Genomic DNA, 56,662 nt, shown 5'->3' with positions numbered 1-56,662 from the left:
CGACCGCGCTGGTCGATACCGGGGTTTTCCAGCAGCAGCTCACAGGAACTGGCCAGGACCATCAACGGGGTGCGCAACTCGTGGCTGACGTCACTGGTGAACAGGCGCTCCCGGGTCAATGCCTGGCGCAGGCGGCCGAGGGTGGCGTCGAAGGCCACGGCCAGCTCGCCCACTTCATCGGCGGCATAGTCCGGTGCCAGCGGTGGCGCCAGACCCAGCAACTGGTCGCGGTGGCGCACCTGGCGGGCCAGCCGCACAACAGGCGCCATCACTTTGCGCGCCAGTATCCAGCCGAGGAATACCGCCAACGCCAGACTCAGGACGAAGCCCACCAGCACCACGGCGAACAACACCCGTTCACGTTCTTCGAAATCGCTCTGGTCCTGCAGCAGCACATAACGCCGGCCATCGACGACTTCGACCATCGCGTGGTACGACAGCTGTTCCCGGAACACTTCGTGGAAGCCCGGGTCGAGATGGCGCAAATCCTTGGGCAACTCGAAATCACCCGGCCCGCCGCTGAAATAGAACAGCTGGTCCGGCTCGGGGCGATGGCTCCAGTCAGACACACTGTCCATCAACAGCAGGCGTTGCAAATCACCGCCGAGACCTGCCGAAATCAGTTTTTCTTCCACCAGGTGCACGGTCGCGACAATGCCCATGGCGAAAGCTCCGGCGACCAGGGCGCTCATCAGCGCAAAGGCGATGATGATCCGTTGAGCAAGGCTCTGTTTAAACTCCATCACGCCCCTCGGCCAAGCGATAACCCACACCGTGCACGGTTTGCAGCAAAGGCTTGGCGAACGGTTTGTCGATCACCTGACGCAATTGGTGGACGTGACTGCGCAGGCTGTCGCTGTCCGGACAGTCATCGCCCCACAAGGCCTCTTCGAGAATTTCCCGACGCAGGACATGCGGGCTTTTCTGCATCAGCACGGCCAGCAACTTCAGGCCTACCGGGTTGAGTTTCAGCAGGCGCCCTTCGCGGGTGACTTCCAGGGTATCGAGGTCGTAGCTCAGATCACCGACCTGCAAGGTACGACGGCCGCCGCCCTGTGCCCGACGCATCACGGCTTCGATCCGCGCGGCCAGTTCAGACAGGGCAAAGGGTTTGATCAGGTAATCGTCGGCGCCGGACTTGAAGCCTTGCAGGCGGTCGTCCAGTTGATCGCGGGCAGTGAGCATGATCACCGGCGTGTCGCGACGGGCATCTTCGCGCAAGCGTTTGCACAGGGTATAGCCGTCGATACCCGGCAACATGATGTCGAGCACGATCAAATCGTAGTGCTCGGTGGCCGCCAGGTGCAGGCCTGACAAACCGTCCTGCGCGCAATCCACGGTGTAGCCCTTGAGCCCCAGGTAATCGGCCAGATTGGCCAGGATATCGCGGTTGTCTTCAACCAACAGAATGCGCATGGGCACCTCCTCCGTACACAGTAACGGCCGTCTTGGCCCGCGCAGCTTAAGGCCTGGCGTGGCTCAGGGCTAGGGCTGTGTGCAGTTGAAAACCCTGCCAACAAACCTGTTGAGTCCTTAACGACTTTTTCACTATCGATTCACGCAGAGGCGACACAACCGGGCTCACACTCCGCGCGGCTGCGCTTTCAAGAACATTTAACCGACCAAGGAATTGCCATGGTTTCGACCCTTGCCCGCCCCGCCTCTCGCCCGCTCAATTTCTGGGTGTGCCTGGGTGTTCCCACCGCTGCCGCGATCATTCTGCTGCTGCTCGAACTGACGTCCCTGGACATGGACCTGGCCACGCTGTTCTATGATCCCGCGGCCGGAGACTTCATCGGGCGCCACAGTTACTTCCTCGAAAACATCCTGCATGACCGCGCCAAGCAAGTGGTCATCGCCTTTTCGGTGTTCGCGATCATCGGTTTCATCGGTGCCTTTTTCATCGACAGGCTCAAACCGTTCAAACGGGAACTGGGCTGTCTGGTGCTGTCCCTGGGGCTGGCGACATCCTTTGTCACACCGGTCAAAGCGGTGACGGCGGTTCAATGCCCGTGGAGTCTGGAGCAATTCGGCGGCCACGAGACCTATAGCGAACTGCTCAGCCCGCGCCCACCCACCGACAAACCAGGTCGTTGCTGGCCCGGCGGACATGCCGCGACCGGGTTCACGTTGTTTGCATTGTTCTTTGTGCTGCGGGATCGGTATCCGCGTCTGGCACGTAAAGCCTTTATCTTTGCCTTTGCGCTGGGCACGGTGTTTTCCGTGAGCCGGATGATGCAGGGCGCGCATTTTTTCTCGCACAACGTGTGGACGGCGATTTTCTGCTGGCTGATTTGTCTGGGGTCGTATTACTACATCCTGTATCGACCGGTTCCCGAGGCTGAGCGGGTTACCAAGTCACAAGCGGTTAGCGTTTGATCTGACGTCATCGCGGGCAAGCCCGCTCCCACAGGGGTGATGCGGTCCTGTGGGAGCGTGGCTTGCCCGCGATGGCCGCGACTCGGTCTTCGGACGGACCCACATCAAAGGCAATAAAAAACCCCGCCTGCTTTCGCAGGCGGGGTTTTTTCGTACGGGGTAAGGCTGGCTTACATCATGCCGCCCATGCCGCCCATACCGCCCATGTCTGGCATACCGCCGCCAGCTGGTGCGTCTTCCTTGATCTCGGCGATCATGGCTTCGGTGGTGATCATCAGGCTGGCAATCGACGAAGCCGCTTGCAGAGCCGAACGAGTCACTTTGGCCGGGTCCAGGATACCCATTTCGATCATGTCGCCGTATTCGCCGGTGGCAGCGTTGTAACCGTAGTTACCCGAACCCTGCTTGACCTTGTCGACAACTACGCTTGGCTCGTCGCCGGAGTTGGCAACGATCTGACGCAGTGGCGCTTCAACAGCGCGACGCAGCAACTGGATGCCAACGTTCTGGTCATCGTTGTCGCCTTTCAGCTCGGAGATTGCCTGCAGAGCGCGAACCAGTGCCACGCCGCCGCCAGGTACCACGCCTTCTTCAACGGCTGCACGGGTAGCGTGCAGGGCGTCTTCAACGCGGGCTTTCTTCTCTTTCATTTCAACTTCGGAACCAGCGCCAACCTTGATCACTGCAACGCCGCCGGACAGCTTGGCCAGACGCTCTTGCAGTTTTTCACGGTCGTAGTCGGACGAAGTGTCGGCCACTTGCTGACGGATCTGCAGAACGCGAGCCTGGATGTCAGCCTCAACGCCGGCACCGTCGATCACGGTGGTGTTTTCTTTGGACAGGATCACGCGCTTGGCATTACCCAGGTGTTCCAGGGTAGTGCTTTCCAGGCTCAGACCGATCTCTTCGGAGATAACGGTACCGCCAGTCAGAACAGCGATGTCCTGCAGCATGGCCTTGCGACGGTCGCCGAAGCCTGGAGCCTTGACGGCTGCGACTTTGACGATGCCACGCATGTTGTTCACAACCAGAGTCGCCAAGGCTTCGCCTTCAACGTCTTCGGCCACGATCAGCAGTGGACGGCCGGCTTTGGCAACGGCTTCCAGTACTGGCAGCATTTCGCGGATGTTCGAGATCTTTTTGTCGACCAGCAGGATCAGCGGACCGTCCAGCTCGGCAGTCATGGTCTCTGGCTTGTTGACGAAGTACGGGGACAGGTAGCCACGGTCGAACTGCATGCCTTCAACAACCGACAGTTCGTTTTCCAGGCCCGAGCCTTCTTCAACGGTGATCACGCCTTCTTTACCGACTTTTTCCATGGCTTCGGCAATGATGTCACCGATGGAGTTGTCGGAGTTGGCCGAGATGGTGCCGACCTGAGCGATGGCCTTGGTGTCAGCGCAAGGCTTGGACAGGGCTTTGAGCTCTTTGACGATCGCGATGGTCGCTTTGTCGATACCGCGCTTGAGGTCCATCGGGTTCATGCCGGCAGCGACGGCTTTCAGGCCTTCGTTGACGATCGACTGAGCCAGAACGGTAGCGGTGGTGGTGCCGTCGCCTGCGTCATCGTTGGCACGGGAGGCAACGTCTTTGACCAGCTGCGCGCCCATGTTTTCGAAACGGTCTTTCAGTTCGATTTCTTTGGCGACGGACACGCCGTCCTTGGTGATGGTCGGAGCGCCGAAGCTCTTCTCGATGATCACGTTACGGCCTTTAGGGCCCAGGGTCGCTTTTACCGCGTCAGCCAGGACGTTGACACCGGCGAGCATTTTCTTGCGGGCGGAATCGCCGAATTTAACTTCTTTAGCAGCCATGATCGATATTCCTTAAATACTTTGTAGTAACGGGAAAATGAGCGGGGAATCAGCCTTCGACAACAGCGAGGATTTCGCTCTCGCCGATGACCAGCAGGTCTTCGCCGTCAACTTTCACAGTGTTGCTGCCGGAGTAAGGGCCGAACACAACCTTGTCACCCACTTTCACGGACAGCGCACGCACTTCACCGTTGTCCAGAACTTTGCCTGGGCCTACAGCGAGGACTTCGCCCTGGTTTGGCTTTTCAGCAGCCGAACCTGGCAGGACGATACCGCCAGCGGTTTTCTTTTCTTCTTCGCTGCGACGGACGACGACGCGGTCATGCAGAGGACGAAGCTTCATTGTCGATCTCTCCTAATTGTGGTTTTCATCGGCCGGTGTATTCCCGGCGGGTTTAACAAATCCGGCGGTGCCGGGTGCGGTTCGTCAAGCGAACCGCGGAAGTCTGTCTGGCGTGATCGCCAGAAACCTTGCGGTGACCGTTACATAAGGGCGCATAAGCTTATTACAAGGGCGCGGATCGAAATTTTTTACATCCATGCCCCAAAACGAACACGGCCCCCGAAGGTGCCGTGCAGGTGAAACGGTTTACTTGGAATCGCGGTGTTCGAACTCGCCTTCGATCACGTTCGGCTCACGGCCCAACGGCTGCTGTGGAGCAGGGCCGCCCCGTGGCTGCAGATCATCGGCGAACGCACGCTGACGGATCGCCGCCTCTTCGGCGCGCTGGCGCATTTTATTGGCCAGCAACCGGCGAGAGATCGGCAGCAACATGATCAGGCCCAGCACGTCGGTGACGAAGCCCGGCAGGATCAACAGACCACCGGCCAGTGCCAGCATCAGGCCTTCGAGCATGGTCTGGGCCGGCAATTCGCCGCGGTTCAGGCTTTCACGCGCACGCAGCGCGGTTGCCAGGCCGGCGATACGCAGCACGAACACGCCGAGCATCGAGCCGAGAATGACCAGCAGCAGGGCCGGGAAAAACCCGATCGCCCCGCTCACCTTGACGAATACGAACAGCTCCAACACCGGAAACAGTACAAAGAGCAATAAAAAAGGGCGCATCAAATGGTTCCTCAACGCAAGAATGCCTTGCCAGTGTTCCCTAGATGACGTCGCCATTGCGTGAATTCAAGCGCCGGCCACTTCATTTTTCGGCCAATGCTCGGCGTGAGCCAGGAAAACCAAGGCTTCCCGCACTTGTGTCGGCGTATTACATGGCGCTTGAAACGGTAGCCAGTAGAGTCCCTGACCGATGCGCAGGTGCATGCCTTCCATATCGATCCCGGCCAATTGCGCCGGCTCGGTTTTCGGCAGGCCGGCGAGGTCGACATAGTGGGCGATGGCTTTGGCGTGATCGGCATTCATGTGCTCGATCATGCTCACTTCCGCCTTGCCTGCGAAAGGATTGGCCAGAGTCAGTTGATCGACCCAGTGAATCGCACCGAAACCGCCGATGTAGCGGTGACGCACGGGGTTGAGCACCCAGAAATCGAAATCGTGGGCCTTGTGGTAGCTCTGCGAATCCGGGAAATAGCGGTAGTAACGCTCGGCCGCCGCTTCTATGGCGGCCTCGTCCTCGAGCTTTTCCGCTTCGGCGAGGTAGGTCAGGCGACCGACGGCTTGTACATCTTCGGCCTCACGCTCGCCCACGAACAAGGAGCATTTCGGGTCTTTTTGCAGGTTATGCGTGTGCTGGGCGATGCGGCTGATCAGGATCAGCGGCCTCCCCTGCCCGTCCAGGCAGTACGGAACCACCGAGCCAAACGGGAAGCCGGGCATCGCCTTGGAGTGCGTCGAGAGCACCCCACGGTATTCCTTGAGAAGCAATTCTCGGGCATTCTTGGCCGCTTCAACGCTCAATTTATGACTCCTTATATAGAATCCGTCGAAAAAACGGACAGGCGACTGGTGAAAGTTACAGTCCGCCATCGGGGCAGTTCTCATGTGCACGTGCGGTGCAGATCGAGAGGCTCTCTTGCAGGAAGACCACTCCAACCTGTTACCGGGGCATGCGAATGCAACTCACTGACAAAGTAATCATTATCACTGGCGGTTGCCAGGGTTTAGGCCGTTCCATGGCCGAGTATTTCGCTGGCAAAGGCGCGAAGCTTGCGCTGGTCGACCTGAACCAGGAAAAACTCGACGACGCCGTTGCCGCATGCAAAGCCAAGGGTGTCGAGGCCCGCGCCTACCTGTGCAACGTCGCCAATGAAGAGCAAGTAACGCACATGGTTGCCCAGGTGGCCGAGGATTTCGGTGCGATTCATGGCCTGATCAACAACGCCGGGATCCTGCGCGACGGCTTGCTGCTCAAGGTCAAGGACGGCGAGATGACCAAGATGAGTCTGGCTCAATGGCAGGCGGTGATCGATGTCAACCTGACCGGCGTGTTCCTGTGCACCCGTGAAGTCGCGGCAAAAATGGTCGAGCTGAACAACAGCGGCGCGATCATCAATATCTCGTCGATCTCCCGTGCCGGCAACGTCGGTCAGACCAACTACTCAGCCGCCAAGGCTGGTGTCGCGGCGGCGACCGTGACCTGGGCGAAGGAACTGGCGCGCTACGGTATTCGTGTGGCGGGTATTGCGCCGGGCTTTATCGAAACCGAGATGACGCTGGGCATGAAGCCTGAAGCGCTGGAGAAGATGACGTCCGGGATTCCGCTCAAGCGTATGGGCAAGCCGGAAGAAATCGCTCATTCGGCGGCGTACATTTTCGAGAACGACTACTACACCGGTCGGATTCTGGAAATGGATGGCGGGTTGCGGATCTAACCAACACCGAAAAACCAATGTGGGAGCGGGCTTGCTCGCGATAACGGTAGATCAGTCAAATTATCTGTTGAATGACACACCGCTATCGCGAGCAAGCCCGCTCCCACAGTTGATTGTGTTTCGGCTTATTAATCGTCGCTGATGGTGATGTTCGGCATCGCCGGGGTCGCCGCTTCCTGCAACACAATCCGCGCGCCGACATGGCGGGCGAGTTCCTGGTAGACCAGCGCAATCGGGCTGTCCGGCTCGGCGATCACCGTTGGCTTGCCGCCGTCGGCCTGTTCGCGAATGGCCATTGCCAACGGCAACGAAGCCAGCAGTTCCACGCCATATTGGTTGGCCAGCTTCACACCACCGCCCTCACCGAACAGATGCTCGGCATGCCCGCAGTTCGAGCAGATGTGCACGGCCATGTTTTCCACCACGCCCAGTACCGGGATGTTGACCTTGCGGAACATCTCCACGCCTTTGCGTGCGTCCAGCAACGCCAGGTCTTGCGGGGTGGTGACAATGACCGCGCCGGCCACCGGGACTTTCTGCGCCAGGGTCAATTGGATGTCACCGGTGCCTGGCGGCATGTCGATGACCAGGTAATCCAGATCGCCCCAGGCCGTTTGTGTCACCAGTTGCAACAGCGCGCCGGAAACCATCGGCCCACGCCAGACCATCGGCGTGTTGTCGTCGGTCAGGAACGCCATCGACATCACTTCAACGCCATGGGACTCGATCGGCACGAACCACTTCTGATCCTTGACCTTTGGTCGGGTGCCTTCGGGAATGCCGAACATGATGCCCTGGCTCGGACCGTAGATGTCCGCGTCGAGGATCCCGACCTTGGCGCCTTCGCGGGCCAGGGCCAACGCGAGGTTGGCGGCGGTGGTGGATTTGCCCACGCCGCCCTTGCCGGACGCCACGGCAACAACATTCTTGACGTTGGCCAGCCCCGGAATCTGCGCCTGCGCCTTGTGCGCGGCGATCACAGTGGTGATATCAACGCGAGCGCTGGTGACGCCGTCGAGACCTTCGATGGCCATTTGCAGCATCTGCGCCCAGCCACTTTTGAACAGCCCGGCGGCGTAGCCCAACTCCAGCTGGACGCTGACGCGATCACCCTGGATGTCGACGTTGCGCACGCACCCGGCGCTGACCGGGTCCTGGTTCAAGTAAGGGTCGGTGTATTGGCGAAGGACGGCTTCCACCGCTGCGCGATTGACGGCGCTCATGGGCAACTCCGATAGCAAGACTGGAAAATCAGGCGGGTATCGTACCTGTTCTGATCGTTTGGCGGGATGTCCCTAAAAGATCGCAGCCTTCGGCAGCTCCTACACGGATTGCGCCGAACGCGCAGGAGCTGCCGAAGGCTGCGATCTTTTGGCGGCCCCACCCATTCGATCATCGGAGGAAACAACCTCACGGGGTGAAAAATATGCGCCAGCGCTTTATAGTGGCCGACCTCCGTTTCATCAAGTAGCCGAGCCCCATGTCCGAGCCACGCAAGATCCTCGTCACCAGCGCCCTGCCCTATGCCAATGGTTCGATCCACCTCGGCCATATGCTGGAATACATCCAGACCGATATGTGGGTGCGCTTCCAGAAGCACCGCGGCAACCAATGCATTTATGTCTGCGCCGACGACGCCCACGGTTCGGCCATCATGCTGCGCGCGGAAAAGGAAGGCATCACCCCGGAACAACTGATCGCCAACGTCCAGGCTGAACACAGCGCCGACTTTGCCGAGTTCCTGGTGGACTTCGACAACTTCCACTCCACTCACGCCGAAGAAAACCGTGAGCTGTCGAGCCAGATCTACCTGAAGCTGCGCGACGCCGGGCACATCGCCACGCGTTCGATCACGCAATACTTCGACCCGGAAAAGAAAATGTTCCTGGCCGACCGCTTCATCAAGGGCACCTGCCCGAAATGCGGCACTGAAGACCAGTACGGCGACAACTGCGAAAAATGCGGTGCGACCTACGCGCCGACCGACCTGAAGGATCCGAAGTCGGCAATCTCTGGCGCCACGCCGGTGCTCAAGGATTCCCAGCACTTCTTCTTCAAGCTGCCGGACTTCCAGGAAATGCTGCAAACCTGGACCCGCAGCGGCACCCTGCAAGACGCCGTCGCCAACAAGATCGCCGAATGGCTGGATGCCGGCCTGCAACAGTGGGACATCTCCCGCGATGCGCCGTACTTCGGTTTCGAAATTCCTGGCGAGCCAGGCAAATACTTCTACGTCTGGCTGGACGCGCCGATCGGCTACATGGCCAGCTTCAAGAACCTGTGCAACCGTACGCCGGAGCTGGATTTCGATGCGTTCTGGGGCAAGGACTCCACGGCCGAGCTGTATCACTTCATCGGCAAGGACATCGTCAACTTCCACGCCCTGTTCTGGCCAGCGATGCTCGAAGGCGCCGGTTTCCGTAAGCCGACCGGCATCAACGTGCACGGTTACCTGACCGTCAACGGTCAGAAAATGTCCAAGTCCCGTGGCACCTTCATCAAGGCCCGGACCTACCTGGATCACCTGTCGCCGGAATACCTGCGTTATTACTACGCGGCCAAGCTGGGCCGTGGCGTCGATGACCTCGACCTGAACCTCGAAGACTTCGTACAGAAGGTCAACTCCGACCTGGTCGGCAAAGTCGTCAACATCGCCAGCCGCTGCGCCGGTTTCATCCACAAGGGCAACGCCGGCGTGCTGGTGGCGGGTAACGCCGCACCGGAACTGACCGAAGCCTTCCTCGCCGCAGCGCCAAGCATTGCCGAAGCCTACGAGGCTCGCGACTTTGCCCGTGCCATGCGCGAGATCATGGGCCTGGCCGACCGCGCCAACGCCTGGATCGCCGACAAGGCACCCTGGTCGCTGAACAAACAGGAAGGCAAGCACGACGAAGTCCAGGCCATCTGCGCCTTGGGCATCAACCTGTTCCGCCAACTGGTGATCTTCCTCAAACCGGTACTGCCACTGCTGGCCGCCGATGCCGAGGCATTCCTGAACGTCGCGCCGCTGACCTGGAACGACCACGCGACCTTGCTCAGCAACCATCAGCTGAACGAGTTCAAACCGTTGATGACCCGCATCGACCCGGTGAAAGTGCAAGCCATGACCGATGCTTCGAAAGAAGACCTGACCGCCAGCCAGACCGACACCGGCGAAGCGGCACCTGCCGGCAACGGTGAACTGGCCAAGGATCCGCTGTCGCCGGAGATCGAGTTCGATACCTTTGCCGCGGTCGACCTGCGCGTCGCCCTGATCCTCAAGGCCGAAGCCGTCGAGGGTGCCGACAAGCTGCTGCGCCTGACCCTGGACATCGGCGACGAGCAACGCAACGTACTCTCCGGAATCAAGAGTGCCTACCCGGACCCGGCCAAGCTCGAAGGTCGCCTGACCATGATGATTGCCAACCTCAAGCCCCGAAAAATGAAATTCGGGATCTCCGAAGGCATGGTGATGGCGGCCGGCCCTGGCGGTGAAGAAATCTACCTGCTGAGCCCCGACAGTGGCGCCAAGCCAGGTCAGCGCATCAAGTAAGGCTCTGCGGTAAACCGATCCCACAGTCGTGCCTGGCGCGACTGTGGGATTTTCATGTCTGGCCCACCCTCCGTCCTTGCCGGATAATGCCTAAGCTTTTTAGACCGCTCCGTTAAAAAGCCCCGTTCTTGCCGGCACGATCATGACCGAAATTGTTCTTACGCTTATCAGCACTGCCCTGATCAACAACCTCGTGTTGCACTGGCCGCTGGGCGTCGATCCGCTGCTGGGCAACGAGCACCGGCAAGTCCACGCGCTGGGCCTGGCGACGGCCTGCTTGATGTTGATCGTCGGCATAGTGGGCTACTCGACTTACCGTTGGTTGCTGGTTCCGCTGGAGCTGACACCGCTGCGCCTTTTCGTGTTCCTGCCATTAAGCGTTCTGCTGATTGGCCCGCTGCTGAAAGTGCTTTCCCGGTTACTTCCAAAACTTGCGTTCGATGGTCTCTGGCCCCTGCTGCTGGGCAATGCTGGCGTACTCGGGCTGACGCTGCTCAACGCTCAGGACGACAAAGGCTTCTTCCATGCCATGGCCCTGAGCCTGGGTGCCGGCCTGGGTTTCTGGCTGGTACTGAGCCTGTTCAGCGACTTGCGCCAACGCACAATCGAAAATGATATCCCCCTGCCCTTTCGCGGCCTGCCGATCGACCTGATCGGCGCCGGTTTGATCGCAGTGGCTTTTCTCGGATTCAGTGGACTGATCAAAACATGAGTCTGATTCAACGCATCGACGCCCTCTTGCCGCAGACCCAATGCGGCAAGTGTGGCCACCCCGGGTGCAAGCCGTACGCCGAGGGCATTGCCAGTGGCGAGCCAATCAACAAATGCCCGCCAGGGGGCCGCGAAACCATCTCGGCACTGGCCGAATTGCTGAAAGTGCCGGTGCTGGAGCTGGACGTCAGTCGCGGTTCGGCCCCGGCGCAAATCGCCTACATCCGCGAGGCCGAGTGCATTGGCTGCACCAAATGCATTCAGGCCTGTCCGGTAGATGCGATCGTCGGCGCGGCGAAACTGATGCACACGGTGATCATCGACGAATGCACCGGTTGCGACCTCTGCGTGGCGCCTTGTCCGGTGGATTGCATCGAAATGCGGCCATTGCCGCTGGCTACGGTGTTACCGATTGTCGGTGGCCTGGCGTTCAGTCTTGAAGAGCAACAGGCGCGCACCGCCAAACGCAATCACGCACGGCACCGTTTTGAACAGCGCAATGCGCGTTTGCACCGAGAAGAAGAACAGAAACTCGCCGAGCGTCAGGCCCGGGCAAATCGCGCCGCGCAACACACAGAAGTGACAACGCTCGACCCGGTTCAGGCCGCGCTGGAAAGGGTCCGAGCGCAGAAAGCGGCGAACGCCGATGCTGCGTTGAAAAAAGCCAAGATCGATCTGGCAATGAGCCGCGCGCAACTGAACAAATCGCTCAAGGCGTTCGGCCATCCGCCGACCTTCGAACAGCAATCGCAATTGATTGTTCTGCAACAGCAGTTCGAAGCATCCGAACAAGCCCTGGCGCAGTTGGAAAGCAGCGCACCGCCCGCCGCTGCGCCCAGTGCGCCAGTAAAGGACGCCGAGCTGAAACGGGCGAAAATCCAGCTGGCCATGCGCCGCGCCGAACTCAAGAAAGCTCAAACCAGTGAAGCGCCGGCCGAGCAGATCGAAGCCTTGGAACGCGCACTCAGCGAGGCCGAAAAAAACCTCCACACCGCCGAGGCTTCGAGCGAACAACCTTTACCTGACCTTGCGCGTGTTGAAAAACGTCCCATCGACAACCAGCTTCGCCAACTGAAAACCGAACTGGCCTACGCTCGCGCCGACGTCAGCAAACTCGAACGACGCACCGACACACCCGCCGAGCTGATGAACAAGGCGCGCGCCCGTCTCCAGGAAGCCGAGCGTCAGGTGGATGCCTATGTCGCCCCTTGAATCGGTCGACGAGCGCCTGCAGCAGGCCATGAAGCTGGTGTTGCTGGCCACCGTACCGGGCATGCTGGTGTTGTTCTGGTTGTACGGCTGGGGGGTATTGATCAACCTGATGCTGGCCGGTGTGACCGCGCTGGCCGTTGAAGCGGCGGTATTGCAGCTGCGCAAGCGGGAGCTCAAACCCACCTTGAGCGACGGCAGCGCGCTGGTCAGTGCAACGTTGCTGGCGCTGGCCTTGCCACCGTATTGCCCGTGGTGGCTGACGGTCTGTGCCGCGACGTTCGCGCTGTTCGGTAAACAGCTGTATGGCGGCGTCGGGAAAAATCCGTTCAACCCGGCGATGCTCGGTTTTGCCCTGGTGCTGGTGACGTTTCCCCAGCAGATGACCCATTGGCCGTCGTCCCACGGCATGGACCTGCTCGGTGGTGTGCAACACGTGTTCGGTTTCAGCCTCAGCCTCAGCCAGACGCCGGATGCCTGGGTCCAGGCCACGGCGCTGGACAGCCTGCGAATCAACAAAAGCCTGACCATGGACGAACTCTTCGCTGGCAATCCGGCCTTCGGCCACTTCGGTGCGCGTGGCGTGGAATGGGTCAACCTGGCCTTTTTGGCGGGGGGCGTGTTTCTGCTGCAACAGCGGGTATTCAGCTGGCATGCGCCGGTCGGCATGCTTGCCAGCCTGTTGGTCATCAGCCTGCTGTGCTGGAACGGTTCGGGGTCCGATTCCCATGGCTCGCCACTGTTCCATCTGCTCACCGGCGCGAGCATGCTGGGCGCATTCTTTATCGTCACGGAACCGGTGTCTGGCGCCAAGAGCCCAAGCGGGCGACTGTTGTTCGGCGCAGGCGTGGGACTGCTGACTTACCTGATTCGTACCTGGGGCGGTTATCCGGACGGCGTGGCGTTTGCGGTCCTGCTGATGAACCTCTGCGTGCCGACGCTGGACCGGTTTGTCGCCTCGAGGCAGGAGCGAACCGCGCCATGAGCCGAGCGTCGAGCGTGGTGATTGTGGTCCTGCTGGCAGGCCTGGGAATTGGCGCAACTTACCTTGTGCAGCAAAGCAGCGCGCCACGCATTGCGTCCGAACAGCGCCTGCTCGACAGCCGTAATCTGCTGGACTTGCTGCCCGCTGACAGCTACGACAATCAACCGTTGGAACAACCGTTGCGCCTCGACGATGCCGTGTTGACCAACAGCACATTGCAAAGCGCTTACCTGGCGACCAAGGCTGGCCAACCCAGCGTGGTTTTGTTGCGCAGCCAGGTATTGGGTTATGCCGGCAGTATCGACGTGTTGATCGCCATCGGTGCAAACGGCACGTTGGTGGGGGTCAAAACCCTCAGGCAATCCGAGACACCGGGGCTGGGCGCACGAATCGCCGACTGGCCGAATGCCTGGCTCAACGCTTTTGCCGGCAAGTCCCGAAGCGAACCGGCCGACAATGGCTGGGCGTTGAAAAAGGATCAGGGCCAGTTCGATCAGATCGCAGGGGCGACCATCACTTCCAGAGCCGTGATCAACGCCATCCACGACGCCTTGCGCTACTTCGATGAACATCGGCAACAGTTGGTCGGGAACAGTCCCCATGAATAAGTCATCGACGCTGCAGAACTCGCTGATGCTTGCACCGCTGATCGGCGCCACCGACTCGTGGATGACCGCGCTTGGCCTGTGGTTGATGTTCATTGTGGTGATCAGTGCCTACGGCGTCGGTATGACGACCCTGCGACCACGCCTTGTCCCGTCTGCCCGACTGTTTGCCGGCATTCTGCTGGCCGCCACGCTGACCAGTTGCGCGGAAATCGCTGCACAACTCTGGTCACTCAAATGGCATCAGCAGGTGGGAATCTATGCCGGACTCATCGCCTTGCAATGTGTCGTTCTTGACCACACGGGCTTCTTCCAGAGCGCATTGCGTGACCGTCTTCGCCTGTGTGGCCTGTTCGGCGCGCTGATGGTGGGCTTGGGCCTGCTGCGCGAACTCATCGGCAATGGAGGCCTGCACCTGGCCACCCTGGTCCCCGGTGGATTCATCCTGCTGGGGCTTTTGATCGCCGCCTGGCAGGCCTGGTCCCGCCCGAATCCCTCACACTGACCGCTTTCGAGGAAACGCACAGCCCATGAATGCCGCAAAACGTCTGGAAATTTTCCGCAGGCTGCATGAAGACAACCCGGAACCGAAGACCGAACTGGCCTACTCCTCGCCCTTCGAATTGCTGATCTCCGTGATTCTCTCAGCGCAATCGACCGATGTCGGCGTTAACAAGGCCACCGCGAAACTCTACCCGGTGGCCAATACACCGCAGGCGATTTATGCGCTGGGCGTCGAAGGATTGTCGGAGTACATCAAGACCATCGGCCTGTTCAACAGCAAGGCAAAAAACGTGATCGAGACGTGTCGCTTGCTGATGGAACGCCATGGAGGCGAAGTACCGCAGACCCGCGAGGAGCTGGAAGCGTTACCCGGCGTTGGCCGCAAAACCGCCAACGTGGTGCTTAACACCGCCTTTCGCCAACTGACCATGGCCGTGGACACCCACATTTTCCGGGTCAGTAACCGTACCGGCATTGCGCCGGGTAAAAACGTGGTGGAGGTCGAGAAAAAACTGATGAAGTTTGTGCCCAAGGAATATCTGCTCGATTCCCATCACTGGCTGATTCTTCACGGACGTTATGTCTGCCTGGCCCGCAAGCCCCGTTGTGGCAGTTGCCGGATCGAAGACCTGTGCGAATACAAGCACAAGACTTCGGACGATTGAGGCGCTATTAGGTTTTTTGATTTATCGATTGAAAAAATCTTTTTTACCCGCGCAGAGATTGTCGCTATAAGGAGCGCCAAAGGCAGTCTTAGCCTGGAGTTAACCTTATGAGCACTGGCAAAGAGCAATTGGACGTAGAAGAGGACTTCACACCCGTTGAGGCCGATGACGCGGAACCGGTGGTTGAAGTGGCAAAGACCAACCTGAGCAAACGCCGTACGATCGACAACCTGCTGGAGGAGCGCCGACTGCAAAAACAGTTGGCCGATTACGATTTTGACTTATGACACCTGAAAGCCTCCCGAAACGGAGGCTTTTTTTTAAGTGCGAAACCTCGAAAACTCCCATTTACCAAGCCCCGTGAAGCGCTGACGCAGTCACACCAGCCCATTGCGCTGAGCCAGTTCGATCAAGTCCACCAAAGACCGCGCATTGAGCTTCAACAACAGGCGAGTCTTGTAAGTGCTGACGGTTTTATTGCTGAGGAACATGCCATCGGCAATTTCCTTATTGGTCTTGCCTCGGGCCAACTGTTGCAAAACCATCATTTCACGCCCCGACAGACGATCCACCATATCGGCTTCACTGGCGTTCCCGAGACTGGAACGCACTGTATGCAAGGCTTGATTGGGGAAATAACTGTAGCCTGACAATACAGCCTTTATTGCACTGAGCAACTCAGTGAGATCCTGTTGCTTGCAAACATATCCAGCGGCACCCGACTGCATGCAGCGCATCGAAAAATGTCCGGGGGCCTGGGAAGTCAATATCAGTACTTTCATTGGCATTGCTGCCGAGACAAGACGCGCGATAACTTCCAGCCCATCCAGCTTCGGTATTCCTATATCCAGGATGACAATATCCGGCATATGTTCACGAGCCAGTTGTAATGCATCCACGCCATTGTCTGTTTCTGCAATGACTTCGTAGCCATGACGCTCCATCAGCATACGTACCGCAAGACGAATGACGGGGTGATCATCCACGATCAGCACTTTATTCATGGGCAAGTCCAATTTTCGCTGTTCGAATTTTTAGAGCCCGCACAATAGCCTAGTCGTTTCACCCATGGCACGCCGCCCCTCCCGGTCACCCACACCGAGAGACATTCCCTACAAACAATCAGGAATATTCTTACAAGAAAACTTCGAGACCAGCACACCGGAAATTTTATTTTCTTTTTGATACCCCACTCATCAACAATTTTTTTGTATCAATTTAAATAAAACAATAAATCGATATCTATGATCCGACGTGCATCTACAGTTGAGCTACCCTTCACGAGCACCTGCATTTCAGGGCCGACGCGACGCCTTGAAAACAACACACACAAAACCTTACAGCAAAACACCTCAACAACTTAACCAGAACAAAACAGATATAGGATAACTATAAATTCACAGCTAATATAAAAACTGAAACACCAAACCACCACCCCATTAACCAACAGAGAACAGACAAACCCATATGAGTAAAAGACATGATAAAACTCAAACAAAGAATCACCAACCCCATGACAGTTATCGCCATATTCGCAACACTGTCTGAAACATCGGCAGCCGTCTCCCTGCCTTTCCTCGACAACGAGGAAAGAGAACTCTATATCTGGTTCTTGATCAGCTTTCCGTTTTATTTGCTTCTTCTGTTCTTCGCCACTCTCAACTTCAATTATCGATCGCTCTATGCGCCATCCGATTTTGAGAAGGGAAAGCATTTCATCAAAGTCATGGACAATGCCGAGCGTCCGGATGTTGCTCAAGGCACGCCTGGCGAGAACGGCGGACGGGAAAACCTCTCGGTCCAGCACCACATCGAGTTGCCCGAGCGATTGAAAGACCTGCACATCATTGATGCGCGATGGATGAACAGAAAAATCGAATTCCGCGAGCTTCTGGAAAGGATTCGGTTACCCAAGGGAGATTCGATGCAAGTTGTCGTGTTTCTCACCAGTACCGGATCAGAGAATTTACTGAAAGAAAGCGCGATCCCGTTTTTCAGACACGCAAAGAAACGCAGTGGCGCACCATTTTGCATTGCTTACAATGTGAGTTCATACGACGTAACGATCATTGATCAACTCGCCAGGCTGACACACGGCGGTCAGTAGCGTTTTACGATCAACAGGAGAGCAGCAGGCAGGAGTGGCGTTTACAAAACAAGAAGAAAGATGAATCGCAATGTCAGAAAAAAACCCTCTATTTCCAAATTTGTGGCCTTGTCGAAAACAAGGCCACAAATTCCATCAGGGTGTCAGAAACTTAGAAAAGCTTCCGGCCCTTGTTCGCCGCAATACGCATGCGCAGGGCGTTCAGCTTGATGAAGCCGGCCGCATCCGCCTGGTTGTAGGCGCCGCCATCTTCTTCAAATGTCGCAATGTTGGCGTCGAACAACGATTCGTCGGACTTGCGGCCAGTGACGATCACGTTGCCCTTGTACAGCTTCAGGCGCACGACGCCGTTCACGTGAGCCTGGGAAGCATCGATCATCTGTTGCAGCATCAGACGCTCAGGACTCCACCAGTAACCGGTGTAGATCAGGCTGGCGTACTTAGGCATCAACTCGTCTTTGAGGTGAGCCACTTCGCGGTCCAGGGTGATCGATTCGATCGCACGGTGAGCGCGCAGCATGATGGTGCCGCCTGGGGTTTCGTAGCAACCACGGGACTTCATGCCCACGTAACGGTTCTCGACGATGTCGAGGCGGCCGATGCCGTGTTCGCCACCGATACGGTTCAGGGTCGCCAGTACGGTGGCCGGGGTCATTTCGACGCCGTCCAGTGCAACGATATCGCCGTTGCGGTAGGTCAGTTCCAGGTACTGGGCCTTGTCCGGGGCCTTCTCCGGGGAGACGGTCCAGCGCCACATGTCTTCTTCGTGCTCGGTCCAGGTGTCTTCCAGCACGCCGCCTTCATAGGAGATGTGCAGCAGGTTGGCATCCATCGAGTACGGGGATTTTTTCTTGCCGTGACGCTCGATCGGGATGTTGTGCTTTTCAGCGTAATCCATCAGCTTTTCACGGGACAGCAGGTCCCATTCGCGCCACGGTGCGATCACTTTCACACCTGGCTTCAAGGCGTAGGCGCCCAGTTCGAAACGAACCTGGTCGTTGCCTTTGCCGGTGGCGCCGTGGGAAATGGCGTCAGCGCCGGTTTCGTTGGCGATTTCGATCAGGCGCTTGGCGATCAACGGGCGAGCGATGGAAGTACCCAGCAGGTACTCGCCTTCGTAAACGGTGTTGGCGCGGAACATCGGGAAAACGAAATCGCGCACGAATTCTTCGCGCAGATCGTCGATGTAGATCTCTTTCACGCCCATGGCCTGAGCCTTGGCACGTGCAGGTTCGACCTCTTCGCCCTGACCCAGGTCAGCGGTGAAGGTCACGACTTCACAGTTATAAGTATCCTGCAGCCACTTGAGGATCACCGAAGTGTCCAGGCCGCCGGAATACGCCAGAACGACCTTGTTTACGTCCGCCATGCCATCACTCCACGGGGTTCTACGGAAAGCCGGGAAGTCTACCGCTCATACGGAATAATTTACAGTGGCGCGACAGCTTATGACGACGAAGCGACAGATTATGTCGAACGCGCGACGATGACCGAGGAGTCAGGAAGTCTTCGCTGTGCTCGCAGATGCCGTTGATTGAGGCGCCGGCTGCTCGGTGGGCGCGACCCGTGCGAGGTGCACGTTGACCCGACGGTTCTTCGCCCGATTGGCCGCATTGGTGTTGGGCGCCAACGGATAGCGCTCGCCATGGAAGCGCACGGTAATCTGCGATTCCTGCACACCGTTGGCCTTGAAGAACTCCATGACCGCCAGGGCCCGACGCCGCGACAGGTCTCGATTGGTCAGGCGGTTGCCGCTGTTGTCGGAGTGGCCGTCGAGCTCGATGTGATTGACCGTCGGGTCGGCCTTCATGAACTCCAGCATCACCTGCAACTGAGCCTTGGCCTGCGCGTCGAGATCCAGGCCATCGCCGGGAAAGCCGATCTGCGTTTGTTTGACCTGCTCGAAATTCTTCGGCAGCAGTTTCGCCACGCAGCCCTGATATTCGTTAAATGCCTTGCTGAACTTGACCGGCAACAGCCGCACTTCCGAGACCCGGCCATCACCGGAATAATGTCGGACCACCGGACTGCGCCCATCCATCAGGCCACTGATCAAGCGTCCGGCCTGAACCTGTGAGCTGTTGAACAGCACATTGCCGCTGCCGATCTGCACGGAACCGAGATTGATGTCGCCACGCCCCGGCTGCCAGGGTGCAGCGGCCGCCAACAAGGTCGCCGAGCCGCCGCCGACCATCGAGTTGTAGGCTTTCAGACGAAACGTCGCCTGCTCGCCAGCGCGGCGCACGAACTCACCCGAACCGAAATCGGTAATGGGTTGAGTCAGGCGACACTCGAACTTGTCCCCTTCGACCGTCCACTCGATGCTCTCCAGACGGGTCTGGAAAGTGAGCGCCATTGCAGGAAGGCTGGCAAACACACTGAGCAAGGCTAAATAACGCTGGCGCACGGGAGGCTCCACTGGCTTCTACAACAAAAAGACCGACACACACATATTTACGGCGTACCTGTTGGATATCGGAAGCTTCCCGCAAAACTTGATAGCGAGTGCCTGAGAGAGTCTTTTCCGGTAGCATTCCCCTGAGTTTGACCCGCCTGGAATCCCCTCATGTCCGACCGCCTGACCCTGCTGCGTCCCGACGACTGGCACATTCATCTTCGCGATGGTGCCGTGTTGACCAATACCGTTGCGGATGTCGCGCGCACCTTTGGTCGCGCCATCATCATGCCCAACCTGGTACCTCCGGTGCGCAACGCCGCTGAAGCCGACGGCTATCGCCAGCGGATTCTCGCTGCACGTCCGGCCGGCAGCCGTTTCGAACCGTTGATGGTGCTTTACCTGACCGACCGCACCCAGCCCGAAGAAATTCGTGAAGCCAAGGCCAGCGGTTTCGTGCATGCCGCCAAGTTGTACCCGGCCGGCGCGACCACCAACTCGGACTCTGGCGTCACCAGCATCGACAAGATTTTCCCTGCACTCGAGGCCATGGCCGAAGTCGGGATGCCTTTGTTGGTTCACGGTGAAGTCACCCGTGGCGATGTCGACGTGTTCGACCGCGAAAAACGTTTCATCGATGAGCACATGCGTCGTGTGGTCGAGCGTTTCCCGACACTCAAAGTGGTGTTCGAACACATCACCACCGCCGACGCCGTGCAGTTCGTCAACGAGGCTTCCGCCAACGTTGGCGCGACCATCACCGCGCATCACCTCTTGTACAACCGCAACCACATGTTGGTCGGCGGAATTCGGCCGCATTTCTACTGCTTGCCGATTCTCAAGCGCAATACCCACCAGGAAGCCCTGCTCGACGCCGCCACCAGCGGCAGCGACAAGTTCTTCCTGGGCACCGACTCGGCGCCACACGCCCAGCACGCCAAGGAAGCCGCTTGCGGTTGTGCCGGTTGCTACACCGCTTATGCGGCGATCGAGATGTACGCCGAAGCGTTCGAACAGCGCAATGCGCTGGACAAGCTCGAAGCCTTCGCCAGCCTTAACGGCCCGCGCTTCTATGGCCTGCCGGTGAACACCGATCGCATCACCCTGGTCCGCGACGAGTGGACCGCCCCAACCAGCCTGCCATTTGGCGAGCTGACCGTTATCCCGCTGCGCGCCGGTGAAAAACTGCGCTGGCGCCTGCTGGAGGAACACGCGTGAGTGAAGACCATTTCGACGACGAACAGGACGGTCAAGGCGGCGGAGGTGGTCCACGCCACCCGATGGCAGCTCGATTCCGTGGATACCTGCCAGTCGTTGTCGATGTTGAAACCGGTGGTTTCAACTCTGCCACTGACGCCTTGCTGGAAATAGCCGCGACCACGATTGCCATGGATGAGAAGGGTTTTGTCTACCCGGATCACACCTACTTCTTCCGCGTCGAACCTTTTGAAGGCGCCAACATCGAAGCGGCCGCCCTGGAGTTCACCGGGATCAAACTCGATCACCCGTTGCGCATGGCCGTGAGTGAAGAAGCGGCGCTGACCGATATCTTCCGTGGCATCCGCAAGGCACTGAAAGCCAACGGCTGCAAGCGGGCGATCCTGGTCGGGCACAACAGCAGTTTCGATCTGGGCTTCCTGAACGCTGCGGTTGCGCGTCTGGACATGAAGCGCAACCCGTTCCATCCATTCTCCAGCTTCGACACGGCAACCCTCGCCGGTCTGGCCTATGGTCAAACCGTGCTGGCGAAAGCCTGCCAGGCGGCCGACATCGATTTCGACGGTCGCGAGGCCCACTCGGCTCGCTACGACACCGAGAAGACGGCTGAGCTGTTCTGCGGCATCGTCAATCGCTGGAAGCAAATGGGCGGCTGGGAAGACTACAACGACTGATCGGCTTTTCGTAGGAACCAGCTTGCTGGCGATTCAGCCACCGCGTTTTGTCTGATTGCCGAGGTGCCTGGATCGCCAGCAAGCCGGCTCCTACAGGAATCACCGTTTCTTCCGCCCATAAAAAAACCGGCCTCAATGGCCGGTTTTTTTATGCCTCGAACGCGCCTTACAGGGCAGCAGCGTTCTCGGTCAGGTAAGCCGCGACACCTTCGGTCGAAGCGGTCATGCCTTTATCGCCTTTCTTCCAGTTGGCAGGGCAGACTTCGCCGTGCTCTTCGTGGAATTGCAGAGCGTCAACCAGACGGATCAGCTCTTCCATGTTACGGCCCAGCGGCAGGTCGTTGATGATCTGCGAGCGGACAACGCCTTTGTCGTCGATCAGGAACGCGCCACGGAAAGCCACGCCGCCTTCGGACTCAACGTCGTAGGCCTTGGCAATTTCGTGCTTCATGTCGGCAGCCATGGTGTAGCGAACCTGGCCGATACCGCCATTGTTCACCGGGGTGTTGCGCCATGCGTTGTGAGTGAAGTGCGAGTCGATCGAAACGGCGATCACTTCAACGTTGCGTGCCTTGAAGTCGGACATACGGTTGTCCAGAGCGATCAGCTCGGATGGGCAAACGAAGGTGAAGTCCAGTGGGTAGAAGAACACCAGGCCGTATTTGCCTTTGATGGCCGACGACAGGGTGAAGCTGTCGACGATTTCGCCATTGCCGAGTACGGCCGGTACGGTGAAGTCAGGGGCTTGCTTGCCTACGAGTACGCTCATTGAATATCTCCTGGTGTAAAAACGTGAAGTTCCGGGTTGATGCCAGCCTGCCACCCTCAGGCGACAGCCCTGTGACACCCACCCGCTTCATAAGGACCGGCCATCATACACTGCGTTTTTGAGCTGTCCTCAACGGTTTTTCGCCAACACCTCAAATTGCCGTCTTCCACGCTTACTGGCAGATTGCCCTGGAGAAAACCGTTCGTCAGCCATGCACATTTATAACGCAAAGCTTTCAGAAACCACTTTGACAATCATTCTCGTTAACATTAAGATCCATCGCAACTGAGTCACCACCAGCGACGGTTCTTAGCTTATGTATGTCTGCCTCTGCACTGGCGTCACCGACGGACAAATCCGCGAAGCAATCTATGAAGGATGCTGCAGCTACAAGGAAGTCCGCCTGGCTACCGGCGTAGCCAGCCAATGCGGCAAATGCGCCTGCCTTGCCAAGGAAGTGGTGCGTGAAACCCTGACCAAGTTGCAAACGGCTCAGGCTGCAATTCCTTTCCCTGTAGAATTTACTGCCGCGTAAATACCCTATTCCAAAGAACCGGACTTCATGTCCGGTTTTTTTATACCTGAAAATCAACTAGTTACGCGCTAGACGCGGAACACAAACATTCTTATTCCGATTAATTTTCATTTAAGTTTCAATAACTTAGGTTTGACACTCTTAATTGTGCAGCTCAAACTCTGCTCTATAGACAGCTAATACAGGGCAGGACCCCATTATGAAAGGCGACATTACAGTCATCCAGCATCTCAACAAGATCCTTGCCAATGAACTGGTCGCGATCAATCAGTATTTTCTGCATGCGCGCATGTATGAAGATTGGGGTCTGAACAAGCTGGGCAAGCATGAATACCACGAGTCCATCGACGAGATGAAACACGCGGACAAGCTGATCAAGCGCATCCTGTTCCTGGAAGGCCTGCCGAATGTGCAGGACCTGGGCAAGCTGCAGATCGGCGAGCACACCCAGGAAATGCTGGAATGCGACCTGCGCATCGAACGTACCGGCCACGCGGACCTCAAAGTCGCGATTGCTCATTGCGAGACTGTTGGCGATTTCGGTAGCCGTGAACTGCTCGAAGACATTCTCGAATCCGAAGAAGAACATATCGACTGGCTGGAAACCCAACTGGGCCTGATCGATAAAGTCGGTCTTGAGAACTATCTGCAATCGCAGATGGGCGAAGAGTAATTAGCGCCCGCTAATCTTGAGGCAATAAAAAGCCCCGCTCTCTTTTAGAGAAGCGGGGCTTTTTCATGCCCGAGATCCGGGTGGCACTTCACTCCTGCAGGAGCCGGCTTGCTGGCGATCCAGACACCGCGGTCAATCGGACTAACCGCGTGTTCGTTGATCGCCAGCAAGCCGGCTCCTGCAAGGAATCAGGCTTCGGACTTGTTGGCAGCAGCCGCTTCAACAGCCGCTTTGATCGTGGCCTGCAACGAACCGTCTGCAGCCATCTCGGTCATGATGTCGCTACCGCCGACCAGCTCACCACCCACCCACAGTTGCGGGAAGGTTGGCCAGTTGGCGTATTTTGGCAGGTTGGCGCGGATTTCCGGGTTCTGCAGGATGTCCACGTACGCAAACTTTTCACCACATGCCATCACGGCCTGCGCGGCTTTCGCGGAGAAGCCACACTGCGGGGCATTCGGCGAACCTTTCATGTAAAGCAGAATGGTGTTGTTAGCAATCTGCTCTTTAATCGTTTCGATGATATCCATGGAGCACCTCGGCTGAACTTTCCGACTCAGGGGTCGGCACGGTGGCGCATTGTAACGGAAACCCGAGCGCCATGCTCGGTCTCCCCGACAGACTCAATCAAGCCGCCGCCACGGTCACTGGAACACCGTTCAACGCCGCATTCCCCGACAACTCGTCGAGCTGACACTCGTCGGTCAGGTCATTGGCGCTGGAACCCGGCTGGCCGCTGGCAATCGTCATCTGCACGCCGGGCCGTGCATGGCCCCAACCGTGCGGCAGGCTGACCACGCCTTTCATCATGTCCAGACTGCCCTGCACTTCCACTTCGATCATGCCGACCCGGGAACTGACTCGCACCCGCTGCCCGTCGCTGAGACCGCGACTGGCAAGATCGTCCGGATGCATCAGCAATTGATGACGCGGCTTGCCCTTCACCAGTCGATGATAGTTGTGCATCCACGAGTTGTTGCTGCGTACGTGACGGCGGCCAATCATCAGCAATTCATCGGTGGCCGGCGCTTGCAGCGCGGCGAAGCGAGCCAGGTCGGCAAGAATGACCGCAGGGGCTGCCTGGATGCGCTGGTCAGCGGTTTTAAGGCGCGGAGCCAGGTTGGATTTCAACGCGCCAAGATCAACTCCATGCGGATGATCGAACAACGTCGCCAGCGACAGCTGATGCTCCGAGGCATCGCCATACAGCCCCATCCGCAAACCACGATCAATCATCTGTGCGGGTGGGATCGTCGGCTTGAGTTCTTTGCCGGTCTTCGCGGCAAAGGCCTTGGCCAGCCCGACGAAAATTTCCCAGTCGTGCAGCGCGCCTTCCGGTTTGGCCAGGATCGCGCGGTTGAACCGGGTGACGTTACGCACCGCGAACATGTTGAAGGTGGTGTCGTAGTGATCGTTTTCCAGGGCTGATGTCGATGGCAGGATCAGGTCGGCATAGCGTGTGGTTTCGTTGATGTACAAGTCGACACTGACCATGAACTCCAACCCGTCCAGCGCCTGTTCAAGCTGCCGGCCATTGGGCGTCGACAGCACCGGATTGCCGGCTACGGTGATCAGCGCGCGGACCTGCCCCTCCCCTTCGGTGAGCATCTCTTCGGCCAGCGCCGACACTGGCAATTCGCCGCCGTATTCCGGACGCCCGGACACACGACTCTGCCACAGGTTGAAATGCCCGCCCGAGGTGGACGCTACCAGGTCCACCGCCGGCTCGGTGCACAACGCGCCGCCCACTCGGTCGAGGTTGCCGGTGACCAGATTGATCAACTGCACCACCCAATGGCACAACGTGCCGAACGCCTGGGTCGAGACCCCCATGCGGCCATAGCAGACCGCTGTCGGGGCCGCCGCGAAGTCCCGCGCCAGTTGGCGAATCTGCTCGGCCGGCACAGCACATAGCGGGCTCATGGCCTCGGCAGTGAAACTTGCGACGGCTTCACGCACCTCTTCCAGACCGTCCACCGGCAAATGGCTTTCGCGGGTCAGGCCTTCGGCGAACAAGGTATTGAGCAGCCCGAACAACAATGCCGCATCGCCACCGGGACGCACGAACAGATGTTGATCGGCGATTGCCGCCGTTTCGCTGCGGCGCGGGTCGACCACCACCACTTTGCCGCCCCGGGCCTGAATCGCCTTCAGACGCTTTTCCACATCCGGCACGGTCATGATGCTGCCATTGGAGGCCAGCGGATTACCGCCCAGGATCAACATGAAATCGGTGTGATCGATGTCCGGAATGGGCAACAGCAAACCGTGGCCATACATCAAATGACTGGTCAGGTGATGGGGCAACTGATCGACCGACGTCGCAGAAAACCGGTTGCGGGTTTTCAGCAGGCCGAGGAAGTAATTGCTGTGGGTCATCAGCCCGTAGTTGTGCACGCTGGGGTTGCCTTGATAAACCGCGACCGCGTTCTGCCCGTGCCGTGCCTGAATCCCGGCCAGGCGTTCAGCGACCAGGTTGAAGGCGTCATCCCATTCGATAGGCTGCCATTCACTGCCGACCCGCAGCATCGGCTGACGCAGACGGTCCGGGTCGTTTTGTATGTCTTGCAGGGCGACAGCCTTGGGGCAGATGTGCCCGCGACTGAACGTATCCTGGGCATCGCCCTTGATCGAGGTGATCTGCACATCGCCATCGACCTCGGTGGTCTCGATGGTCAGGCCGCAGATGGCTTCACACAGGTGGCAGGCACGGTGATGGAGAGTCTTGGTCATGGCCAGTCTCTGTTTTGTTCTGGGCGGGCAATATCGGCCGCGGGATCAAAACTATGGCCTGCGCTCCGCCGCTGCGCCAGCGACGTTCGTCTTGTGAATCGGCGACCATCAGGCCAGCCGATGGCCGCTCCGGATCAGTTTGCCGGCAGCCTTGGCGGCGCCTGCAACTGGATCTCCTGAACGGTTTCGATCTGCTCGTGGGCGACATGCACCCCGGTCAGTTCGCCGATCAGTCGCCAGTGCTCGTCGAGACCTGCGCTGATGGTCGCCATGCGATCGATCATTCGCCGGCCAGCAGCCTTGGTCACCTCGTCGTTGCTTCGCAAAAGCTCGAAGGACATCGAGGTCATGGAAGCTGTGAGATGCGTCAGTGAGCGGGCCGTGAGGCCGAGCAGTTCCATGAGTTGCTGTTCTTTCGATTCCATTCCGAAGGCTTCCTGCGTCATTCGTGACTTAGTTATAACCCAGCACATTGCATTAGCAAGTGTTTCAGACGAGGCACATTGCCATCCGATAGCCGGAATACCGCACCAGAAACCGACCACCCGTAAACCCTGCCCGCCCCGCTTGATTGCAAAGCCCCGCGAGCCCAGTGTACAAATGACGGGCTGCTGTCAGGAAACCGGCTTCAAATGCGCTACTGCGATCACCCCGTAGCCCCTCTGAAATCCCCTAAACACCGTAGCCTATTGGAAAAACGCGACATTTAATGTCAAGATCGCGCCTTCCCTATTTCGTCGCCCCGTGCGGCTTACGCCGCAGGTCTCGCCCGTTTTTCGATTAAACAAGGCTTTGAGTATCTGCGGTCTGTTGCAAAAAGGTAGTCAATGATGAGCGCAAGGCACTTTCTCTCCCTGATGGATTGCACGCCCGAAGAGCTGGTCAGCGTGATCCGTCGAGGCGTTGAGCTCAAAGACCTGCGTAACCGCGGCGTACTGTTCGAGCCTCTGAAAAACCGCGTACTCGGGATGATTTTCGAGAAGTCCTCGACCCGCACCCGTATCTCGTTCGAAGCCGGCATGATCCAGCTCGGCGGCCAGGCCATCTTCCTGTCGCCGCGCGACACCCAACTGGGCCGTGGCGAGCCGATCGGCGACGCCGCCATCGTCATGTCGAGCATGCTCGATGCGGTGATGATCCGTACGTTTTCCCACAGCACACTGACCGAGTTCGCCGCCAATTCGCGCGTCCCGCTGATCAACGGCCTGTCCGACGACCTGCACCCGTGCCAGTTGCTGGCGGACATGCAGACCTTCCTCGAACACCGTGGCTCGATCCAGGGCAAAACCGTGGCCTGGATCGGTGATGGCAACAACATGTGCAACAGCTATATAGAAGCGGCGATCCAGTTCGACTTCCAGCTGCGCATCGCGTGCCCTGAGGGCTATGAACCCAACCCCGAATTCGTGGCCAAGGCCGGCGACCGGGTGACCATCGTTCGCGATCCGAAGGATGCCGTGCGTGGCGCGCACCTGGTGAGCACCGACGTCTGGACCTCCATGGGCCAGGAAGAAGAAACCGCCAAGCGCCTGAAGCTGTTCTCACCGTTCCAGGTCAATCGCGCGCTGCTGGATCTGGCCGCCGAGGACGTGCTGTTCATGCACTGCCTGCCCGCCCACCGTGGCGAGGAGATCAGCCTGGACCTGCTCGATGACCCGCGCTCCGTCGCCTGGGATCAAGCGGAAAACCGCCTCCACGCACAAAAGGCCCTGCTCGAGTTTCTCGTCGAGCCGGCGTATCACCACGCATGAGCCAGCCACTACTGCTAAACCTGCGCGACCTCGCCTGCGGTTATCAGGACCAGCGCGTTGTGCAGAACCTCAACCTGCATTTGAATGCCGGCGACATCGGTTGCCTGCTTGGCTCTTCAGGCTGCGGCAAAACCACGACTCTGCGGGCGATTGCCGGGTTCGAACCGGTGCACGAAGGTGAAATCACACTGGCAGGCGAAACAATCTCCAGCGCCGGGTTCACCCTCGCGCCGGAGAAACGCAGGATCGGCATGGTGTTTCAGGATTACGCTCTGTTTCCACATCTGAGTGTGGCCGAGAACATCGGGTTCGGGATCCGCAAGCATCCGCAAAAGGACCGCGTGACCGAAGAGCTGCTGGAACTGGTCAACCTGAAAAACCTCGGCAAACGCTTTCCGCACGAGCTTTCGGGTGGACAGCAGCAGCGTGTCGCGTTGGCCCGCGCCTTGGCGCCGGAGCCGCAATTGCTGCTGCTCGACGAACCGTTTTCCAACCTTGACGGCGAGCTGCGACGCAAGCTCAGCCATGAGGTGCGCGACATCCTCAAGGCCCGTGGCACCAGCGCGATTCTGGTGACACACGACCAGGAAGAAGCCTTTGCAGTCAGCGATCATGTGGGGGTTTTCAAGGAAGGTCGCCTGGAACAGTGGGATACGCCCTACAACCTGTATCACGAACCGCTGACGCCATATGTAGCCAGTTTCATTGGTCAGGGTTACTTCATTCGCGGTCAGTTGAGCAGCCCGGAATCGGTGCAGACCGAGCTGGGTCAATTGCGCGGCAATCGTGCCTACACGTGGCCGGTTGGCGGTGCGGTGGATGTGCTGCTGCGCCCGGACGATATCGTTTATGCGCCGGACAGCGATTTGAAGGCGCGGATTGTCGGCAAGTCGTTCCAGGGAGCATCGACGTTGTATCGGTTGCAGTTGCCGACCGGTTCGCAGCTTGAGTCGATCTTCCCGAGCCATGCGGATCATCCGATCGGTGCGCAAGTTGGCATTCGGGTATCAGCTGAACATCTGGTGTTGTTCCAGGCGTCCGGCAGCATGGCAGCACAGATTCTGGCGGTGGACTCCGGTGTCCGTCGCTTCAGCACTGCCAGCTAATACACGCGGACCAAATGTGGGAGCGGGCTTGCTTGTGAAAGCGGTGTGTCAGTCAATCATGATGTCGACTGACACACCGCTTTCACAAGCAAGCCCGCTCCCACAATGGTTTTGAGTCAGCCCACGATCAGCGTTCCACTCACCACCAGCGTCGCATTCCCGCCGATCTTCACCCGGTCCCCTTCCAGTCGGCAGAACAACTCCCCGCCGCGTTTCGAACACTGATACGCCGTCAGATCCGACTTGCCCAAACGTTTTGACCAGTACGGAATCAGGCTGCAATGGGTCGATCCAGTCACCGGATCTTCGTTGATACCAATCGCCGGCGCGAAGTACCGTGACACAAAATCATGCTTGCTGCCCTTGGCGGTGACGATGGCGCCCGGCCAAGGCAGTTTGGCCAACGCGACCATGTCGGGCTGACAATCGAGCACGGCCTGCTCCGATTCCAGTACCACAAACAATTCATTTGAACCGAGCACATCGACCACTTCGACGCCCAAGGCGCGTTCGACATCCAGTGTCACGCCGACTTCAGACGGTACGATTGCGGGAAAATCCAGCCAAAGCCGCTCACCTTCGCGACTCACGCTCAGCTGACCGGATTTGCAGATGAAGTCCAAGCGCTCGACCGGCTCTTGATAGATTTCAAACAAAACGTACGCGCTGGCCAAAGTGGCATGCCCACACAAAGGCACTTCGGTCGTCGGGGTAAACCAGCGAATGTGCCAGCCCTGCCCCTCACGCATCACGAAGGCGGTTTCGGCAAGGTTATGCTCGGCGGCGATCTTCTGCATCAACTCGTCGGCGAGCCAGGCATCGAGCCGATAGACCATCGCCGGGTTACCACTGAACGGCCGATCACTGAACGCATCGACCTGATGAAACTCAAGCTGCATAACCTTCTCCCTGATTCAGGCGCGGCCGATATCGGCGAACTTGGCCTGTGTGTGTTCGGCCAGTACCGCGGGCGCCAGTTCCACTTCAAGACCGCGCCGACCGGCACTGACGAAAATGCTGGCGAAGGGCTGGGCCGAATTGTCGATAAAAGTGCGCAAGCGCTTTTTCTGCCCCAGCGGGCTGATACCACCCAACAGATAACCCGTCGAACGTTGCGCCGCGGCCGGGTCGGCCATTTCGACTTTTTTCACCCCGGCCGCATGCGCCAGGCCCTTCAAGTCGAGACTTCCGACGACCGGCACCACGGCCACCAGCAATTCCCCTTTCTCGCTGGCCGCCAGCAATGTCTTGAATACCTGTGCCGGGTCCAGGCCCAGTTTCTCCGCGGCCTCCAGCCCATAGGACGCTGCCTTCGGGTCATGTTCGTAACTGTGCACGCGATGTTCGGCACGAACTTTTTTCAACAAATCCAATGCGGGGGTCATGACAGCTCCAGACTGGGCGGCAGAGAAAAAATACTGCGCTGGATTCTAGGTCATTGCTCCACAAAAGGCTCTATCACGGCAGTGTTTCCACAGCTTGGCGCAGGTTTTTACCGTTCGTCAGAGATCGTCTCGTCGCCTAAACAAAACGATCATTCATGTGACTAATAGTTTCAATGTGACTGGTAGTTCACTTTCGACCTTTGACAGCAGTGTTTCTTGTCTATATTTTTTCGAATCTGAATACCGTACAACGTGACAACGCAGTAACCAGCAGTAAGCCGGGAACAGGATGGGGATCCTGCCTCGGTGAAAATCGCGCTTTGGCCATGACGAAAAAAGCGCCAGACAACAAAAACAAAGAGGTTTTCGATGACAACTGCTTTACAACAACCGTCACTCTCCAGCCAATGCATGGCCGAGTTTCTGGGCACTGCACTGCTGATCTTTTTTGGTACTGGTTGCGTTGCCGCGCTCAAGGTCGCGGGTGCCAGCTTTGGCTTGTGGGAAATCAGCATCATCTGGGGCGTCGGCGTCAGCATGGCGATCTACTTGACCGCCGGGGTTTCCGGGGCTCATCTCAACCCTGCCGTCAGCATCGCGCTGAGCATTTTCGCCGACTTCGAAAAACGCAAACTGCCTTTCTACATTCTTGCCCAAGTGGCTGGCGCGTTCTGCGGCGCGTTGTTGGTTTACACGCTGTACAGCAATCTTTTCTTCGATTACGAACAAACTCACCATATGGTTCGCGGCACTCAAGCCAGCCTCGAACTGGCCTCGGTGTTCTCCACGTTCCCCAACCCGGCCTTGTCCACCGCCCAGGCCTTCCTGGTTGAAGTGATCATCACCGCCGTCCTGATGGGCGTGATCATGTCCCTGACCGACGACAACAACGGTCTGCCCAACGGGCCAATGGCGCCACTGCTGATCGGCCTGCTGATTGCGGTGATTGGCAGCTCGATGGGTCCGCTGACCGGCTTTGCGATGAACCCGGCGCGCGACTTCGGACCGAAATTGATGACTTTCTTCGCGGGCTGGGGTGAAATTTCTTTCACCGGCGCTCGCGATATCCCGTATTTCCTGATTCCGATTTTTGCACCGATTGTCGGTGCCTGCCTCGGTGCTGCAGCGTATCGCGGGCTGATTGCCCGTCATCTGCCCAGCGCCATTCCTGCTACAAAGGATGCAACACCGGCCATTGACGGCAAACCAAGAACTTCTTGATACCGTAGGCGCGCGACCCTGCCCACTTGGTCCCGCGCCTGACCTCACTCCCTTTTTTCGTCCAAGGCAATCGACATGACCGACATTCAGAATAAAAACTACATCATTGCCCTCGATCAGGGTACGACCAGTTCCCGCGCGATCATTTTCGACCGCGACGCGAACGTGGTTTGCACCGCCCAGCGCGAATTCGCCCAGCATTACCCGCAAGCCGGTTGGGTCGAACACGATCCGATGGAAATCTTCGCCACCCAAAGCGCCGTGATGGTCGAGGCCCTGGCGCAAGCCGGCCTGCATCACGACCAGGTGGCAGCCATCGGCATCACCAACCAGCGTGAAACCACCGTCGTCTGGGACAAGACCACCGGCCGCCCGATCTATAACGCAATCGTCTGGCAGTGCCGCCGCAGCACCGAGATCTGCCAGCAGCTAAAACGTGACGGTCATGAGCAATACATCAGCGAAACCACCGGCCTGGTCACCGACCCGTATTTCTCCGGCACCAAGCTCAAGTGGATCCTCGACAACGTCGAAGGCAGCCGTGAACGTGCGCGCAAAGGCGAGCTGCTGTTCGGCACCGTCGACAGCTGGCTGATCTGGAAATTTACCGGCGGCAAGGTGCACGTCACCGACTACACCAACGCCTCGCGCACCATGCTCTTCAACATCCACACCTTGCAGTGGGACGCGAAGATGCTGGAGGTGCTGGATATCCCGCGTGAAATGCTGCCGGAAGTTAAGTCCTCGTCGGAAATCTACGGCCACACCAAAAGCGGCATCGCCATTGGAGGTATCGCCGGCGACCAGCAGGCCGCCCTGTTTGGCCAGATGTGCGTCGAGCCAGGCCAGGCGAAAAACACCTACGGCACCGGCTGCTTCCTGCTGATGAACACCGGCGACAAAGCCGTAAAATCCAAGCACGGCATGCTGACCACCATCGCCTGCGGCCCGCGTGGCGAAGTGGCCTACGCATTGGAAGGCGCGGTCTTCAACGGCGGCTCCACCGTTCAATGGCTGCGTGACGAACTGAAGATCATCAACGACGCCCACGACACCGAATACTTCGCCAACAAGGTCAAGGACAGCAACGGCGTGTACCTGGTACCGGCCTTCACCGGCCTGGGCGCACCGTACTGGGACCCGTATGCCCGTGGCGCTCTGTTCGGCCTGACCCGCGGCGTACGCGTGGATCACATCATTCGTGCAGCGCTGGAGTCGATTGCCTACCAGACCCGCGACGTGCTCGACGCCATGCAACAGGATTCCGGCGAACGCCTGAAAGCCCTGCGCGTGGATGGCGGTGCGGTGGCGAACAATTTCCTGATGCAGTTCCAGGCCGACATCCTCGGCACTCAGGTCGAGCGTCCGCAAATGCGCGAGACCACCGCACTGGGCGCCGCTTACCTCGCCGGCCTGGCGTGTGGCTTCTGGGGCAGCCTGGAAGAGTTGCGCGGCAAGGCCGTTATCGAACGCGAGTTCGAACCGACCCTGGACGAAACCGCGAAGGAAAAACTCTACGCCGGCTGGAAAAAAGCGGTCAGCCGCACCCGTGATTGGGAACCTCATGAAGGCGCTGAATAAGCCAACGTAAGTACTCGTATCTGTATGTAACTGGTAGGGAGCAGATTCCTGCGGCATCATGGGCAAATTTTGCACGGCAGCCCAAAGGAAGCCCCATGAATCTGCCTCCCCGTCAGCAGCAAATCCTCGAGCTGGTTCGCGAACGCGGCTACGTCAGCATCGAGGAAATGGCTACGCTGTTCGTCGTTACACCGCAGACCATCCGCCGCGACATCAATCAGCTCGCGGAAGCCAATTTGTTGCGTCGCTACCATGGTGGCGCGGCCTACGATTCCAGTGTCGAAAACACCGCCTACGCGATGCGCGCCGACCAGATGCGCGATGAAAAGCAGCGTATCGGCGAAGCCATTGCGGCACAGATCCCCGATCACGCCTCGTTGTTCATCAATATCGGTACGACCACCGAATCGATTGCGCGGGCGCTGCTCAACCACAATCACCTGAAGATCATCACCAACAACCTGCACGTGGCTTCGATGCTCAGTGCCAAGGACGACTTCGACGTTCTGCTGACTGGCGGCAATGTGCGGCGCGATGGGGGTGTGGTCGGTCAGGCGAGTGTCGACTTCATTAACCAGTTCAAGGTCGATTTCGCGTTGGTCGGCATCAGCGGTATCGATGAAGACGGCAGCCTGCTCGACTTCGATTATCAGGAAGTGCGGGTGTCGCAAGCGATCATTGCCAATGCTCGTAAAGTGATTCTGGCGGCGGACTCCAGCAAATTCGGGCGCAATGCCATGATTCGCCTGGGGCCGATCAGCTTGATCGATTGCCTGGTGACGGATCAGCAGCCTGTGCCGGCGTTGGCTCAGTTGTTGAGTCAGCACAAGATTCGACTCGAGGTCGTTTAACACCGAAGGCTGTTAAACAACCTGTAGGAGCCGGCTTGCTGGCGATGACGTACTGAGGACGCCATCGCCAGCAAGCCGGTGCCGACACATGCATGCCCCGCAATACCCTCTCCTTCCGCTTTAAATGTTCGTAAATTTTCCTTTACCCGCCCTTCGATCAGTATTTTCAATCGAAGTTGACTGGCTGTGCGCGTCTTTATGGGCTACCATTTTCGCAAATGAACATTTATGTTCGAAATCCAATACCGAAAATCATAAAAGCCCGAGGCCAGCCGATGCCCACTTCTACCTTGCCTACGCCCCCTCTCGCTGAGGTCTACGACATTGCCGTCATCGGTGGCGGGATCAATGGCGTGGGGATCGCAGCGGATGCCGCCGGCCGCGGTCTCTCGGTATTCCTTTGTGAAAAGGATGATCTGGCCAGCCATACCTCGTCGGCCAGCAGCAAGCTGATCCACGGCGGCCTGCGCTACCTCGAACATTACGAATTCCGCCTGGTGCGTGAAGCCCTCGCAGAGCGCGAAGTATTGCTGGCCAAGGCGCCGCACATCGTCAAGCAAATGCGTTTCGTGCTGCCACACCGTCCGCACCTGCGTCCGGCGTGGATGATTCGCGCCGGTTTGTTCCTTTATGACAACCTCGGCAAACGGGAAAAACTGGAAGGTTCGAAAAGCCTGAAGTTCGGCCCGGACAGCCCGCTGAAGAGCGAAATCACCAAAGGCTTCGAATATTCCGATTGCTGGGTCGACGATGCTCGCCTCGTCGTCCTGAATGCCATGGCCGCCCGCGAGCAAGGCGCCCACGTTCACACCCAGACCCGTTGCGTCAGCGCTCGTCGCACCAAAGGCCTGTGGCATCTGCACCTGGAACGCGCCGACGGCAGCCTGTTTTCGATTCGCGCCAAGGCATTGGTGAACGCGGCCGGTCCGTGGGTCGCCAAGTTCATTCGTGATGACCTGAAGATGGAATCGCCTTACGGCATCCGCCTGATCCAGGGCAGCCACCTGATCGTGCCGAAACTCTATGAAGGCGAGCATGCGCACATTCTGCAAAACGAAGATCAGCGCATCGTGTTCACCATTCCGTACCTGAACCACTTCACCCTGATCGGCACCACCGACCGCGAATACACCGGCGATCCGGCGAAGGTGGCAATCACCGAAGGCGAAACCGATTACCTGTTGAAAGTGGTCAACGCTCATTTCAAAAAGCAGATCAGCCGCGACGACATCCTGCACAGCTATTCCGGTGTTCGCCCGCTGTGCAACGACGAATCCGACAATCCGTCAGCCGTCACCCGCGACTACACCCTGGCCTTGTCGGGCACGGGAGAAGAAGCGCCGTTGCTGTCGGTATTCGGTGGCAAGCTGACCACCTACCGCAAACTGGCCGAGTCGGCGCTGGCACAACTGGCACCGTACTTCACGCACATCAAGCCAAGCTGGACCGCCACGGCGACCCTGCCGGGCGGCGAAGACATGAGCACCCCGCAGGCGCTGAGTTCGCGGATTCGTGACCAGTTCGACTGGGTGCCGACTGAAATCGCCCGCCGCTGGGCCACGACCTACGGCAGCCGCACGTGGCGCATGCTCGAAGGCGTACAGAACCTCAACGATCTGGGCGAACACATTGGCGGCGGTCTCTACACCCGCGAAGTCGATTACCTGTGCAGTGAAGAGTGGGCGACCACGGCACATGACATTCTTTGGCGCCGCAGCAAGCTCGGCCTGTTCACCACTGAGGCCGAGCAGCAGAAACTCGCGGATTACCTGAGCAAGGTCGAGCAGAACCGCAGCAAGATCGAAGCGGCCTGATCGGGAATCCCGGTTAGAGCAAAGCCCCTGAATCGAGAGATTCAGGGGCTTTTTGCTTTCCGCCGGACACCGCCCCCCCCCTGTAGGAGCAAGCAGGCTACCGACCGACGACGGCATTGCATTCGGTTTTCCGAACGCGACCTGCCGGTCGATTCGGTTAACCGGATTTCCCATCAACAAAAATCACATAAAAAATAATAAATATCCTTATAAATCAATATATTGACCCATTACACCTGGCCTGGCACGAGTCATGCTCTACACTCTTGGACGAATGCTTGTTGTGCGGACCTACAGACGCCAACAGCCACTCGGAAGCACAAAAGGGCCGATGAACTGGCTCCATAAAAAAAACAATGTCGAGGAAAATTTGATGCGCATCGTTCCCCATATCCTGGGCGCAGCCATTGCTGCCGCTCTGATTACCACTCCAGTTTTCGCTGCCGAACTCACCGGCACACTGAAGAAGATCAAAGAGTCCGGTGTCATCACCCTCGGGCATCGTGACGCTTCCATTCCGTTTTCCTATATCGCGGACGCTTCCGGCAAACCGGTTGGCTACTCCCACGACATTCAGCTGAAAGTCGTTGAAGCCCTGAAAAAAGACCTCGACATGCCGAATCTCCAGGTCAAATACAACCTGGTGACCTCGCAAACCCGTATCCCGCTGGTGCAGAACGGCACCGTGGACCTCGAGTGCGGTTCCACCACCAACAACGTCGAGCGTCAGCAGCAGGTCGACTTCTCCGTCGGCATTTTCGAAATCGGTACTCGCCTGCTGTCCAAGGCAGACTCCAAGTACAAGGATTTCGCTGACCTGGCCGGCAAGAACGTCGTGACCACCGCCGGCACCACGTCCGAACGCATCCTCAAGGCGATGAACGCCGACAAGCAGATGGGCATGAACGTCATCTCCGCCAAAGACCACGGCGAATCCTTCCAGATGCTGGAAACCGGCCGTGCCGTGGCGTTCATGATGGACGACGCCCTGCTGGCAGGTGAAGCAGCCAAGGCCAAGAAAGCCTCTGACTGGGCCGTGACCGGCACTCCACAGTCCTACGAAATCTACGGCTGCATGGTCCGCAAGGGCGACGAGCCGTTCAAGAAGGCTGTAGACGACGCCATCGTGGCGACCTACAAGTCGGGCGAGATCAACAAGATCTACGAAAAATGGTTCATGCAGCCAATCCCGCCAAAAGGTCTGAACCTTAACTTCCCGATGAGCGACGAGCTCAAGGCCCTGATCGCCAATCCGACTGATAAAGCGGCTGACGACAAGAAGTCCTGATTTTCTGACTAACCTTATCTCCTGAGAGGGCCGCTGCCCTTTCAGGAGGTGGTCACTTCCTGCTGGCATTTTTGGAAACACTCGAACCGGTGGCTGTCGAGCCGGGAGCGTGTGCTTGATCGTAAAGGTCAGGCGGGAACGGAGCTTCCCCCAAGCGGGCACTTGCACATCGATTGAACTGAGGGGAGACCCTAATGAATTACAACTGGGACTGGGGCGTGTTCTTCAAGTCCACCGGCGTGGGCAGCGAGACCTATTTCGACTGGTACGTGTCCGGTCTGGGCTGGACCATCGGCATCGCCATCGCGGCCTGGATCATCGCCCTGATACTGGGCTCGATCCTGGGTGTCATGCGCACCGTGCCAAACCGCATCGTATCGGGCATCGCCACCTGCTACGTCGAACTTTTCCGTAACGTACCGCTGCTGGTGCAGCTGTTCATCTGGTACTTCCTGGTGCCCGACCTGCTGCCGCCAGACCTGCAGGAATGGTACAAACAGGACCTGAACCCGACCACTTCGGCGTTCCTCAGCGTGGTTGTCTGCCTGGGCCTGTTCACCACGGCTCGCGTTTGCGAACAGGTGCGCACCGGTATTCAGGCGTTGCCCAAAGGCCAGGAATCCGCAGCTCGCGCCATGGGCTTCAAGCTGCCGCAGATCTACTGGAACGTGCTGCTGCCCCAGGCCTACCGGATCATCATTCCGCCGCTCACCTCGGAATTCTTGAACGTATTCAAGAACACCTCCGTCGCCTCGCTGATCGGCCTGATGGAGCTGCTCGCACAGACCAAACAGACCGCCGAGTTCTCCGCGAACCTGTTCGAAGCGTTCACCCTGGCGACCCTGATCTACTTCACCCTGAACATGAGCCTGATGCTGCTGATGCGCCTGGTAGAGAAGAAAGTGGCCGTACCGGGCCTGATCTCCGTAGGGGGTAAATGATGGAATTCGACTTCTCGGGCATCATCCCGTCCCTGCCGGGCCTGTGGAACGGCATGGTCATGACCCTGCAACTGATGGCGCTCGGCGTCATTGGCGGGATCATCCTCGGCACGATCCTCGCGCTGATGCGTCTGTCCCACAGCAAAGTGCTGTCGAACATCGCCGGCGCCTACGTTAACTACTTCCGTTCGATTCCACTGCTGCTGGTCATCACCTGGTTCTACCTGGCGGTGCCGTTCGTGCTGCGCTGGATCACCGGCGAAGACACACCGATCGGCGCATTCGCCTCGTGCATCGTGGCATTCATGATGTTCGAAGCGGCGTACTTCTGCGAAATCGTCCGTGCTGGCGTGCAGTCGATTCCCAAAGGCCAGATGGGCGCTGCCCAGGCCCTGGGCATGTCGTATGGCCAGATGATGCGTCTGATCATCCTGCCGCAAGCGTTCCGCAAGATGACCCCGCTGCTGCTGCAACAGAGCATCATCCTGTTTCAGGACACCTCGCTGGTCTACGCCGTCGGCCTGGTGGACTTCCTCAATGCCTCGCGTGCCAGTGGCGACATCATCGGCCGCTCGAATGAGTTCCTGATCTTCGCAGGTCTCGTGTACTTCACAATCAGCTTTGCCGCCTCGCTGCTGGTCAAGCGTCTGCAAAAAAGGTTTGCCGTATGATCTCTATCAAGAATGTCAACAAGTGGTATGGCGACTTCCAGGTACTGACTGACTGCAGCACCGAGGTCAAAAAAGGCGAAGTGATTGTGGTGTGCGGGCCGTCCGGCTCCGGCAAATCCACCCTGATCAAATGCGTCAACGCGCTGGAACCGTTCCAGAAAGGCGACATCGTGGTCGATGGCACCTCCATTGCGGACCCGAAGACCAACCTGCCGAAACTGCGTTCGCGCGTCGGCATGGTGTTCCAGCATTTCGAACTGTTCCCGCACCTGACCATCACCGAAAACCTGACCATCGCGCAGATCAAGGTGTTGGGGCGCAGCAAGGAAGAAGCCACCAAGAAAGGCCTGCAACTGCTGGAGCGCGTCGGTCTTTCGGCGCACGCCCACAAGCATCCGGGCCAGCTCTCCGGTGGTCAGCAACAGCGTGTGGCGATTGCCCGTGCGCTGGCGATGGACCCGATCGTCATGCTGTTCGACGAACCGACCTCGGCGCTGGACCCTGAGATGGTCAACGAAGTGCTCGACGTAATGGTGCAACTGGCCCACGAAGGCATGACCATGATGTGCGTAACCCACGAAATGGGCTTCGCCCGTAAAGTGGCGGATCGGGTGATCTTCATGGACCAGGGCAAAATCATCGAAGATTGCAAGAAAGAGGAATTCTTCGGCGACATAAATGCTCGCGCCGAGCGTACTCAGCACTTCCTCGCCAAGATTCTGCAGCACTAAGAAAGACACCGCTTCCTTGTAGGAGCCGGCTTGCTGGCGATGGTGGGTCAGCCACATTGATGTCGCCTGACACTCCATCGCCAGCAAGCCGGCTCCTACAGGGGTCGGTGGTGGCTTGGAGATTTGTGTTGTGGTTGACCCAAGGCATCTGTGATGAAATGCGATCCCACTCTTTATCGCGCTGCGCCGCCATCACTCGCCGTGAAACCCCGTCTGATTCGCCATCTGTTCCTGCCGCCTCTGGTTATCGCACTGATGATCGGGTTGGGTTACGTCGGCTTCTGGGTCAGCGAACATTACGGCATCCGCAGCCTCAGCGAGAACGGCCAGCGTCAGCTCGAACTGCACGCCCGCGCCGTCGAGAGCGAAATCAGCAAATACACTTACCTGCCCAGCCTGCTGGAACTCGAATCCAGTGTGTCGAAGCTGTTGGCCGATCCGTCGCCGGAATACCGGCAAACGGTCAATGAATACCTCGAAGGCCTGAACCGGCGCAGCCGCAGTCGGGCCATCTACGTGATGGACACTACCGGCCGTGTCATGGCCACCAGCAACTGGCGCGATGTCGACAGTTACCTCGGTGAAGACCTGTCCTTCCGCGCCTATTTCCAGAACGCCGTTCGCGGCCAGCCGGGGCGCTTCTATGGCATCGGCAGCACCAGCGGCGAACCCGGCTATTACCTGGCCCATGGCCTGGAAGAACACGGCAAGATCATCGGTGTCGCGGTGGTCAAGGTCCGCCTCGAAGCCCTGGAAGAACGCTGGCAACGGGCGCGCCTGGAAGCCTTCGTCAGCGACGAAAACGGCATCATCATTCTGTCCAGCGATCCGGCGCGACGGCTCAAGTCAGTGGTTCCGTTGAGCGATGAAACCAAAGAAAAACTTGCCCGCAGCCTTCAGTACTACTGGTTCCCGCTCAACGAACTGCAACCGCTGGCCCGGGAAAAACTGGCGGAGGGCGAGGAAAAGCTGACCTTCCCGGCCAACAGCGAAGTGGAGTCCGACCAAGAGGACATCAGCTACCTCTCGCAAACCCGCCCCTTGAGCGACACGCCGTGGAATTTCACCCTGCTCACGCCGTTGCAGGATTTGCGCCGCGAAGCGATCAATCAGGGGATCCTGGTCGCGGTGGCGTTTGCCCTCGTGGCGTTCCTGCTGATTGCCTGGAACGAGCGGCGCAAAGTGATCGCCACCCGCCTCGCCGCCCGGGAAGCCTTGCAGGCAGCCAACAATCAACTGGAGCGTCGGATTACCGAACGCACCACCGATCTGCGCGCCAGCAACGAACGGCTCAAGGGCCAGATCCGCGAACGGCGGCACGCTGAAGAGACACTGCGCCGTGCTCAGGATGAACTGGTGCAGGCCGGGAAACTCGCGGCCATCGGCCAGATGTCCACCAGCATCGCCCACGAATTGAACCAGCCACTGGCTGCGCTGCGCACCTTGTCCGGCAACACCGTGCGCTTTCTGGAACGTGGTCAGCTGGACGTGGCCAGCACCAACCTCAAGACCATCAACGAACTGATCGACCGCATGGGCCGGATCACCGCCAGCCTGCGTTCCTTCGCCCGACGGGGTGACGACAAGGGTCAAGCCTGCCTCGGCAAAGCGGTCGACGCCGCGCTGCAACTGCTTGGCGGACGCGTCGAAAGTGTTCATCTGCAACTGCACCGCGAATTCGCCGATGTGCAGGTGCAGATCGACCAGACCCGCCTGGAGCAGATTCTGGTCAACCTGATCGGTAACGCGCTCGATGCCATGCAGGCACAACCCTTGCCGGTGTTGTGGCTTGAAGGCGAAGAGTTCGATGGCAAGTATCGCCTGCGGGTACGCGATAACGGCCACGGCATCGACGCCGAAGCGCGCAAGCATCTGTTCGAACCGTTCTTCACCACCAAACCCGGCGAGCAGGGCCTGGGCCTCGGCCTGACCCTTTCCGCCAGCCTGGCTGCCGCGACGGGCGGACATTTGGGTGTCGAGCACCCGGCCAGCGGTGGTACCACCTTCGTCCTCAGTTTACCGTTGGTAAGCCCTACTCCTGCCGAGCCAATATGAACAACGACCTTAGTGTGCTGATCGTCGAAGACGACCCCCATGTGCTGCTCGGTTGCCAACAGGCGCTGACCCTGGAAGACATTCCCTGCGTCGGCGTGGGCAGTGCCGAAGAAGCGCTGGAGCGAGTCGGCGACAACTTTGCCGGCATCGTCATCAGCGATATTCGCCTGCCGGGCATCGATGGTCTTGAGCTCCTGACCCGGCTCAAGGCTCGCGATCGCAGCCTGCCGGTGGTGCTGATTACCGGCCACGGCGACATCTCCATGGCCGTCGGCGCGATGCAAAAAGGCGCCTATGACTTCATGGAGAAACCCTTCTCTCCGGAACGGCTGGTGGATGTGGCACGTCGCGCGCTGGAGCAACGCAGCCTCGCGCGGGAAGTCTCTTCGCTGCGTCGGCAACTGGCGGAGCGGGATTCCCTGGAAGGCCGGATCATCGGTCGCTCGCCAGCGATGCAGAACCTGCGGGAACTGATCGCCAATGTCGCCGACACCTCGGCCAATGTGCTGATCGAAGGCGAGACCGGCACCGGTAAAGAATTGGTCGCGCGTTGCCTGCACGACTTCAGTCGGCGGCACACCAAGCAATTCGTCGCGCTGAACTGCGGAGGATTGCCCGAGAACCTGTTCGAAAGCGAAATCTTCGGCCATGAAGCCAACGCTTTCACGGGTGCCGGCAAGCGGCGGATCGGCAAGATCGAACACGCCGATGGCGGTACGCTGTTCCTCGACGAAGTGGAAAGCATGCCGCTGCCGTTGCAGATCAAACTGCTGCGGGTGTTGCAGGAACGCACCCTCGAACGCCTCGGCTCGAACCAGAGCGTGGCGGTGGATTGCCGGGTGATCGCAGCGACCAAATCCGACCTCGACGAGTCGAGCAAGGCCGGCGAATTCCGCAGCGACCTGTATTACCGCCTGAATGTGGTGACCCTGGAACTGCCGCCGTTGCGCGAACGCCGCGAAGACATCCTGCAACTGTTCGAACACTTCCTGCAGCAGTCGTCATTGCGCTTCGACCGCGCGGTGCCGGAGCTGGACAACCAGACCGTGTCGAACCTGATGAGCCACGACTGGCCGGGCAACGTCCGTGAACTTCGCAACGTTGCCGAACGGTATGCCCTCGGTTTGCCGGCCTTCAAGAAGTCCGGCGCCAGCGGCAGCAATCAGGGCCTGGCCTTCGCCGAAGCGGTGGAAGCCTTCGAACGCAACCTGCTCAGCGATGCCTTGCAACGCAGCGGCGGCAACCTGACCCAGGCCAGCCTGGAACTGGGCATGGCCAAAACCACCCTGTTCGACAAAGTGAAGAAGTACGGATTGAGCCACTGATGGACCTGATGCTCAAGGCAACCCTGGGCGCAGCGGTGGTGTTGATCCTCGCTGCGCTGGCCAAGACCAAAAACTATTACATCGCCGGCCTAGTGCCGCTGTTTCCGACCTTTGCGCTGATTGCGCACTACATCGTCGGCAAGGGCCGCTCGCAGGACGACTTGAAGACCACGATTGTGTTTGGCATGTGGTCGATCATTCCGTACTTCATCTATCTCGCAACCCTATACGTGATGGTTGACCGAATGCGGCTGGAAGCTTCGCTCGCCGTGGCGGCGGTGGCGTGGTTGGTCGCGGCTACGATCCTCGTCAGCGTCTGGGTTCGCTTCCAGACCTGACCACACCCTCCTGTAGGAGCCGGCTTGCTGGCGATGGCGGTGTGTCAGTCGGCATCGATGTTGACTGACACACCGCCATCGCCAGCAAGCCGGCTCCTACAAGGGGGAACGGGTACATCCGGCATGGCTGGCCCGCCCCTTGCATTTACCCCCAAAAGCCCCCTCGGCCGGCCTTCATGATGGATGGAGCCGGTGTCTGGGAGGGTCTGCCAAGGGTGAATTGCGACCTTGAACATTTTAGATCTCGACCATAGCCTGACTGCCCAGGCCCCCATCGCACGGTTGCTCGACAGCGGCCGCGCGAAACGCCTGGACCTGCTCGACCTCGGCCCGAAATTGCGACTCTGGTCCAGCGAACGCACCTGGCGCCGCTTCGCCGAACGCCTGCAACAACGTCCGCGCCACAGCGGCCCGCAACCGGAAATCTTCTTCGTCGGCTCCGGCGATTACCACCACTTGACCCCGGCTTTTCTCACTGACTTGCCAGCGCCGGTGAGCCTGATCCACTTCGACAATCACCCCGACTGGGTCCACTTCGCCCCGCGTCGGCATTGCGGTTCGTGGGTCAACCAGGCGCTGAAACTGCCGAACATCCAGCGCATCGTCACCCTCGGCCCGTGCAGCGATGACCTGCAAAATCCGCAACTCAAGGGCGGCAACCTCAGCGCCCTGAAACGCGGGGTGTTGCAGCTGTTTCCGTGGCAGCATCCGCCCTCGAAAGTCTGGGGCCGGGTCGGCGATGGCGCCGGTCATCAGCAACAGGAAAACCAGCTGCACTGGCGCAACCTCGCCGAGCTGGATTGGCCGGTGTTTCTCGATCAGTTGATCACCAGCCTGCCCACCGAGGCGGTGTGGATCACCATCGACAAAGACGTCCTGGCCTGCGAAGACGCGGCGACCAACTGGGATCAGGGCGGTATGCGCCTGAGCCATCTGCTGCAAGCGATACGCGCACTGGCCGCAAACAAGCGGATCATCGGCATCGACATCTGCGGCGAATACGCCCGCCCCGCTTTCAGCAACGCCTTCAAACGCTGGGAAGCCAAGGCCGACCAGCCGCCGGCGGAACGCTGGAGCGCAGACGATCTGCTGCGAAACTCGGCCACCAATCAGGCACTGATCGAGCTGTTCGAGGAGCTGTTCCCATGACCATTACCGTGATTGTGCTGGTGGCGTTTTCCATCGTGCTGGACGTCATTGGCCAGCTCTGTTTCAAGCTCGGACTCGACCGTTTGCCGGAACTTGAAGGCGGTTTTCGCCTGAATGCGTTCTGGGGCCAGGTGTTCAACGCGCCGCTGTTGTGGTGCGGGATCGGCGCCTACGTGATCGAGTTTTTTGTCTGGCTCGAAGCCCTCTCCCGCGCGCCGCTGAGCCTGCTGTTTCCGGCTGCGGCGCTGGCGTATTGCGGGGTGGTGCTGGCCGGCAAACTGATACTCGGCGAAACCGTGAGTCGTCGGCGCTGGCTCGGCACCTTAGTGATTACGGCGGGCGTGATGCTCGTGTGTGTCGCCCATGCATGAGGCTCAATCGATGATCAGAGGCAAGACCGACTGGCTGCATGAGCGCCTCGGCACCCTCGTGCTATGGGCGCTGTTGATCGCTTTTGAAAGTGCCGGGCAGATCGCCACGAAGGTGGGCGGCGATCAACTGGGGCAGATGGATTTCAACCTGAAGTGGCTGATGGCCGTTGCGGTCAATCCGGGGGTATGGCTGGCGATTGCCTGTTACATCGGGGCGTTTTTCGTGTGGATGCTGATATTGCGGCGCAGCAGCCTTTCGCTGGCGTTTCCGTTGAGTTCGCTGGTGTTCGTCGGGGTTTTGCTTGGGTCTTGGCTGGGGCTGGGCGAGCAGATCAGCGTGCTGCACTGGGTGGGTGTGGCGGTGATCATGGGGGGGATTGCGTTGCTGGCCGAGGGTGAAGAAAGTTGAATATCCGTTGAATTCAAGGACGCCTTCGCGAGCAAGCCCGCTCCCACAGGTGACCGCGTTCTTCCAGTAAGAATGCAATCGAATGTGGGAGCGGGCTTGCTCGCGAAGGCGTCAGACCAGCCAATGAACCTTTCTAGTCAAACTTGTAAGCCACCGCCGCCTGCACCTCCCCCTGGTTGGTATCCCCGACCGCTTTGACAATGCTGCTATCCGCCGCCCCTGTCAGGTGAATCCAGCTCGCGCTCGTCAGCAGTGACCATTGCGGCGCCAGGGGAAATTCGAAGCTCTGGGTGAGCGCCACATTCTGCAAGCCACCGCCGGCATTGTACGGGCGGATCCCCGAGGCTTGAGACTCGTCGGCACTGACGCCGAAGAACGTCTGACTCTGCCGCGCATCGGCAAAATGCGCGGTCAGGTTTGAGCTGCCGATCACCCCGCCACCCAGTGGATAACCCACCTCCCCACCCAGCCGTCCCAATACCCCGCCCTGCCCGCCTCGCCCGCCGACCGCCTGGCCAACCGAAGCAAATACCCGCCAGAAGTCGGCCGGCGCGTACTGCACAAACCCACCCACTTCGCCCATGTCCGGCACATCGCGCAAGCCTTGCAGCTCGCCGTTGGAGGTCCGTCCCTGCAGGTAATTCAGGAACGGACCGGCGCTGAAGCCGCTTGCCTTGAACGCGTCCCATGTCAGCCCGTCATCGGTACTCAGGCTGACATCGCCCCAGTCCAGATCGACGTACGGCACGGGTCGGGTTTCGTAACGGCTGCCTGTTGGATCGTGTGGCTGATAGCTGAGGCCAGCTCCGGCCTCACCGGTGATGCCGTCTGCTGAAACGTTGGCCGAAAGGCACGTCAGCGCGGTGAATAGAGCGACAGTGATCCTCGACATGAGGCAATTCCTTGAACGGGACATGCGCGCATCAATCCCCGGATCGCGCTCCCGGCGCAAGCACTCATGTTGTTTGTAGCGACCTACAAAAATTGTAGCTTCGAAGGCACGTACACACGCCAGAACCCCGCCCCCGCTGGGCCAAACCCGGTTGGCACAGTCCCTGCTCTACCCCCTTTGCAGCGCAGACAGCACACCCGGCGCACACTTTTTACAAGATAGGTAACGCAGATGATTGACTGGCATATCGTGTGTGATTTCGACGGGACCATCACCCGCACTGACGTGATCGACAGCATCCTCCAACGGTTCGCCGACCCGAGCTGGGAAGCGATCGAAAACGAGTGGCTGGCGGGCGACATCGGTTCCCGTGAATGCCTCAGCCGCCAGCTCTCGCTGGTCAAGGCCACACCGTCCGAGCTGCTTAGGTTCTTCGACACGGTCGAGATCGACCCGGACTTCCCCGACTTCGTCGACCACGTGATCGGTCTCGGCGCTTCCCTCGAAGTGGTCAGCGACGGCATCGAACAAGGCATCGCACGGATCCTGGCGCGCAACTACGTCAGCCTCTTGCCGATCCTCGCCAATCGCCTGCGCCAGCTCGATCACGACAGTTGGCGCATCGACTTCCCGCATGCCAGCGACGCCTGCCGCGCCGCCTCCGGCAACTGCAAATGCAAATCCACCCCCAGCGCCAAACGGGTGCTGGTGATCGGCGACGGCCAGTCCGACATGTGCGTGGCCGCCACCGCCGATTTCGTGTTCGCCAAGGATCGCCTGGCCGAGCACTGCGAGCGCAACGGCATCGCCTATGCGCGCTTCGACAGCTTCGCCGATCTGCCTGCGCTGCTGGCCTTGCTGCCAAGCGCCAACGCCGCCAACGCCACCTCTTTCAACGTAGAAACACAGGAACTCCTCCACCATGTCTGATATTCGAATCGCCACCGCAGAAGACCAGATCCTCCTGGATAAAGAAGCCAAATACTGCTCCTACGGAGACACCGTTCACTACATCGACCCGCCGCGTATCTTCAGCCGATGCGAAGGCTCCTACGTCTGGGACACCGAAGACCAGGCCTACCTCGATTTGCAAATGTGGTACTCGGCGGTCAACTTCGGTTACGCCAACCCGCGCCTGAACAATGCGCTGAAACAGCAGATCGATACGCTGCCGCAAATCGCCAGCCAGTACCTGCACAAAGGCAAGATCGAGCTCTCGGAAATGATCGCGGTCGACGCGAAGAAAAAATTCGGCCTCGACGGTCGCGTGCACTTCAACGTCGGCGGGTCGCAGTCCATCGAGGACTCGCTGAAAGTCGTGCGTAACGCCACCAACGGCAAGAGCCTGATGTTCGCGTTCGAGGGCGGTTACCACGGACGTACACTCGGCGCCTCGTCGATCACCTCCAGCTACCGCTATCGCCGCCGCTACGGCCACTTCGGCGAGCGCGCCAATTTCATTCCATTCCCGTATCACTTCCGTGGCCCGAAAGGCATGACCAAGGAAGAATATGGCAGCCATTGCGTGCAGCAATTCGCCCGTTTGTTCGAGACCGAATACAACGGCGTCTGGGACCCGAAAGTCGGCCAGAGCGAATACGCCGCGTTCTACGTCGAGCCGATCCAGGGCACCGGCGGCTACGTGATTCCGCCGATGAACTTCTACAGCGAACTCAAGCATGTGCTCGACCAGCACGGCGTTCTGATGGTCGTCGACGAAATCCAGATGGGCTTCTATCGCACCGGCAAGCTGTGGTCGATCGAGCACTTCGACGTCAAACCCGACGTCATCGTCTTCGGTAAAGCGCTGACCAACGGCCTCAATCCACTGGGCGGCATCTGGGCGAAAGAAGAGCTGATCAACCCGAAAATCTTCCCGCCAGGCTCGACCCACTCGACGTTCGCTTCCAACCCGTTGGGCACGGCGGTGGGCCTGGAAATGCTCAAGATGACCAGCGAAGTCGACTACGGCGCGATGGTCATGAACAAGGGCAAGTACTTCCTTGAAGGCTTGAAGGACTTGCAGAAACGCTACCCGATCATCGGCGACGTCGACGGCTTGGGCCTGGCGCTGCGCTGCGAAATCTGCGGCCCGGACGGTTTCACTCCGGACAAGGCCACGCTCGATTTCATGGTCGAAGAAGGCATGAAGGGCGACATCGAAATCGACGGTAAACGCCTGGGCCTGATTCTCGATGTAGGCGGTTACTACAAGAACGTCATCACCCTCGCGCCGTCGCTGGAAATCAGCTATCCGGAAATCGATTTGGGCATCGCCCTGCTCGACCGCTTGCTGCATCGGGCGATGACAAGATGAACGAGCATGAGATCGACATGGGCGAAGGCAGCGCCGGTTTCGTTCTCGGCAGCGGGGAGGTCGCGGTGTTGTTGATCCACGGCCTCACCGGCACCCCGACCGAGTTGCGTCGGGTCGCCATCGGCCTGGCCAAGGCCGGCTGCACGGTGTACGTGCCGACGCTGGCCGGGCACTGCGGAGACAACGCCAACCTGCAAGCCACCGGTTGGCGTGACTGGTACGAGAGCGCACGCAATACCTTCATCGGTGTGCGACGCAAACACGAGCACGTGTTCGTCGGCGGTTTGTCGATGGGCGCGGTGTTGTCGATGTACCTCGCCGCCGAGCATCCGGGGCAGATCGAAGGCTTGTTGTTGTATTCGACGACCCTGCGCTACGACGGCTGGAACATGCCCAAGGTCGCCGTGCTCACGCCGTTGCTGATGGCGATTCCGTTTGGTGTGCACCTGTGCCGCTTCAACGAAAAATCACCTTTTGGCATCAAGGACGAACGCTTGCGAGCGATCGTCGAGCGGCAGATGAAGGCTGGCGAGAGCAGCAATGCCGGGCTGCTGACCATGTCCGGGGTGAGTGTCCGGGAACTGCATCGACTGGTGGCGGCGGTGAAAAAACGCATGCCGCAGATCACCACGCAAACGCTGGTGCTGCACTCGCGCGAAGACGACATCACCAGCCGCTGGAACGCCGATTATGTGGAACGCAAACTCGGCGGTCCGGTGGTGAAGGTTCTGCTCGACGACTGCTACCACATGATTACCGTCGACCTGCAATACCGCCGCGTGGTGGAGCTGAGTGCGGACTTCATCCGGCAACGTTTCATTCAACAGCGCCGCGCACCCAAACCCATGCGCCAGGACTATCGGCAACTGGCCTGACTCAAGGAACCCAAGTGATCACAGCCCTTGCCTTTTCGACGATCGAGGCCATCGACCACGATGCCTGGAATGCCTGTTTCCCTGCCGAGCTGGAGGATTGGAATTACTACCGGGCGGTTGAGCGGGCCTGCATCGCAGACTTTCAATGGCGCTATCTGGCGCTGTACGAAGACGAGGTATTGATCGCGGCGGCCGTGGCGTTCACCACCGCTTACTCGCTGGACACCACGGTTCAGGGGTTGGGCAAACGCATCAGCGAACGGCTGCGCCGCGTGTGGCCGGGGCTGTTCGACATGCGCCTGTATGCCCTCGGTTCGCCGGTGGCCGAGCAGTGCCATGTCGGGACCGCGCCGCACATCGACCCGGCCCGGCGCGTGGACCTGCTTCAGCAATTATTACGGCTGGCGCGCCACGATGCCGATCAGGCCGGGATCGGTTTGCTGGCCGTCAAGGATGCCTCTCACCGCGACCCGCAATGGTTGCAGGTGTGTCAGGACGCGGGCCTGCAAAGCATGCCCGGCCTGCCCAGCGCCGAGCTGCCGATCCGTTTTGGCTCGGTGGACGCCTACCTCGGCACGCTCGGCAAATCCACTCGCAAAGACCTGCGCCGCACCCTGCGTGGCCAGGGGCCGCGCATCGAATGGCGGCGCTCGGTCGATGACCTTCTTCCGCGCATGATGGCGCTTTACGAGGCCACGCTGAGCCGCAGCGACCTGACCTTCGAACGCCTGCCGTCCGGCTACTTCCGCCAGGTCCTGGAACACCTCGATGAACGTGCCGCGTGCGTGTTGTATTGGGTCGGCGAAGAACTGGTGGCGTTCAACCTTGTGCTGTTCGACGAACAGCGATTGGTCGACAAGTTCTTCGCCCACGATCTGGTCCGGACCCGTGAACACAATCTCTACGTACGCAGCTGGCTGGCCAATGTCGACTACTGTATTGAGCACGGGATCCCGATCTACGCGTGCGGCCAGGCCGGTTATGCCAGTAAGCTGCGCCTGGGTTGCTCGTTTACCGGCAACACCGTGTTTTTCCGCCATCGCAACCGCTTCCTCGATAGCCTGTTGCGTGTGGTGAAACTGTTTATCCGACCGGACCGGTCCGCCCCTGCCATGGCAGCCGCGATCAGCGAGCAGCAATAAGCGAAGCACAATGACCAAAGACTCACGCACCAACGCTCGACCTTTCGCCCTCTCTGGCTGGAGCCTGCAGCGCAAACTGGTGCTGGCGTTCTGGCTGGTCAGCGTCATTCCGACGATGATCGCCGCCGAACTGGCGGCCACCACGCTGTCGCAGATTTTCGACAGCAACGTACGCATCTGGCTGCAGGAATCGACCAAGATCGTCGAAGACGAAATCAGCGAAATCCTGCGCGACAACGCCCGGGTCGCGCAGCTGTTCCTGCGTTACACGCGCCCGCCCACCGATCGGCTGGCGAACAAACACGACAAACTGGCCACCGACATCGCCGACTCCATGGGCATCGACGTCGTGGCGCTGGTGCGCACCAGCGATCACAAAGTGGTGTTCAGCACCGCCGCCGACGACATCGTCCGCCAGATCAGCATCGCGCCCAAGGCGGTGCTGCAAACCCTGCAAGTCGGTGGCGCGGCGACCGGCACGGTGGTCTCGACCTTCGAAACGGATCAGGACGGCGTCGATTACAAACTGGTGATTGCCACCTACCTCGACAACAGTTTCCTCACCAGCGTGGCCGACGTGCATTCGCTGGACCTGCGCCTGTATCTGGCCAAGGCCAATGACTTCTCGGAGATTTTTTCCACCCAGCGCTTCGAGGATCACCCGGCGGCCGTGCCGGAAAAAATCGAACAAATCCTGCGCAGCACCAAACAGCCGATCGAACAGTTCACCAACCGCTACAGCGGCATCTACCGGCCGATCCTCAACGAAAACGGCGAGCTGCAAGGGGTGATTTTCAGCGGCCTGCTGCGCCACACCAGCCTGGTCGGGCTGGTCAATCAGAGCAACCTGTTCATCCTGATTTTCCTGCTCAGCTCAGCGGCGTCCCTGGCGGTCGGCTGGCTAGTGTCGCAGCGCCTGACCAAGCCGTTGCGCGGGTTGTCCAAAGGCGTGCAAGCGGTGATCGCCGGGGATTATCGCCAACGCCTGCCGGTCACCGGCGGCGACGAACTGGCGGAACTGAGCAGCACCTTCAACCACATGAGCGAACGCCTCGGCGAGTTGCAGCATCTGGAATCGCAACTGCGTCGGCGTGATCGCCTGCATGCGCTGGGCGAAGTGGCGATGGGTCTGGCCCATGAAATCCGCAACCCGCTGGGCATCATCAAAACCGCCACGCAACTGCTGCACCGGCGCGCCGATTTGCCCGAGACCGACAAGCGTCATCTGGAGTACGTGGTCAGCGAAGTCAGTCGGATCAACGACCTGATCACCGACTTCCTCGACTTCGCCAAACCCAGCGCACCGATGCGCTCGACCCAACTGGCACGCCCGCTGGTGGATGAACTGGTCGGCTTCTGTGCGCCGGAGCTGGCCAGCCACAACATCGATGTACAAATCGATGATCAATCGCCCACCGCGACGCTTTACGCCGACGCGCGGCAAATCAAGCAGGCCGGCCTGAACCTGATCGTCAACGCCATCGACGCCATGCCCGACGGCGGGCGGCTGACCCTGGGCATCAGCAGCGACCGGCACTACACGGTGATCAGCATCAGCGACACCGGTCAAGGCATCGAACCGGACATGCTCGAACGGATCTTCACGCCGTTCGTCACCACCAAGGCCTCGGGCACCGGGCTGGGTCTGGCCAAGGTGTTCTCGATCATGGAGAGTCATGACGGACGCATTGAATGCGTTAGTGAAAAAGATGCCGGGGCCACGTTCAGCCTGTACATTCCGGCCAACGGTGAAGACTTCGACGAGGGCAGCGATGACACATAACGTACTGGTGGTCGACGACGAGCCCAAGCTCTGCGACCTGCTGGCCTCGGCGCTCAGTCAGAACGGCATTGTGGTGTTCACCGCCGGCAACGGCCTGCACGCGCTCAAGGTGCTGGAGTGCGAAGACATCGACCTGGTGATCAGCGACTGGCGCATGCCCGGCATGGACGGCCCGCAACTGCTGGCAGAAATCAAAAGCCGTTTTCCGCAGTTGCCGGTGATCGTCATGACCGCCTACAGCACGGTAAAAAACGCCGTGCAGTCAATGCGCAACGGCGCCTTCGACTACATCGCCAAGCCGTTCGACATCGATGAGCTGGACATCACTGTCAACAAGGCCCTGCAATTTCGCGACATCCTCAAAGACAACCAGCGCATGCGCGCCGAGCTCGACGAACACCGGCAGATCGACAGCCTGATCGGCGACAGCCCAAGCTTTCGGCGGGTGCTGCACGCCATCGACTCGGTGCGCGAAAGCAACGCGACCATTCTGCTGACCGGCGAAAGCGGCACCGGCAAGGAAATGGTCGCCCGGGCGATCCACACCCACGGCAATCGCGCCGACAAACCTTTCGTCGCAGTGAACTGCGCGGCAATCCCCGAAGGGCTGCTGGAAAGCGAAATGTTCGGCCACCGCAAAGGCGCGTTTACCGGCGCGGTGGCGGATCGCGTCGGGCGCTTCCAGCAGGCCGACAAGGGCACGCTGTTTCTCGATGAAATCGGCGAAATGCCGCTGGCCTTGCAGGCAAAAATCCTTCGGGCCTTGCAGGAGCGAGTGATCGAACCGGTGGGCGATCCGCGCGAGCGCAAGGTCGATGTGCGGGTGATCGCAGCGACCAACAAAAACCTGCTGGACGCGGTGACCAACAAGGAGTTTCGCGAAGACCTTTACTACCGCCTCAATGTCTTCCCGATTCCACTACCGGCCCTGCGCGAACGGGTTGAAGACATTGCGCCGCTCGCCCGGCATTTCGCCCACACGCTGGGAGCTGCGGCCGGTAAACGTTTCAGCGGTTTCAGCCCGCAGGCGTTGCAGGCCATGGCCCGGTATTCGTGGCCGGGGAACATTCGCGAACTGCAGAACTGCGTGGAGCGGGCGACCATTGTCGCCTCGGGCGCGGTGATTGAAGAGGAAGACCTGCCGGCGTACCTGTTTGCCTCAAGCTCCGCCGACGGCGCCACGTTGATCGCTGAGGGCAGCGTACCGGCAGACCTGGAAGCGGCGCTGGCGGAGGTGGAAAAAACCTACATTCTGGCGGCGCTGGCACAGAGCAACGGCGTGCAGGCAGCCGCGGCGCAGCTGATCGGGATTTCCGAGCGCAGCTTCTGGTATCGGTTGAAGAAGCTGGGGATTCATGTGGACAAGATTGTGCGCTGACTATCATGCCCACGAGCAGCGCGGGCATGACCTGCGAAGCTAGTGCGCATAAACCTTCTGCAACTGCGCTTGCGTCAGCGCATCTTCGAACGGCACCGGGACTGATTTCACCGCGCCGTAGAGGTTGCGGTAACGCCAGTAATTGCCGTTGTTGGCGAGTTGGTAACCGCGCTCGACCACGCGCTGGCCATCGAGCACATACCGCAAGGTTTCCTGGGCGGCCTCCGGCGGTGCCGGCAGCATCAGGTCGGTGGCCAGCACGCGCATGGACTCGTCGATGCACTCGTCGAGCACGGCCGTGACCTTCGCCAGATCCAGAGCGCCGTCGTCGATACATTCCTTGCCGCAACGCCGAATCGGCTGACTCGCCACTTCGATGCGCATGCGGTACAGCGCCGAACCGGCAATATCCTGGACCTGCACCTGATTGACCAGCACAAAGCTGCCGCGATCGGGGGTGAGCATCAGCTTCGGTTCGATCACCAGACGCGCGGTGACTTGCCCCTCCCCTTGCTTGAGCCCGGCCACTTGCGACGCCTGTTGATAGCGCTGTTGCAGACGTTCCTGCAATGGCACGCCAGCGAGCAAGTCAGCCATCGGACGCGAATCCTTGAGCGCAGACTTTTCCGCATCGCGCTGCAAGCTGCCGCTGCCCATCTGGGTGTTGATCAGGCTTGCCACCAGCAAACCGGCCAGCCCTGCCGCATTGGCGCCCGCCACCAGGTTATGACTCGACGAAGCCGCCTTCTGCGCCGACTCGGTGTCAATCACCGTGCTGGCACCGACAAACGCCTGCGGCAGGTGCATGTCCACTTTCAGTCCATGAGCCTGGACGTAGGACGCGGCACTCTGCGACTTGAAACCGGCCTCGGGCGCCGGTTTCTGCGCGCAACCGGCGAGCATCAGCAGGGCCAGCGCACTGGCCCCCATGATCGAGCGCTTCATTGTTCGAACGGCGTGATCATTTGCTGACGACTATTGTCCATGGCCTGATAGAAGGCATTGGACAGGTTGGTGTAGGTCGGCTCATCCCACTCGCCCTGAGCCGCTTGCACCGCCGTGAAGGGTTTGAACCACAGCAATTTATTGTCGGCCAGATCGACCACCAGACCCTGCCCGCTCACCTGCGCCATCGGCACGCTGGTCGGTACGAATCCGTAGTAGCTGCGGGTAGCGCCAGTGGCGAAGACATTCACCAGCAACAGGCGATCGACGCCGTAGGCGCCCTTGATCGGCGTCAAGTCACGGCCCATGTAACCTTCACGGAAACTGGTTTGCTTATAGACATTCAGGTCAACCGGCTCGTTGATTCGCTTGACCTTGTAGCCCTTGGCCTGCAGCTTGGCGACGATGACATCCGGCAACGTGTTCAGGTCGCGCACTTGCCATTTTTCGACGTTGTCGCTGAGTTTGCTGTTCACGCCCCGATTGATCGCGTAATCGAGCATCCCCTGTTGACCGGTCAGCGCCAGCACCGGCGCCGGCACCACAGTGATTGCCACGCCGATGGTCGGCTCCTTGGCATCCCAGAATTGCTTATCCAGCGGAACAGGCGGCTGGATGTGGGCGCAGCCGGTCAGGGTCAGGCAAGCGAGCAATGTGAGCGCTGCCCACGTGCGAAAGGCGTGAAGAGTCATGGATCAAATCCCTATGATTGAAATCGTTGCTGCCTATGTCGGCAGGAACGGCTTAAACCATAGTGGCACATTGATATATTTCTATTCAACTGCGATCCGATCAGCTGACCATGCCGCCCTTCGCTTCGCTCATGATCTGCCGAATCGCCCCGACAAAGGTTTCCACCGGTTGCCCGCCGCTGACTGCGTACTGTCCGTTGAAAACAACAGTCGGCACCGAACTGACGCCACGGGACAGCCACAACTGCTCTTCCTCGCGCACCTCCCTGGCGAACTCGTCCGACGCCAGGATCGCTTCGGCCCGCTGCCGGTCCAGACCAACGCTTTGCGCGATCTGCGCCAACTGACCGGGGTCGGAAGGATTGCCGCCGTCGGTGAAATACGCCTTGAACAGCGCCTCCTTCAGATTGAACTGCAACCCTTCCAGCCCCGCCCAGTACAACAAGCGGTGAGCATCGAAAGTGTTGTAGATGCGGCTGTTGCCATCGGTGCGAAAGGCAAACCCGACTTCGGCCCCGCGTGCGCGAATCATCTCGCGGTTCTTTTGCGATTGCTCCGGGGTCGAACCGTATTTCTCGGTGATGTGTTCAGTGATGTTCTGCCCTTCCGGGCTCATCTTTGGATTCAGCTCGAACGGCTGGAAACGGATTTCGGCCTGGACTTCGTCCCCCAGCAAATCCAGAGCGCGCGTCAGGCCGTACAGACCGACGACGCACCAAGGGCAAGACACGTCGCTGACGAAATCGATCTTCAGGGGAGCACTCATCACACACCTCGCAGGCTGAACACAGGCTGGAAATGACGAACGATACACCGGTGGAAGCGGGATTGTGCGAGTCCGCGGTGTAGGTCTGCAAGAGATAGGTCGGCTGTGAGGTCGCTATCGCCAGCAAGCCGGCTCCTACAAGGTCAGCGTATGTCGGCGAGAACAGGTGGGCTGGCAGACCGTCTTCGCGAGCAAGCCCGCTCCCACAAGATCAGCGTATTTCCGCGAGAACAGGTCGGCTGTGAGGGCGCCATCGCCAGCAAGCCGGCTCCTACGAGGTCAGCGTATGTCGGCGAGAACAGGTGGGCTGGCAGACCGTCTTCGCGAGCAAGCCGGCTCCCACAAGATCAGCGTATATCCGAGAGAACAGGCCGGCTGACAGGCCGCCATCGCCAGCAAGCCGGCTCCTACAAGATCAGCGTATAGCCGCGAGAACAGGTTGGCTGTCAGGCCGCCATCGCCAGCAAGCCGGCTCCTACAAGGTCAGCGTATTTCCGCGAGAACAGGTGGGCTGGCAGGCCGTCATCGCCAGCAAGCCGGCTCCTACGAGGTCAGCGTATTTCCGCGAGAACAGGTTGGTTGGCAGGGCGCCATCGCCA

General features: G+C 59.3%; 57 protein-coding genes (1 of these 57 cut by a window edge). 37 read left to right on the top strand and 20 right to left on the bottom strand.

The genetic code is table 11. The annotated features are described in order from the left end of the window. On the bottom strand, positions 1–743 hold the 5' portion of the coding sequence (locus tag PMI01S_RS24600) for a sensor histidine kinase (protein ID WP_084322723.1). It extends 538 nt beyond the left edge of the window; the window shows 743 of its 1,281 coding nt (coding positions 1–743); it begins with the start codon at positions 741–743; the stop codon falls past the left edge of the window. Next, entirely contained in the window at positions 733–1,416 is a 684-nt protein-coding gene (colR, locus tag PMI01S_RS24595; protein WP_008032118.1) for a two-component system response regulator ColR, read from the bottom strand. The genes PMI01S_RS24600 and colR overlap by 11 nt, the downstream gene beginning before the upstream one ends. Before the next feature lie 219 nt (positions 1,417–1,635). Here colR and PMI01S_RS24590 point away from each other — a divergent pair, with 219 nt between their 5' ends. Then, positions 1,636–2,379, top strand: coding sequence for a phosphatase PAP2 family protein (locus tag PMI01S_RS24590; protein ID WP_084322722.1), 744 nt, complete (start codon positions 1,636–1,638; stop codon positions 2,377–2,379). Positions 2,380–2,549: 170 nt separating this feature from the next. Here PMI01S_RS24590 and groL read toward each other — a convergent pair whose 3' ends face one another. The 4 genes from groL to PMI01S_RS24570 all read right to left on the bottom strand — a co-directional run bounded on the left by groL (position 2,550) and on the right by PMI01S_RS24570 (position 6,057). Continuing rightward, positions 2,550–4,193 carry a chaperonin GroEL gene (groL, locus tag PMI01S_RS24585; RefSeq protein WP_008032122.1) on the bottom strand — a complete coding sequence of 548 codons (1,644 nt, stop codon included), beginning with the start codon at positions 4,191–4,193 and terminating at the stop codon, positions 2,550–2,552. 49 nt (positions 4,194–4,242) lie between these two features. Next, on the bottom strand, positions 4,243–4,536 hold the full coding sequence (locus tag PMI01S_RS24580) for a co-chaperone GroES (RefSeq protein ID WP_007948593.1): 294 nt from the start codon (positions 4,534–4,536) through the stop codon (positions 4,243–4,245). A 246-nt stretch (positions 4,537–4,782) separates the two neighbouring features. Beyond that, the gene (locus PMI01S_RS24575) at positions 4,783–5,259 is read right to left on the bottom strand and encodes an FxsA family protein (protein WP_017340554.1); all 477 of its coding nucleotides are present in this window, start codon (positions 5,257–5,259) and stop codon (positions 4,783–4,785) included. Between the two features lie 66 nt (positions 5,260–5,325). Further along, positions 5,326–6,057: a HugZ family pyridoxamine 5'-phosphate oxidase gene (locus PMI01S_RS24570; protein WP_084322721.1), complete on the bottom strand. Its 732-nt coding sequence runs from the start codon at positions 6,055–6,057 to the stop codon at positions 5,326–5,328. 155 nt (positions 6,058–6,212) lie between these two features. Here PMI01S_RS24570 and PMI01S_RS24565 point away from each other — a divergent pair, with 155 nt between their 5' ends. Then, positions 6,213–6,971: an SDR family oxidoreductase gene (locus PMI01S_RS24565; RefSeq protein WP_084322720.1), complete on the top strand. Its 759-nt coding sequence runs from the start codon at positions 6,213–6,215 to the stop codon at positions 6,969–6,971. A 128-nt stretch (positions 6,972–7,099) separates the two neighbouring features. On the opposite strand, the gene apbC is transcribed toward PMI01S_RS24565, so the two are convergent. Continuing rightward, on the bottom strand, positions 7,100–8,194 hold the full coding sequence (apbC, locus tag PMI01S_RS24560; RefSeq protein ID WP_084322719.1) for an iron-sulfur cluster carrier protein ApbC: 1,095 nt from the start codon (positions 8,192–8,194) through the stop codon (positions 7,100–7,102). Positions 8,195–8,451: 257 nt separating this feature from the next. Here apbC and metG point away from each other — a divergent pair, with 257 nt between their 5' ends. The 8 genes from metG to PMI01S_RS24520 all read left to right on the top strand — a co-directional run bounded on the left by metG (position 8,452) and on the right by PMI01S_RS24520 (position 15,469). After that, a complete protein-coding gene (gene metG / locus PMI01S_RS24555; RefSeq protein WP_084322718.1) occupies positions 8,452–10,503 on the top strand; it encodes a methionine--tRNA ligase in 2,052 nt (683 codons plus the stop codon). A 142-nt stretch (positions 10,504–10,645) separates the two neighbouring features. After that, positions 10,646–11,215 (top strand): electron transport complex protein RnfA, encoded by a 570-nt coding sequence (locus PMI01S_RS24550; protein ID WP_084322717.1) that lies wholly within the window; start codon positions 10,646–10,648, stop codon positions 11,213–11,215. Then, positions 11,212–12,426, top strand: coding sequence for an electron transport complex subunit RsxB (gene rsxB / locus PMI01S_RS24545; RefSeq protein ID WP_084322716.1), 1,215 nt, complete (start codon positions 11,212–11,214; stop codon positions 12,424–12,426). Before PMI01S_RS24550 ends, rsxB begins: the two co-directional genes overlap by 4 nt. After that, a complete protein-coding gene (locus PMI01S_RS24540) occupies positions 12,413–13,408 on the top strand; it encodes an RnfABCDGE type electron transport complex subunit D (protein WP_084322715.1) in 996 nt (331 codons plus the stop codon). Before rsxB ends, PMI01S_RS24540 begins: the two co-directional genes overlap by 14 nt. Then, positions 13,405–14,016, top strand: coding sequence for an RnfABCDGE type electron transport complex subunit G (locus PMI01S_RS24535; protein WP_084322714.1), 612 nt, complete (start codon positions 13,405–13,407; stop codon positions 14,014–14,016). The genes PMI01S_RS24540 and PMI01S_RS24535 overlap by 4 nt, the downstream gene beginning before the upstream one ends. Next, positions 14,009–14,518, top strand: coding sequence for an Rnf-Nqr domain containing protein (locus PMI01S_RS24530; protein WP_084322713.1), 510 nt, complete (start codon positions 14,009–14,011; stop codon positions 14,516–14,518). Before PMI01S_RS24535 ends, PMI01S_RS24530 begins: the two co-directional genes overlap by 8 nt. Positions 14,519–14,543: 25 nt before the next feature. Beyond that, positions 14,544–15,182: an endonuclease III gene (gene nth / locus PMI01S_RS24525; protein WP_084322712.1), complete on the top strand. Its 639-nt coding sequence runs from the start codon at positions 14,544–14,546 to the stop codon at positions 15,180–15,182. 107 nt (positions 15,183–15,289) lie between these two features. Beyond that, complete coding sequence (locus PMI01S_RS24520; RefSeq protein ID WP_084322711.1) at positions 15,290–15,469, top strand: PA3496 family putative envelope integrity protein; 180 nt, start codon at positions 15,290–15,292, stop codon at positions 15,467–15,469. A 90-nt stretch (positions 15,470–15,559) separates the two neighbouring features. Here the strand turns inward: PMI01S_RS24520 and PMI01S_RS24515 are convergent, their stop codons facing one another. Next, on the bottom strand, positions 15,560–16,186 hold the full coding sequence (locus PMI01S_RS24515; protein WP_084322710.1) for a response regulator transcription factor: 627 nt from the start codon (positions 16,184–16,186) through the stop codon (positions 15,560–15,562). Between the two features lie 476 nt (positions 16,187–16,662). Here PMI01S_RS24515 and PMI01S_RS24510 point away from each other — a divergent pair, with 476 nt between their 5' ends. After that, complete coding sequence (locus PMI01S_RS24510) at positions 16,663–17,289, top strand: hypothetical protein (RefSeq protein ID WP_084322709.1); 627 nt, start codon at positions 16,663–16,665, stop codon at positions 17,287–17,289. A 151-nt stretch (positions 17,290–17,440) separates the two neighbouring features. Here the strand turns inward: PMI01S_RS24510 and PMI01S_RS24505 are convergent, their stop codons facing one another. Further along, entirely contained in the window at positions 17,441–18,658 is a 1,218-nt protein-coding gene (locus PMI01S_RS24505) for an argininosuccinate synthase (RefSeq protein ID WP_008009296.1), read from the bottom strand. Between the two features lie 129 nt (positions 18,659–18,787). After that, entirely contained in the window at positions 18,788–19,696 is a 909-nt protein-coding gene (locus PMI01S_RS24500; protein WP_084322708.1) for a flagellar protein MotY, read from the bottom strand. Positions 19,697–19,855: 159 nt separating this feature from the next. Between PMI01S_RS24500 and pyrC the strand changes: the two genes are divergently transcribed. Together pyrC and rnt are read left to right on the top strand one after the other, a co-directional pair. Further along, complete coding sequence (pyrC, locus tag PMI01S_RS24495; RefSeq protein ID WP_084322707.1) at positions 19,856–20,902, top strand: dihydroorotase; 1,047 nt, start codon at positions 19,856–19,858, stop codon at positions 20,900–20,902. Next, on the top strand, positions 20,899–21,576 hold the full coding sequence (gene rnt / locus PMI01S_RS24490) for a ribonuclease T (protein WP_007938919.1): 678 nt from the start codon (positions 20,899–20,901) through the stop codon (positions 21,574–21,576). The genes pyrC and rnt overlap by 4 nt, the downstream gene beginning before the upstream one ends. Before the next feature lie 166 nt (positions 21,577–21,742). Here rnt and PMI01S_RS24485 read toward each other — a convergent pair whose 3' ends face one another. Beyond that, entirely contained in the window at positions 21,743–22,345 is a 603-nt protein-coding gene (locus tag PMI01S_RS24485) for a peroxiredoxin (protein WP_017340570.1), read from the bottom strand. Between the two features lie 316 nt (positions 22,346–22,661). Here PMI01S_RS24485 and PMI01S_RS24480 point away from each other — a divergent pair, with 316 nt between their 5' ends. Next, on the top strand, positions 22,662–22,880 hold the full coding sequence (locus PMI01S_RS24480; protein ID WP_084322706.1) for a bacterioferritin-associated ferredoxin: 219 nt from the start codon (positions 22,662–22,664) through the stop codon (positions 22,878–22,880). A 199-nt stretch (positions 22,881–23,079) separates the two neighbouring features. Next, positions 23,080–23,553 carry a bacterioferritin gene (gene bfr / locus PMI01S_RS24475; protein ID WP_017340571.1) on the top strand — a complete coding sequence of 158 codons (474 nt, stop codon included), beginning with the start codon at positions 23,080–23,082 and terminating at the stop codon, positions 23,551–23,553. Between the two features lie 188 nt (positions 23,554–23,741). Here bfr and grxD read toward each other — a convergent pair whose 3' ends face one another. From grxD to plzR, 3 genes are all read right to left on the bottom strand, one after another. Further along, positions 23,742–24,083, bottom strand: a complete 342-nt coding sequence (grxD, locus tag PMI01S_RS24470; RefSeq protein ID WP_064679482.1) for a Grx4 family monothiol glutaredoxin — start codon at positions 24,081–24,083, stop codon at positions 23,742–23,744. Positions 24,084–24,180: 97 nt separating this feature from the next. Further along, positions 24,181–26,286 carry a molybdopterin oxidoreductase family protein gene (locus PMI01S_RS24465; RefSeq protein ID WP_084322705.1) on the bottom strand — a complete coding sequence of 702 codons (2,106 nt, stop codon included), beginning with the start codon at positions 26,284–26,286 and terminating at the stop codon, positions 24,181–24,183. Between the two features lie 134 nt (positions 26,287–26,420). Further along, positions 26,421–26,711, bottom strand: a complete 291-nt coding sequence (plzR, locus tag PMI01S_RS24460; protein WP_084322704.1) for a PlzR type 4 pili assembly inhibitor — start codon at positions 26,709–26,711, stop codon at positions 26,421–26,423. Positions 26,712–27,116: 405 nt separating this feature from the next. Here plzR and argF point away from each other — a divergent pair, with 405 nt between their 5' ends. Both argF and PMI01S_RS24450 read left to right on the top strand, forming a co-directional pair. Then, on the top strand, positions 27,117–28,037 hold the full coding sequence (gene argF, locus PMI01S_RS24455; protein WP_031319095.1) for an ornithine carbamoyltransferase: 921 nt from the start codon (positions 27,117–27,119) through the stop codon (positions 28,035–28,037). Beyond that, on the top strand, positions 28,034–29,143 hold the full coding sequence (locus PMI01S_RS24450; RefSeq protein WP_084322703.1) for an ABC transporter ATP-binding protein: 1,110 nt from the start codon (positions 28,034–28,036) through the stop codon (positions 29,141–29,143). The genes argF and PMI01S_RS24450 overlap by 4 nt, the downstream gene beginning before the upstream one ends. Positions 29,144–29,259: 116 nt before the next feature. On the opposite strand, the gene PMI01S_RS24445 is transcribed toward PMI01S_RS24450, so the two are convergent. Then, positions 29,260–30,042 carry a PhzF family phenazine biosynthesis protein gene (locus PMI01S_RS24445; RefSeq protein WP_084322702.1) on the bottom strand — a complete coding sequence of 261 codons (783 nt, stop codon included), beginning with the start codon at positions 30,040–30,042 and terminating at the stop codon, positions 29,260–29,262. A gap of 15 nt (positions 30,043–30,057) precedes the next feature. Further along, positions 30,058–30,528 carry a Cys-tRNA(Pro) deacylase gene (gene ybaK / locus PMI01S_RS24440; protein ID WP_007971306.1) on the bottom strand — a complete coding sequence of 157 codons (471 nt, stop codon included), beginning with the start codon at positions 30,526–30,528 and terminating at the stop codon, positions 30,058–30,060. A gap of 369 nt (positions 30,529–30,897) precedes the next feature. On the opposite strand from ybaK, the gene PMI01S_RS24435 reads away from it, so the two are divergent. The 14 genes from PMI01S_RS24435 (at position 30,898) to PMI01S_RS24370 (ending at position 45,273) form a co-directional block, all read left to right on the top strand. Then, entirely contained in the window at positions 30,898–31,749 is an 852-nt protein-coding gene (locus PMI01S_RS24435; RefSeq protein ID WP_084322701.1) for an MIP/aquaporin family protein, read from the top strand. A gap of 75 nt (positions 31,750–31,824) precedes the next feature. Then, positions 31,825–33,330: a glycerol kinase GlpK gene (glpK, locus tag PMI01S_RS24430; RefSeq protein WP_084322700.1), complete on the top strand. Its 1,506-nt coding sequence runs from the start codon at positions 31,825–31,827 to the stop codon at positions 33,328–33,330. 95 nt (positions 33,331–33,425) lie between these two features. Then, positions 33,426–34,181 (top strand): DeoR/GlpR family transcriptional regulator, encoded by a 756-nt coding sequence (locus PMI01S_RS24425; RefSeq protein ID WP_027922833.1) that lies wholly within the window; start codon positions 33,426–33,428, stop codon positions 34,179–34,181. A 275-nt stretch (positions 34,182–34,456) separates the two neighbouring features. After that, on the top strand, positions 34,457–35,995 hold the full coding sequence (glpD, locus tag PMI01S_RS24420) for a glycerol-3-phosphate dehydrogenase (protein WP_084322699.1): 1,539 nt from the start codon (positions 34,457–34,459) through the stop codon (positions 35,993–35,995). A gap of 373 nt (positions 35,996–36,368) precedes the next feature. Next, entirely contained in the window at positions 36,369–37,283 is a 915-nt protein-coding gene (locus PMI01S_RS24415) for a glutamate/aspartate ABC transporter substrate-binding protein (RefSeq protein ID WP_084322731.1), read from the top strand. A gap of 194 nt (positions 37,284–37,477) precedes the next feature. Then, positions 37,478–38,224 carry an amino acid ABC transporter permease gene (locus PMI01S_RS24410; RefSeq protein ID WP_084322698.1) on the top strand — a complete coding sequence of 249 codons (747 nt, stop codon included), beginning with the start codon at positions 37,478–37,480 and terminating at the stop codon, positions 38,222–38,224. Continuing rightward, positions 38,224–38,895, top strand: coding sequence for an amino acid ABC transporter permease (locus tag PMI01S_RS24405; protein ID WP_084322697.1), 672 nt, complete (start codon positions 38,224–38,226; stop codon positions 38,893–38,895). Before PMI01S_RS24410 ends, PMI01S_RS24405 begins: the two co-directional genes overlap by 1 nt. After that, positions 38,892–39,626 carry an amino acid ABC transporter ATP-binding protein gene (locus PMI01S_RS24400; protein ID WP_084322696.1) on the top strand — a complete coding sequence of 245 codons (735 nt, stop codon included), beginning with the start codon at positions 38,892–38,894 and terminating at the stop codon, positions 39,624–39,626. The genes PMI01S_RS24405 and PMI01S_RS24400 overlap by 4 nt, the downstream gene beginning before the upstream one ends. Positions 39,627–39,779: 153 nt before the next feature. Next, a complete protein-coding gene (gene aauS / locus PMI01S_RS24395; RefSeq protein WP_084322695.1) occupies positions 39,780–41,681 on the top strand; it encodes a two-component sensor histidine kinase AauS in 1,902 nt (633 codons plus the stop codon). Beyond that, positions 41,678–43,006, top strand: a complete 1,329-nt coding sequence (gene aauR, locus PMI01S_RS24390) for a two-component response regulator AauR (protein WP_084322694.1) — start codon at positions 41,678–41,680, stop codon at positions 43,004–43,006. Before aauS ends, aauR begins: the two co-directional genes overlap by 4 nt. Before the next feature lie 8 nt (positions 43,007–43,014). After that, the gene (locus PMI01S_RS24385) at positions 43,015–43,344 is read left to right on the top strand and encodes a GlpM family protein (RefSeq protein ID WP_167362967.1); all 330 of its coding nucleotides are present in this window, start codon (positions 43,015–43,017) and stop codon (positions 43,342–43,344) included. 228 nt (positions 43,345–43,572) lie between these two features. Beyond that, complete coding sequence (locus PMI01S_RS24380; RefSeq protein ID WP_084322692.1) at positions 43,573–44,493, top strand: arginase family protein; 921 nt, start codon at positions 43,573–43,575, stop codon at positions 44,491–44,493. Further along, positions 44,490–44,864 (top strand): DMT family transporter, encoded by a 375-nt coding sequence (locus PMI01S_RS24375; RefSeq protein WP_008032192.1) that lies wholly within the window; start codon positions 44,490–44,492, stop codon positions 44,862–44,864. Before PMI01S_RS24380 ends, PMI01S_RS24375 begins: the two co-directional genes overlap by 4 nt. Positions 44,865–44,874: 10 nt before the next feature. After that, entirely contained in the window at positions 44,875–45,273 is a 399-nt protein-coding gene (locus PMI01S_RS24370) for a DMT family transporter (RefSeq protein WP_084322691.1), read from the top strand. Positions 45,274–45,406: 133 nt separating this feature from the next. On the opposite strand, the gene PMI01S_RS24365 is transcribed toward PMI01S_RS24370, so the two are convergent. Continuing rightward, positions 45,407–46,165, bottom strand: coding sequence for a MipA/OmpV family protein (locus PMI01S_RS24365; protein ID WP_084322690.1), 759 nt, complete (start codon positions 46,163–46,165; stop codon positions 45,407–45,409). Between the two features lie 231 nt (positions 46,166–46,396). On the opposite strand from PMI01S_RS24365, the gene PMI01S_RS24360 reads away from it, so the two are divergent. From PMI01S_RS24360 to PMI01S_RS24335, 6 genes are read left to right on the top strand one after another with little or no spacing between them, the layout of a single operon-like run. Next, on the top strand, positions 46,397–47,095 hold the full coding sequence (locus PMI01S_RS24360; protein WP_084322689.1) for an MtnX-like HAD-IB family phosphatase: 699 nt from the start codon (positions 46,397–46,399) through the stop codon (positions 47,093–47,095). Next, entirely contained in the window at positions 47,088–48,482 is a 1,395-nt protein-coding gene (locus PMI01S_RS24355) for an aspartate aminotransferase family protein (RefSeq protein ID WP_084322688.1), read from the top strand. Before PMI01S_RS24360 ends, PMI01S_RS24355 begins: the two co-directional genes overlap by 8 nt. Further along, entirely contained in the window at positions 48,479–49,357 is an 879-nt protein-coding gene (locus tag PMI01S_RS24350; protein ID WP_084322687.1) for an alpha/beta hydrolase, read from the top strand. Before PMI01S_RS24355 ends, PMI01S_RS24350 begins: the two co-directional genes overlap by 4 nt. A 14-nt stretch (positions 49,358–49,371) precedes the next feature. After that, positions 49,372–50,499, top strand: coding sequence for a GNAT family N-acetyltransferase (locus PMI01S_RS24345; RefSeq protein WP_084322686.1), 1,128 nt, complete (start codon positions 49,372–49,374; stop codon positions 50,497–50,499). Positions 50,500–50,509: 10 nt separating this feature from the next. Beyond that, complete coding sequence (locus PMI01S_RS24340; RefSeq protein WP_084322685.1) at positions 50,510–52,282, top strand: sensor histidine kinase; 1,773 nt, start codon at positions 50,510–50,512, stop codon at positions 52,280–52,282. Beyond that, positions 52,272–53,660 (top strand): sigma-54-dependent transcriptional regulator, encoded by a 1,389-nt coding sequence (locus PMI01S_RS24335; protein ID WP_084322684.1) that lies wholly within the window; start codon positions 52,272–52,274, stop codon positions 53,658–53,660. The genes PMI01S_RS24340 and PMI01S_RS24335 overlap by 11 nt, the downstream gene beginning before the upstream one ends. A 39-nt stretch (positions 53,661–53,699) precedes the next feature. Here the strand turns inward: PMI01S_RS24335 and PMI01S_RS24330 are convergent, their stop codons facing one another. From PMI01S_RS24330 to PMI01S_RS24320, 3 genes are all read right to left on the bottom strand, one after another. Continuing rightward, positions 53,700–54,605, bottom strand: a complete 906-nt coding sequence (locus PMI01S_RS24330; RefSeq protein ID WP_084322683.1) for a hypothetical protein — start codon at positions 54,603–54,605, stop codon at positions 53,700–53,702. Continuing rightward, positions 54,602–55,297: a hypothetical protein gene (locus tag PMI01S_RS24325; RefSeq protein ID WP_084322682.1), complete on the bottom strand. Its 696-nt coding sequence runs from the start codon at positions 55,295–55,297 to the stop codon at positions 54,602–54,604. Before PMI01S_RS24325 ends, PMI01S_RS24330 begins: the two co-directional genes overlap by 4 nt. Positions 55,298–55,397: 100 nt before the next feature. Continuing rightward, complete coding sequence (locus tag PMI01S_RS24320; protein ID WP_084322681.1) at positions 55,398–56,063, bottom strand: DsbA family oxidoreductase; 666 nt, start codon at positions 56,061–56,063, stop codon at positions 55,398–55,400. Between the last annotated feature and the right edge of the window lie 599 nt (positions 56,064–56,662).

The organism is Pseudomonas migulae NBRC 103157 (assembly GCF_002091715.1).
Classification (GTDB): Bacteria; Pseudomonadota; Gammaproteobacteria; order Pseudomonadales; family Pseudomonadaceae; genus Aquipseudomonas; species Aquipseudomonas migulae_A.
Note: the sequence above shows the minus strand (reverse complement) of the source record. Positions and strands in the feature narration are given on the sequence as shown.

Coding starts and splice junctions, on each gene's coding strand:
- colR (WP_008032118.1), bottom strand. CDS start 1,416: ATGCGCATTCTGTTGGTTGAAGACAACCGCGATATCCTGGCCAATCTG.
- PMI01S_RS24590 (WP_084322722.1), top strand. CDS start 1,636: ATGGTTTCGACCCTTGCCCGCCCCGCCTCTCGCCCGCTCAATTTCTGG.
- groL (WP_008032122.1), bottom strand. CDS start 4,193: ATGGCTGCTAAAGAAGTTAAATTCGGCGATTCCGCCCGCAAGAAAATG.
- PMI01S_RS24580 (WP_007948593.1), bottom strand. CDS start 4,536: ATGAAGCTTCGTCCTCTGCATGACCGCGTCGTCGTCCGTCGCAGCGAA.
- PMI01S_RS24575 (WP_017340554.1), bottom strand. CDS start 5,259: ATGCGCCCTTTTTTATTGCTCTTTGTACTGTTTCCGGTGTTGGAGCTG.
- PMI01S_RS24565 (WP_084322720.1), top strand. CDS start 6,213: ATGCAACTCACTGACAAAGTAATCATTATCACTGGCGGTTGCCAGGGT.
- apbC (WP_084322719.1), bottom strand. CDS start 8,194: ATGAGCGCCGTCAATCGCGCAGCGGTGGAAGCCGTCCTTCGCCAATAC.
- metG (WP_084322718.1), top strand. CDS start 8,452: ATGTCCGAGCCACGCAAGATCCTCGTCACCAGCGCCCTGCCCTATGCC.
- PMI01S_RS24550 (WP_084322717.1), top strand. CDS start 10,646: ATGACCGAAATTGTTCTTACGCTTATCAGCACTGCCCTGATCAACAAC.
- rsxB (WP_084322716.1), top strand. CDS start 11,212: ATGAGTCTGATTCAACGCATCGACGCCCTCTTGCCGCAGACCCAATGC.
- PMI01S_RS24540 (WP_084322715.1), top strand. CDS start 12,413: ATGTCGCCCCTTGAATCGGTCGACGAGCGCCTGCAGCAGGCCATGAAG.
- PMI01S_RS24535 (WP_084322714.1), top strand. CDS start 13,405: ATGAGCCGAGCGTCGAGCGTGGTGATTGTGGTCCTGCTGGCAGGCCTG.
- PMI01S_RS24530 (WP_084322713.1), top strand. CDS start 14,009: ATGAATAAGTCATCGACGCTGCAGAACTCGCTGATGCTTGCACCGCTG.
- nth (WP_084322712.1), top strand. CDS start 14,544: ATGAATGCCGCAAAACGTCTGGAAATTTTCCGCAGGCTGCATGAAGAC.
- PMI01S_RS24520 (WP_084322711.1), top strand. CDS start 15,290: ATGAGCACTGGCAAAGAGCAATTGGACGTAGAAGAGGACTTCACACCC.
- PMI01S_RS24515 (WP_084322710.1), bottom strand. CDS start 16,186: ATGAATAAAGTGCTGATCGTGGATGATCACCCCGTCATTCGTCTTGCG.
- PMI01S_RS24510 (WP_084322709.1), top strand. CDS start 16,663: ATGATAAAACTCAAACAAAGAATCACCAACCCCATGACAGTTATCGCC.
- PMI01S_RS24505 (WP_008009296.1), bottom strand. CDS start 18,658: ATGGCGGACGTAAACAAGGTCGTTCTGGCGTATTCCGGCGGCCTGGAC.
- pyrC (WP_084322707.1), top strand. CDS start 19,856: ATGTCCGACCGCCTGACCCTGCTGCGTCCCGACGACTGGCACATTCAT.
- PMI01S_RS24485 (WP_017340570.1), bottom strand. CDS start 22,345: ATGAGCGTACTCGTAGGCAAGCAAGCCCCTGACTTCACCGTACCGGCC.
- PMI01S_RS24480 (WP_084322706.1), top strand. CDS start 22,662: ATGTATGTCTGCCTCTGCACTGGCGTCACCGACGGACAAATCCGCGAA.
- bfr (WP_017340571.1), top strand. CDS start 23,080: ATGAAAGGCGACATTACAGTCATCCAGCATCTCAACAAGATCCTTGCC.
- grxD (WP_064679482.1), bottom strand. CDS start 24,083: ATGGATATCATCGAAACGATTAAAGAGCAGATTGCTAACAACACCATT.
- PMI01S_RS24465 (WP_084322705.1), bottom strand. CDS start 26,286: ATGACCAAGACTCTCCATCACCGTGCCTGCCACCTGTGTGAAGCCATC.
- plzR (WP_084322704.1), bottom strand. CDS start 26,711: ATGGAATCGAAAGAACAGCAACTCATGGAACTGCTCGGCCTCACGGCC.
- argF (WP_031319095.1), top strand. CDS start 27,117: ATGAGCGCAAGGCACTTTCTCTCCCTGATGGATTGCACGCCCGAAGAG.
- PMI01S_RS24450 (WP_084322703.1), top strand. CDS start 28,034: ATGAGCCAGCCACTACTGCTAAACCTGCGCGACCTCGCCTGCGGTTAT.
- PMI01S_RS24445 (WP_084322702.1), bottom strand. CDS start 30,042: ATGCAGCTTGAGTTTCATCAGGTCGATGCGTTCAGTGATCGGCCGTTC.
- ybaK (WP_007971306.1), bottom strand. CDS start 30,528: ATGACCCCCGCATTGGATTTGTTGAAAAAAGTTCGTGCCGAACATCGC.
- PMI01S_RS24435 (WP_084322701.1), top strand. CDS start 30,898: ATGACAACTGCTTTACAACAACCGTCACTCTCCAGCCAATGCATGGCC.
- glpK (WP_084322700.1), top strand. CDS start 31,825: ATGACCGACATTCAGAATAAAAACTACATCATTGCCCTCGATCAGGGT.
- PMI01S_RS24425 (WP_027922833.1), top strand. CDS start 33,426: ATGAATCTGCCTCCCCGTCAGCAGCAAATCCTCGAGCTGGTTCGCGAA.
- glpD (WP_084322699.1), top strand. CDS start 34,457: ATGCCCACTTCTACCTTGCCTACGCCCCCTCTCGCTGAGGTCTACGAC.
- PMI01S_RS24415 (WP_084322731.1), top strand. CDS start 36,369: ATGCGCATCGTTCCCCATATCCTGGGCGCAGCCATTGCTGCCGCTCTG.
- PMI01S_RS24410 (WP_084322698.1), top strand. CDS start 37,478: ATGAATTACAACTGGGACTGGGGCGTGTTCTTCAAGTCCACCGGCGTG.
- PMI01S_RS24405 (WP_084322697.1), top strand. CDS start 38,224: ATGGAATTCGACTTCTCGGGCATCATCCCGTCCCTGCCGGGCCTGTGG.
- PMI01S_RS24400 (WP_084322696.1), top strand. CDS start 38,892: ATGATCTCTATCAAGAATGTCAACAAGTGGTATGGCGACTTCCAGGTA.
- aauS (WP_084322695.1), top strand. CDS start 39,780: ATGAAATGCGATCCCACTCTTTATCGCGCTGCGCCGCCATCACTCGCC.
- aauR (WP_084322694.1), top strand. CDS start 41,678: ATGAACAACGACCTTAGTGTGCTGATCGTCGAAGACGACCCCCATGTG.
- PMI01S_RS24385 (WP_167362967.1), top strand. CDS start 43,015: ATGCTCAAGGCAACCCTGGGCGCAGCGGTGGTGTTGATCCTCGCTGCG.
- PMI01S_RS24375 (WP_008032192.1), top strand. CDS start 44,490: ATGACCATTACCGTGATTGTGCTGGTGGCGTTTTCCATCGTGCTGGAC.
- PMI01S_RS24370 (WP_084322691.1), top strand. CDS start 44,875: ATGATCAGAGGCAAGACCGACTGGCTGCATGAGCGCCTCGGCACCCTC.
- PMI01S_RS24365 (WP_084322690.1), bottom strand. CDS start 46,165: ATGTCGAGGATCACTGTCGCTCTATTCACCGCGCTGACGTGCCTTTCG.
- PMI01S_RS24360 (WP_084322689.1), top strand. CDS start 46,397: ATGATTGACTGGCATATCGTGTGTGATTTCGACGGGACCATCACCCGC.
- PMI01S_RS24355 (WP_084322688.1), top strand. CDS start 47,088: ATGTCTGATATTCGAATCGCCACCGCAGAAGACCAGATCCTCCTGGAT.
- PMI01S_RS24350 (WP_084322687.1), top strand. CDS start 48,479: ATGAACGAGCATGAGATCGACATGGGCGAAGGCAGCGCCGGTTTCGTT.
- PMI01S_RS24340 (WP_084322685.1), top strand. CDS start 50,510: ATGACCAAAGACTCACGCACCAACGCTCGACCTTTCGCCCTCTCTGGC.
- PMI01S_RS24335 (WP_084322684.1), top strand. CDS start 52,272: ATGACACATAACGTACTGGTGGTCGACGACGAGCCCAAGCTCTGCGAC.
- PMI01S_RS24330 (WP_084322683.1), bottom strand. CDS start 54,605: ATGAAGCGCTCGATCATGGGGGCCAGTGCGCTGGCCCTGCTGATGCTC.
- PMI01S_RS24325 (WP_084322682.1), bottom strand. CDS start 55,297: ATGACTCTTCACGCCTTTCGCACGTGGGCAGCGCTCACATTGCTCGCT.
- PMI01S_RS24320 (WP_084322681.1), bottom strand. CDS start 56,063: ATGAGTGCTCCCCTGAAGATCGATTTCGTCAGCGACGTGTCTTGCCCT.